General features: G+C 71.9%; 49 protein-coding genes, 1 pseudogene and 1 riboswitch (1 of these 51 running past the window's edge). Of the genes and pseudogenes, 32 read left to right on the forward strand and 18 right to left on the reverse strand.

What is annotated here, in order from left to right:
• The 3 genes in view from ACZ6TU_RS15505 to ACZ6TU_RS15515 are tightly spaced (at most 44 nt apart) and all read right to left on the reverse strand, a layout consistent with a single transcriptional unit that may run on beyond the window.
• Nucleotides 1–249, reverse strand: the beginning of a protein-coding gene (locus ACZ6TU_RS15505) for a hypothetical protein (RefSeq protein ID WP_469548738.1). It extends 543 nt beyond the left edge of the window; only the first 249 of its 792 coding nucleotides appear in the window; it begins with the start codon at nucleotides 247–249; its stop codon lies off the left edge, out of view.
• Nucleotides 249–1,523: a VWA domain-containing protein gene (locus ACZ6TU_RS15510; protein ID WP_469548741.1), complete on the reverse strand. Its 1,275-nt coding sequence runs from the start codon at nucleotides 1,521–1,523 to the stop codon at nucleotides 249–251. The genes ACZ6TU_RS15505 and ACZ6TU_RS15510 overlap by 1 nt, the downstream gene beginning before the upstream one ends.
• A 44-nt stretch (nucleotides 1,524–1,567) precedes the next feature.
• The gene (locus ACZ6TU_RS15515; RefSeq protein ID WP_469548744.1) at nucleotides 1,568–3,064 is read right to left on the reverse strand and encodes an IucA/IucC family protein; all 1,497 of its coding nucleotides are present in this window, start codon (nucleotides 3,062–3,064) and stop codon (nucleotides 1,568–1,570) included.
• Between the two features lie 109 nt (nucleotides 3,065–3,173).
• Here ACZ6TU_RS15515 and ACZ6TU_RS15520 point away from each other — a divergent pair, with 109 nt between their 5' ends.
• Together ACZ6TU_RS15520 and ACZ6TU_RS15525 are read left to right on the forward strand one after the other, a co-directional pair.
• Entirely contained in the window at nucleotides 3,174–4,742 is a 1,569-nt protein-coding gene (locus tag ACZ6TU_RS15520; RefSeq protein WP_469548746.1) for an IucA/IucC family protein, read from the forward strand.
• 100 nt (nucleotides 4,743–4,842) lie between these two features.
• The gene (locus ACZ6TU_RS15525) at nucleotides 4,843–6,000 is read left to right on the forward strand and encodes a Rieske 2Fe-2S domain-containing protein (RefSeq protein ID WP_467669822.1); all 1,158 of its coding nucleotides are present in this window, start codon (nucleotides 4,843–4,845) and stop codon (nucleotides 5,998–6,000) included.
• Between the two features lie 12 nt (nucleotides 6,001–6,012).
• Here the strand turns inward: ACZ6TU_RS15525 and ACZ6TU_RS15530 are convergent, their stop codons facing one another.
• Complete coding sequence (locus ACZ6TU_RS15530) at nucleotides 6,013–6,759, reverse strand: hypothetical protein (protein WP_469548749.1); 747 nt, start codon at nucleotides 6,757–6,759, stop codon at nucleotides 6,013–6,015.
• Between the two features lie 161 nt (nucleotides 6,760–6,920).
• On the opposite strand from ACZ6TU_RS15530, the gene ACZ6TU_RS15535 reads away from it, so the two are divergent.
• Entirely contained in the window at nucleotides 6,921–7,307 is a 387-nt protein-coding gene (locus tag ACZ6TU_RS15535; protein WP_469548752.1) for a (2Fe-2S) ferredoxin domain-containing protein, read from the forward strand.
• A gap of 96 nt (nucleotides 7,308–7,403) precedes the next feature.
• Here the strand turns inward: ACZ6TU_RS15535 and ACZ6TU_RS15540 are convergent, their stop codons facing one another.
• On the reverse strand, nucleotides 7,404–8,912 hold the full coding sequence (locus tag ACZ6TU_RS15540; RefSeq protein ID WP_467669828.1) for an APC family permease: 1,509 nt from the start codon (nucleotides 8,910–8,912) through the stop codon (nucleotides 7,404–7,406).
• Nucleotides 8,913–9,070: 158 nt separating this feature from the next.
• Between ACZ6TU_RS15540 and cbiE the strand changes: the two genes are divergently transcribed.
• Both cbiE and cobM read left to right on the forward strand, forming a co-directional pair.
• On the forward strand, nucleotides 9,071–10,333 hold the full coding sequence (cbiE, locus tag ACZ6TU_RS15545) for a precorrin-6y C5,15-methyltransferase (decarboxylating) subunit CbiE (protein ID WP_467669830.1): 1,263 nt from the start codon (nucleotides 9,071–9,073) through the stop codon (nucleotides 10,331–10,333).
• Nucleotides 10,330–11,079 (forward strand): precorrin-4 C(11)-methyltransferase, encoded by a 750-nt coding sequence (gene cobM, locus ACZ6TU_RS15550; RefSeq protein ID WP_388053988.1) that lies wholly within the window; start codon nucleotides 10,330–10,332, stop codon nucleotides 11,077–11,079. The genes cbiE and cobM overlap by 4 nt, the downstream gene beginning before the upstream one ends.
• Before the next feature lie 28 nt (nucleotides 11,080–11,107).
• On the opposite strand, the gene ACZ6TU_RS15555 is transcribed toward cobM, so the two are convergent.
• Entirely contained in the window at nucleotides 11,108–12,226 is a 1,119-nt protein-coding gene (locus ACZ6TU_RS15555; RefSeq protein WP_467669832.1) for a cobalt-precorrin-5B (C(1))-methyltransferase, read from the reverse strand.
• 18 nt (nucleotides 12,227–12,244) lie between these two features.
• Here ACZ6TU_RS15555 and ACZ6TU_RS15560 point away from each other — a divergent pair, with 18 nt between their 5' ends.
• Nucleotides 12,245–13,009: a cobalt-precorrin-6A reductase gene (locus tag ACZ6TU_RS15560; RefSeq protein WP_469548757.1), complete on the forward strand. Its 765-nt coding sequence runs from the start codon at nucleotides 12,245–12,247 to the stop codon at nucleotides 13,007–13,009.
• A gap of 121 nt (nucleotides 13,010–13,130) precedes the next feature.
• Here the strand turns inward: ACZ6TU_RS15560 and ACZ6TU_RS15565 are convergent, their stop codons facing one another.
• Genes ACZ6TU_RS15565 through cobG form a run of 3 tightly spaced genes read right to left on the reverse strand, consistent with a single transcriptional unit; the run spans nucleotide 13,131 to nucleotide 16,590 of the window.
• A complete protein-coding gene (locus ACZ6TU_RS15565; protein ID WP_467669836.1) occupies nucleotides 13,131–14,639 on the reverse strand; it encodes a precorrin-2 C(20)-methyltransferase in 1,509 nt (502 codons plus the stop codon).
• Nucleotides 14,636–15,307, reverse strand: a complete 672-nt coding sequence (locus ACZ6TU_RS15570) for a precorrin-8X methylmutase (protein ID WP_467669838.1) — start codon at nucleotides 15,305–15,307, stop codon at nucleotides 14,636–14,638. The genes ACZ6TU_RS15565 and ACZ6TU_RS15570 overlap by 4 nt, the downstream gene beginning before the upstream one ends.
• Nucleotides 15,304–16,590: a precorrin-3B synthase gene (gene cobG, locus ACZ6TU_RS15575; protein WP_469548760.1), complete on the reverse strand. Its 1,287-nt coding sequence runs from the start codon at nucleotides 16,588–16,590 to the stop codon at nucleotides 15,304–15,306. The genes ACZ6TU_RS15570 and cobG overlap by 4 nt, the downstream gene beginning before the upstream one ends.
• Before the next feature lie 101 nt (nucleotides 16,591–16,691).
• Nucleotides 16,692–16,768, forward strand: a riboswitch (cobalamin riboswitch).
• A 56-nt stretch (nucleotides 16,769–16,824) separates the two neighbouring features.
• Between cobG and cobN the strand changes: the two genes are divergently transcribed.
• On the forward strand, nucleotides 16,825–20,451 hold the full coding sequence (cobN, locus tag ACZ6TU_RS15580) for a cobaltochelatase subunit CobN (protein ID WP_469548763.1): 3,627 nt from the start codon (nucleotides 16,825–16,827) through the stop codon (nucleotides 20,449–20,451).
• A 145-nt stretch (nucleotides 20,452–20,596) separates the two neighbouring features.
• A complete protein-coding gene (locus ACZ6TU_RS15585; RefSeq protein ID WP_467669842.1) occupies nucleotides 20,597–21,217 on the forward strand; it encodes a GOLPH3/VPS74 family protein in 621 nt (206 codons plus the stop codon).
• A 58-nt stretch (nucleotides 21,218–21,275) separates the two neighbouring features.
• Here the strand turns inward: ACZ6TU_RS15585 and ACZ6TU_RS15590 are convergent, their stop codons facing one another.
• The 3 genes from ACZ6TU_RS15590 to ACZ6TU_RS15600 all read right to left on the reverse strand — a co-directional run bounded on the left by ACZ6TU_RS15590 (nucleotide 21,276) and on the right by ACZ6TU_RS15600 (nucleotide 25,990).
• Nucleotides 21,276–22,418: an acetamidase/formamidase family protein gene (locus tag ACZ6TU_RS15590; RefSeq protein WP_467669844.1), complete on the reverse strand. Its 1,143-nt coding sequence runs from the start codon at nucleotides 22,416–22,418 to the stop codon at nucleotides 21,276–21,278.
• 137 nt (nucleotides 22,419–22,555) lie between these two features.
• Nucleotides 22,556–24,766: a cytochrome P450/oxidoreductase gene (locus tag ACZ6TU_RS15595; RefSeq protein ID WP_467669846.1), complete on the reverse strand. Its 2,211-nt coding sequence runs from the start codon at nucleotides 24,764–24,766 to the stop codon at nucleotides 22,556–22,558.
• Between the two features lie 141 nt (nucleotides 24,767–24,907).
• The gene (locus ACZ6TU_RS15600; protein ID WP_469548768.1) at nucleotides 24,908–25,990 is read right to left on the reverse strand and encodes an NAD(P)-dependent alcohol dehydrogenase; all 1,083 of its coding nucleotides are present in this window, start codon (nucleotides 25,988–25,990) and stop codon (nucleotides 24,908–24,910) included.
• A gap of 73 nt (nucleotides 25,991–26,063) precedes the next feature.
• Here ACZ6TU_RS15600 and ACZ6TU_RS15605 point away from each other — a divergent pair, with 73 nt between their 5' ends.
• The 15 genes from ACZ6TU_RS15605 (at nucleotide 26,064) to ACZ6TU_RS15675 (ending at nucleotide 40,699) form a co-directional block, all read left to right on the forward strand.
• The gene (locus tag ACZ6TU_RS15605) at nucleotides 26,064–27,512 is read left to right on the forward strand and encodes an aldehyde dehydrogenase family protein (protein ID WP_469548771.1); all 1,449 of its coding nucleotides are present in this window, start codon (nucleotides 26,064–26,066) and stop codon (nucleotides 27,510–27,512) included.
• Nucleotides 27,513–27,523: 11 nt separating this feature from the next.
• Nucleotides 27,524–28,723: a PucR family transcriptional regulator gene (locus ACZ6TU_RS15610; protein ID WP_467669852.1), complete on the forward strand. Its 1,200-nt coding sequence runs from the start codon at nucleotides 27,524–27,526 to the stop codon at nucleotides 28,721–28,723.
• Between the two features lie 238 nt (nucleotides 28,724–28,961).
• The gene (locus ACZ6TU_RS15615) at nucleotides 28,962–29,984 is read left to right on the forward strand and encodes an alcohol dehydrogenase catalytic domain-containing protein (protein WP_467669854.1); all 1,023 of its coding nucleotides are present in this window, start codon (nucleotides 28,962–28,964) and stop codon (nucleotides 29,982–29,984) included.
• The gene (locus tag ACZ6TU_RS15620; protein WP_469548776.1) at nucleotides 29,981–31,360 is read left to right on the forward strand and encodes an amidohydrolase family protein; all 1,380 of its coding nucleotides are present in this window, start codon (nucleotides 29,981–29,983) and stop codon (nucleotides 31,358–31,360) included. Before ACZ6TU_RS15615 ends, ACZ6TU_RS15620 begins: the two co-directional genes overlap by 4 nt.
• Before the next feature lie 12 nt (nucleotides 31,361–31,372).
• Entirely contained in the window at nucleotides 31,373–31,555 is a 183-nt protein-coding gene (locus tag ACZ6TU_RS15625; protein WP_467669858.1) for a hypothetical protein, read from the forward strand.
• A 66-nt stretch (nucleotides 31,556–31,621) separates the two neighbouring features.
• Nucleotides 31,622–32,710: a BMP family ABC transporter substrate-binding protein gene (locus ACZ6TU_RS15630; protein WP_469548779.1), complete on the forward strand. Its 1,089-nt coding sequence runs from the start codon at nucleotides 31,622–31,624 to the stop codon at nucleotides 32,708–32,710.
• A 29-nt stretch (nucleotides 32,711–32,739) separates the two neighbouring features.
• Complete coding sequence (locus ACZ6TU_RS15635) at nucleotides 32,740–34,296, forward strand: ABC transporter ATP-binding protein (RefSeq protein WP_467669862.1); 1,557 nt, start codon at nucleotides 32,740–32,742, stop codon at nucleotides 34,294–34,296.
• Nucleotides 34,293–35,474, forward strand: coding sequence for an ABC transporter permease (locus tag ACZ6TU_RS15640; RefSeq protein WP_469548783.1), 1,182 nt, complete (start codon nucleotides 34,293–34,295; stop codon nucleotides 35,472–35,474). Before ACZ6TU_RS15635 ends, ACZ6TU_RS15640 begins: the two co-directional genes overlap by 4 nt.
• The gene (locus tag ACZ6TU_RS15645; RefSeq protein ID WP_467669866.1) at nucleotides 35,471–36,385 is read left to right on the forward strand and encodes an ABC transporter permease; all 915 of its coding nucleotides are present in this window, start codon (nucleotides 35,471–35,473) and stop codon (nucleotides 36,383–36,385) included. The genes ACZ6TU_RS15640 and ACZ6TU_RS15645 overlap by 4 nt, the downstream gene beginning before the upstream one ends.
• 97 nt (nucleotides 36,386–36,482) lie before the next feature.
• Nucleotides 36,483–36,935, forward strand: a complete 453-nt coding sequence (locus tag ACZ6TU_RS15650; protein ID WP_059422031.1) for a VOC family protein — start codon at nucleotides 36,483–36,485, stop codon at nucleotides 36,933–36,935.
• Nucleotides 36,920–37,315, forward strand: a complete 396-nt coding sequence (locus ACZ6TU_RS15655; RefSeq protein WP_467669868.1) for a nuclear transport factor 2 family protein — start codon at nucleotides 36,920–36,922, stop codon at nucleotides 37,313–37,315. Before ACZ6TU_RS15650 ends, ACZ6TU_RS15655 begins: the two co-directional genes overlap by 16 nt.
• Nucleotides 37,316–37,473: 158 nt before the next feature.
• A complete protein-coding gene (locus ACZ6TU_RS15660; RefSeq protein ID WP_469548787.1) occupies nucleotides 37,474–38,292 on the forward strand; it encodes a fumarylacetoacetate hydrolase family protein in 819 nt (272 codons plus the stop codon).
• 72 nt (nucleotides 38,293–38,364) lie between these two features.
• A complete protein-coding gene (locus ACZ6TU_RS15665; protein ID WP_467669872.1) occupies nucleotides 38,365–39,528 on the forward strand; it encodes an amidohydrolase family protein in 1,164 nt (387 codons plus the stop codon).
• Nucleotides 39,529–39,560: 32 nt separating this feature from the next.
• A complete protein-coding gene (locus tag ACZ6TU_RS15670; protein WP_467669874.1) occupies nucleotides 39,561–40,346 on the forward strand; it encodes an HpcH/HpaI aldolase family protein in 786 nt (261 codons plus the stop codon).
• Nucleotides 40,343–40,699 carry a cupin domain-containing protein gene (locus ACZ6TU_RS15675; RefSeq protein WP_467669876.1) on the forward strand — a complete coding sequence of 119 codons (357 nt, stop codon included), beginning with the start codon at nucleotides 40,343–40,345 and terminating at the stop codon, nucleotides 40,697–40,699. Before ACZ6TU_RS15670 ends, ACZ6TU_RS15675 begins: the two co-directional genes overlap by 4 nt.
• Nucleotides 40,700–40,783: 84 nt before the next feature.
• Here ACZ6TU_RS15675 and ACZ6TU_RS15680 read toward each other — a convergent pair whose 3' ends face one another.
• From ACZ6TU_RS15680 to fdxA, 3 genes are all read right to left on the reverse strand, one after another.
• Entirely contained in the window at nucleotides 40,784–41,581 is a 798-nt protein-coding gene (locus ACZ6TU_RS15680) for an IclR family transcriptional regulator (protein ID WP_467669878.1), read from the reverse strand.
• 132 nt (nucleotides 41,582–41,713) lie between these two features.
• Entirely contained in the window at nucleotides 41,714–42,712 is a 999-nt protein-coding gene (locus tag ACZ6TU_RS15685) for an NAD(P)/FAD-dependent oxidoreductase (protein WP_469548793.1), read from the reverse strand.
• Complete coding sequence (gene fdxA, locus ACZ6TU_RS15690; RefSeq protein WP_467669881.1) at nucleotides 42,709–43,056, reverse strand: ferredoxin; 348 nt, start codon at nucleotides 43,054–43,056, stop codon at nucleotides 42,709–42,711. Before fdxA ends, ACZ6TU_RS15685 begins: the two co-directional genes overlap by 4 nt.
• A 172-nt stretch (nucleotides 43,057–43,228) precedes the next feature.
• Between fdxA and ACZ6TU_RS15695 the strand changes: the two genes are divergently transcribed.
• Genes ACZ6TU_RS15695 through ACZ6TU_RS15710 form a run of 4 tightly spaced genes read left to right on the forward strand, consistent with a single transcriptional unit; the run spans nucleotide 43,229 to nucleotide 47,497 of the window.
• Nucleotides 43,229–44,581, forward strand: a complete 1,353-nt coding sequence (locus ACZ6TU_RS15695; protein ID WP_469548794.1) for an aromatic ring-hydroxylating oxygenase subunit alpha — start codon at nucleotides 43,229–43,231, stop codon at nucleotides 44,579–44,581.
• On the forward strand, nucleotides 44,578–45,105 hold the full coding sequence (locus tag ACZ6TU_RS15700) for an aromatic-ring-hydroxylating dioxygenase subunit beta (RefSeq protein ID WP_467669885.1): 528 nt from the start codon (nucleotides 44,578–44,580) through the stop codon (nucleotides 45,103–45,105). The genes ACZ6TU_RS15695 and ACZ6TU_RS15700 overlap by 4 nt, the downstream gene beginning before the upstream one ends.
• Before the next feature lie 20 nt (nucleotides 45,106–45,125).
• Complete coding sequence (locus ACZ6TU_RS15705; protein WP_469548798.1) at nucleotides 45,126–46,337, forward strand: Dabb family protein; 1,212 nt, start codon at nucleotides 45,126–45,128, stop codon at nucleotides 46,335–46,337.
• Nucleotides 46,334–47,497, forward strand: coding sequence for a M20/M25/M40 family metallo-hydrolase (locus ACZ6TU_RS15710; protein ID WP_469548800.1), 1,164 nt, complete (start codon nucleotides 46,334–46,336; stop codon nucleotides 47,495–47,497). The genes ACZ6TU_RS15705 and ACZ6TU_RS15710 overlap by 4 nt, the downstream gene beginning before the upstream one ends.
• Before the next feature lie 588 nt (nucleotides 47,498–48,085).
• Here the strand turns inward: ACZ6TU_RS15710 and ACZ6TU_RS15715 are convergent.
• The 3 genes and pseudogenes from ACZ6TU_RS15715 to ACZ6TU_RS15725 form a co-directional block, all read right to left on the reverse strand.
• Entirely contained in the window at nucleotides 48,086–49,159 is a 1,074-nt protein-coding gene (locus ACZ6TU_RS15715) for a TauD/TfdA family dioxygenase (RefSeq protein ID WP_467669891.1), read from the reverse strand.
• A gap of 115 nt (nucleotides 49,160–49,274) precedes the next feature.
• The gene (locus ACZ6TU_RS15720; protein WP_392037521.1) at nucleotides 49,275–49,415 is read right to left on the reverse strand and encodes a hypothetical protein; all 141 of its coding nucleotides are present in this window, start codon (nucleotides 49,413–49,415) and stop codon (nucleotides 49,275–49,277) included.
• Between the two features lie 78 nt (nucleotides 49,416–49,493).
• Nucleotides 49,494–50,652 (reverse strand): annotated as a pseudogene (locus ACZ6TU_RS15725) (nuclear transport factor 2 family protein).
• A 95-nt stretch (nucleotides 50,653–50,747) separates the two neighbouring features.
• Between ACZ6TU_RS15725 and ACZ6TU_RS15730 the strand changes: the two are divergent.
• From ACZ6TU_RS15730 to ACZ6TU_RS15750, 5 genes are all read left to right on the forward strand, one after another.
• Entirely contained in the window at nucleotides 50,748–51,641 is an 894-nt protein-coding gene (locus ACZ6TU_RS15730; RefSeq protein ID WP_467669895.1) for a LysR family transcriptional regulator, read from the forward strand.
• A gap of 610 nt (nucleotides 51,642–52,251) precedes the next feature.
• On the forward strand, nucleotides 52,252–52,425 hold the full coding sequence (locus ACZ6TU_RS15735) for a hypothetical protein (RefSeq protein WP_469549221.1): 174 nt from the start codon (nucleotides 52,252–52,254) through the stop codon (nucleotides 52,423–52,425).
• A 201-nt stretch (nucleotides 52,426–52,626) separates the two neighbouring features.
• Entirely contained in the window at nucleotides 52,627–53,187 is a 561-nt protein-coding gene (locus ACZ6TU_RS15740; RefSeq protein ID WP_467669897.1) for an NADPH-dependent FMN reductase, read from the forward strand.
• Between the two features lie 515 nt (nucleotides 53,188–53,702).
• The gene (locus ACZ6TU_RS15745) at nucleotides 53,703–54,518 is read left to right on the forward strand and encodes a response regulator transcription factor (RefSeq protein WP_467669899.1); all 816 of its coding nucleotides are present in this window, start codon (nucleotides 53,703–53,705) and stop codon (nucleotides 54,516–54,518) included.
• Nucleotides 54,519–54,989: 471 nt separating this feature from the next.
• A complete protein-coding gene (locus ACZ6TU_RS15750; protein ID WP_467669901.1) occupies nucleotides 54,990–56,474 on the forward strand; it encodes an FAD-dependent monooxygenase in 1,485 nt (494 codons plus the stop codon).
• Nucleotides 56,475–56,517: the final 43 nt, after the last annotated feature.

Genomic DNA, 56,517 nt, shown 5'->3' on the forward strand with positions numbered 1-56,517 from the left:
CTTCGCTCTGACCGTGGGGCGCTGTCCGGTGTCGGCGGGGAACGACCAGTACAGGTAGTCGCCCGTGGAGCCGCTCGCCGTGGCCTGCTCCCCCTGCTCGATCTCCGTGGCCGTACGGAAGGAGGTGCCCGCCCGGGTGGGGGCCGCCGACGAGTCCTGCGACGGACTCGGCGAGGAGTCGGCGGCCGCCGGGGCGGCCGCCAGCCCGAGGGTCAGCAGCGCGGCGCTCAACACACGTACCGTTCGCATCAGTTGGTCCTCCAGACCGCGACCCGCCAGCGCGACAGCCAGCCCCAGACGAGACCGGCGAGGAAGCCGGTGAGAATCAGCGCGCCGAGCAGCCACCAGCCGCGGCCGAGGCCGAAGGAGGCCACGTCGCCCGCCCGGCTCGGGCCGTCCACGAGGTCGACCGTCAGCTCCAGCGGCAGACCGGGCGTGGTCTTCACCCCGGAGGCCGCCGAGAAGGAGTGGGTGACCGCCAGGCACAAGGTCTCCGCGGCCGGCTTGTCGCTGTCGGTGTCGTCACGCTCGGGCTCGGGGTACCTGAGCCCCGTCGAGATCACATCCGTACGGCCGTTGCCCGCCGCCTCGCCGCGCACGATCTCCCGGCCGTGCACCGTGACCGCCCGCAGCAGCACCCCGTAGCCGGGGTTCACGGCCCGGTCGGCCGCCACGCTCACCGAGGCCCGCAGCTCCTGGCCCGGCAGCACGTCCACCCGGTACCAGCGCTGCTGCCCGAACTCCTCCCGGTCCGTGTACAGCCCGGACTTCAGCGCCGGTGCCCTGGTGCACTCGGCGGCGCCCTCCACCGCCACCGGCGTCACCACCGGATCAGCCGCCCGGTCCACCAACTGGTTGACGCGGTCGGTGAGTTCGTCCTGGTGCTCCACCGAGGTGTACGTGCCGCCGGTGGCCTCGGCGATGCAGCTCAGCTGCCTGCTCAGCTCGGCCGTCGGCACCAGGCCCAGCGTGTCGATGGTGAGGCCGATGCCCTTGGCGGCGATCTCGCGGGCCACCTCGCACGGGTCGAGCGGGGCGCACGTGTCCTCGCCGTCGCTGATCAGCACGATGCGCTTGGAGCCGTCGCCGCCGTCGAGGTCGTCGGCCGCCTTCAGCAGGGCCGGGCCGATCGGCGTCCAGCCGGTCGGGGTGAGCGTGGCGACGGCCGTCTTGGCCTCGGTGCGGTCCAGCGGGCCGACCGGGTAGAGCTGCGCGGTGTCCTTGCAGCCCGTCTTGCGGTCGTCCCCGGGGTACTCGGCGCCCAGGGTGCGGATGCCGAGTTCGACCTCCTCGGGCGTCGCGTCGAGCACCTCGTTGAACGCCTGCTTCGCGGCGGCCATCCGCGACTGTCCGTCGATGTCCCGAGCCCGCATCGAACCGCTCACATCGAGGACGAGGTCGACCTTGGGGGCGTCCTGGCCCGTGGGTTCGCCGGCGGCCGCTCCGGCCGGGAAGGCGAGCCCGGCCGTCAACGCGGCGAGCAGGGCACAGACCGCTGCCACCGGCCGTTTTCTTGTGATCATCGGCGGATCTTATTGATCGCTGGTGCCGTGCTCCAAAACGGGGATCAGGCAAAAGGGTTGGGCAGTTCCGCCCACTGGTCCCCGGCCGTCTGCGGCGAGAACCGCATCAGAGTCAGCGCCTTGGTGGGCAGCGGGTCCGCGCGCAGCGCCGCGAGGTCCGGGGTGCGGGGCAGATCCTGTACGGCCGTCTCCAGCGCCTCCGTGAGCGCCGCCCCCGACCCCGCCGTGCCGGCCAGCGCTCCCGCCACCAGCGAGCCGAACAGCTTGCGCCGGAGCGTGCGTTCGTCGTCCGTGACCATGCGGGCGGGCAGATCGGGCACCGTGATGCCGTGCCGGGCGAGGCGGGCGGGGCTGACGCGGATGTCGGCCAGGTCGCGGTAGACCAGCCGCAGCGGATCGCCCGCCGGCGACAGGATCACCAGGAGGTTCTGGCCGTGCGCCTCCAGGGCCACGCCCAGCTCCAGCAGCCGCAGGCCCACGGTGAGGGTGAGACGCGCGAAGCGGGCCAGCCAGGCGGGGGAGCGGGGGAGGTCGGTGGTGGCGAGCGCCGCCACCGGCAGGACCCGTTCGCCGTCCCCCGCGTACATCTCCGGGGGCTCCCGCAGGACGGCCGCGAAGTCGGGGGAGCCGGCCGCCGCCGCGCCCAGGGTGCGGGTCATGTGCAGCAGGCCGTCGGTGTGCGCAGCCGGAGTCCCGGCGAACTCCGAGAGCACCGCGGACGCGGCGACCGAGGGCAGCGAGATGTCCCGCACCGACGATGTCAGCCGGGCACTGAGCGAGGTCTTGACGTGCGGCCCGCCGGGCAGCGCGAGCGTCCGCAGCGCCATCAGGGGATGCCCGGCGCGCCGCTCCTCGCACACCCGCTTCAGCACGTGCGCCGCCTGCCACGGATGCACCGGCAGCACCACCCGCTCCCCGTCCCGCAGATCCCGCGGCCACGCCCCCGTCACCAGGCACTCCTCCGCCCGCACCGGCACCAGCCCCAGATCCACCACCGGCCGGTGCTCGGGCCCGTAGGCGAGCTGTTCGGCCACCGAGAAACCGGGCCGGGAGCGGCAGGTGGGATGGAACGGATGCCCGTCGACGATCCGCTGCTCCCACTCCCAGTCGCGCTCCGGCCACCCGTCCGTGGCGCGTCCCTCCTGCCCCGCTCTCGACAGCGCCAACGAGGCGACGCTGTGACCGAGTTCGGCGGCGAAGGGCGCGGAGTGCGGTACGGCGAGGTCCGTCACCAGCCGGGCCGGATCGTCGTACTCCGCCTCGTCGAGCCGTACGACGGTGACGTACGCGCCGGTCGCGTACGGATCCGGCCGCGGGCCGTGCAGCCGGCGGCCGTCGGACAGGTACAGGGTCAGCCCGTCCCGGCCCTGCTCGCCGCGGGTGACCCAGGGCAGCGGATCGTGGGCGAGACCGCGCCACAGACGCGACAGCACGGCCGACCGGGCGCCGGGCAACTCGGCCTCGTACCGCGGCAGGAGACAGGGGCGCACGACGGCCAGTTCGTCGGCGACCTCGGCCTCGGCGGTGGGGGAACGGTGCACGGGCGGGCTCCTCGGGTACGAATAGGGCGTCACGGCGGGATGACGACGACACGCATACTGATCATCTCCGCCCGGAAGTCCGGAAATCCGGAAGGACCGCAGGGAACGAGTGGAACGCGTGGACCTCATGCCCCCGCCCGACGGCGACGACTCCGCCCACGGCGCATCCGCCCCGGGCGACTCCGCCCAGGACGACCCGGTCACCGGCGGCCTCGCCGAACGGGCCGACGCGTACGCCGCCGTGCCGCTGCTGAACTGCCTGCTGCGGGAGGTGGCGCGGCCGGTGAGCGAGTCGGGCGAGCACCGGGTCCACCACCTGCCCGGCGGGGACCGCCTGCTGCGCGTGCGCGGCACGCGGCGGCCCGCCGAGCCCGAGATCCGTGTGGACGGCCGCTGGCACCGTGTCGGCCACACCGAGCTGGTCAAACTCGTCGCCGAGGAACTGCGCCGGCACACCGGGCTGTCCAACCACGAACTGCCCGCCGAGATGATCGACAGCCGGGACGCCGTGGCCGCGCTGCTGGCCGCCCGCGCCCGGGAGACCCCGCCCGACGACCCCTATCTGCGCTCCGAGCAGTGCCTCCTCACCGGCCACACCCACCACCCGGCCCCCAAGGCGCGTGGTGGTGGCCCCGCCGCCGGCTGGCTGCCGTACGCGCCCGAAGCGTACGCCCGCTTCCCGCTGACCCTGCTCGGGCTGCGCGAGGACACCGTCGTCGAGGAGGGCGACACCTCGGCCCTCGACGCCCTCGGCACGGCCCCGCCCGGCTACCGGCTGCTGCCCGCCCACCCCTGGCAGCTCGACCTGGCCGGCCCGGAGCTCGCCGGCGCCTTCGCGGACGGCAGACTCCTCCGGCTCGGCACGACCGCCTTCGACACCTGGCCGACGGCCGCGATCCGCACGCTCTACGCACCCGGGCACGACCTCTTCCTGAAGTTCAGCCTGGACGTGCGCATCACCAACGACATCCGCCGGCTGTGGCGTCACGACCTGCTCGCCCTGCGCCGGACCGACACGGCCGTGTGCGCCGCCTTCGACACGTTCGAAGGCCCCCCGGCCTGGCTCGGCGACCGCGGGTACCGCACCGCCGACTTCGCCTTCGAGGCCCTGGCCGTCCTCGTCCGGGACGGCTTCGGCGGCCGTCTCCTGCCCGGCGCGACCCCGCTGCTCGCCGCGGGCCTCGTCGAGGGCTTCGACGGCAGCCCGCTCGACCGGGCCGGCGACCCCGAGGCCTGGTGGGCCGCGTACCTGGCGCAGGTCGTGCCCCCGGCCCTCACGGCCTTCGCCCGGCACGGTGTCGTCATCGAGGCGCACCTCCAGAACACCCTGGTCGCCGTGGACGCCGCCGGCACGCCCGTGCAGGCGCTGTACCGGGACGCCGAGGGCGTGAAACTGCTGCCGGACGTGGAGCGGGAAGCGGGCTGGGAGCGGCTCGTGTACTGCCTGGTCGTCAACCACCTCGGCGAGATCGCCGGCGCCCTCGTGGAACGCCACCCCGGCTTCGACCCCTGGCCCGCCGCCCGCCGCGAACTCGCCTGCCACGACGTCCCCGAGATCCCCGCCCTGCTCGCCTCACCCACCCTCCCCGGCAAGACGAACCTGCTGCTCCGCTGGACGGGCGCGGACGGCGCGGACGCGCGCTACCTGCCGTTGCCCAACCCGCTGCGCGGCGCCTGAGAGCCGTTCACCCGTCCGGACCCTCCGGCAGGGCACCGGCGGAGACTCGCGGTCAGGGTGAGGGTGGCTGTCCGTGCCGTGTCCCCCCGCGAGGAGAGGTATGACCGAGACCGACAGGGCCACCGCCCTCGCCGCCGAGGCCGGATGCGGTCAGCTTTCGGGGCACGGCGACCAGGATCCCGCCGAGACCGATCTTCGGCGCGTGGGCGCGAACCCGGACCACTGGTATCCGGTCGCCCTGTCCCGGCGGGTGCGCGGCGAGCGGGTGCTGGCGACCGCGTTCGCCGGTGAGCGCATCGCCCTGTTCCGGGGACGAAGCGGTGAGGTGCACGCGCTGGAGGACCGGTGCGCCCACCGGCAGGTGCCGCTGAGCATGGGAGTCGTGGAGGGCGAGACGCTCCGCTGCCGCTATCACGCCTGGGCCTATCGCGGTGACGGCCGCATCTCGCAGATCCCGTACCTGGCCAAGGGCGACCGCCGGCCGCCCCGCGGCGTGCGCGGCTACCCCGTCCGCGAGGCGTACGGCCTGGTCTTCGTCTTCCCGGGCGACCCGCAGCGAGCGGCGGCCACACCACTGCCCGACCTGCCCGCCTTCGGCTCACCGCGGTACCGGACCATGACGTACTCCCGGAGCGTGCGCTGCCACTACTCGTTCATGCACGAGAACCTCCTGGACATGAACCACCAGTTCCTCCACCGGGGCGTCGTCGGCAGGCTCCACCCCGAACTGCTGGGATACGCGGCCGACGAGCGGTCCGTGGAGGCCAGGTACCTGTTCACCCACACCGGGGGAAAGCGGAACCGCAGCGCCGGCCTGCTGGCCGCCGAGGGCATCGGGGGCGGCACCGCCGACGTCATGACCATCCGCACCGACTACCCGTACCAGACGCTCGATCTCGTCCCGGAGAACGCCGAACGCCCGGCCTTCCGCCTCTGGGCCGCCTATGTGCCGGAGGACGCCGAGCAGCGCACGTGTCACGCCTTCGGCCTGCTCATGATCGAGAAGCCCTGGATGCCCGGCCTGCTCCAGGTGGCCTGGCCGTTCATCAGGCGTTTCACCGAGCGGGTGTTCGCCGAGGACCGCATGGCCGTGGAAGCCGAGCAGCGGGCCTGGGACGAGCAGGGCGAGGACCGCAACCACGAGGTCTTCCCGCTGATCCTCGACGTCCGCGAGGTGCTGCGCGCGAACGGCGTCCCCCTCCGGGCCCGGGCCGCCGCCTGCGGCAGCGCCGCACCGTGCGACGGTGCGGTTCCCTGACGGCGTCCGGGGTCAGGAGTGACCTGACGCCGTAGCCGTCGGGTCCAGGTCCGGCTCAGGGACGGGCGGGGCCTCGTCGTCCATGTCGCCGCGCAGGGCGGCGATGACGAAGGCCGTCATGGAGGCCAGGCCGAGCAGCGCGAGCGGCCCCCAGATCGCCGGGACCGCCCAGAACGGCCAGGCGTTGGCCGCCTGCGCCCACAGGGTGAAGAGGGCCGCGACGGCCATGCAGACGCCGTGCCACCGCACCACGACCGCCGCCTTCGCGTGCCGCCGGTCGCCTCGCGCGAACAGGGCCCACGCCCCGCCGACGAAGGCGGGCAGACCGAACGAGAAACAGGCGAGCGCGCCGCCGAGGCGGTCCTCGGACCGGCCCACGGGCCCCTGGGACGTCTGCTGCCGCCGCCCGTCGGCGTCCCGTACCTCGACGACCTGCCCGTGCCAGATCAGGCCGACGACCTTCTCGCCCGGCGCCAGCTCCGACACGACCGGATCAGTCTGCCGGAACGTGACCTCCCAGGGCTTGCCGGAGGGCAGCAGCAGCTCCGCCACGGGCGAGGCGTTGCGCTTGCCACGGTTCGTGTCAGCCTTGCGGACCGTGAACTCCTGCTCCCACCGGCACCCCGACGCCCGCACCGGGACGGAGGCGCAGGCCGGCGCGGCACGGAACTCCCGCTCCCGGTCCAGAGCCCCGCGGACTTCCAGTGCCATGGCCACTCCGACGACGAGCGTCACGACACCCATCAACAGCCATGCCACGTTCCCCGGCCCCTGCCGTCTCCCCGACCCCATCGCGCCCCCCCCATCGCTCGCCGGATTCCGCCCGAACCGTATCCGAACCACACGCCCACGATCCGGGCTGACGGCCTCATGGAATGATGATCAGCGGCAAGGCGAGGGCAGACGACGAGGAAGCCGGTGTGACCGACGATCCCCTGAACGGAACGGCGACCGGTCCGGCACCCTGCCGCATCGTGGTGTGCCGGGACTGCTGCTGTGGCAGTGGCAAGGTGACCGGTGTCGATCACGCGGACCAGACCGAGCGGCTGCGCGCCGCGGGGCCGGTGCGGATCTCCGCGTGCCTCGACGTCTGCGACCAGGCCAACGTCATCGTCGTCCAGCCGTCCGCCGAAGGCCGGGCCGCCGGCGCCCGGCCGGTGTGGCTCGGGCTGGTCAACGACCCGGCCGCGACCGAGGACGTCGTCTCCTGGGTGCGGGAGGGCGGCCCGGGCGTCGCCCCTCGGCCCGAGATCCTCGACCTGTACGTGTTCAGCCCCCTCGCGCGACGACGCCCGGACCCCTCGTGACCCGGGAGCCGGCACGCGGAGGGCGGGACGGTCGAGAGGTGCGGCAGCTTTGTGGGGGTCGAGGCCGGCAGCGCCCCGCGCGGACCACCGACATCTTCAGGACTCCCCGCCAGGCTCGCCGGGGACGAGGTCGGGGTCGACCGTGCTGGGGCGTTCCGACCAGAACGCGGGGGCCGTCAGCCGCCACACGACCATGAGGACCACGCCCGTGAGGGCGATGCCGATGCCGATGACGAGCGGCGGACCGAGCCCGAACCACGAGACGCCGCTGTAGGAGTCGGCCGGGTCGGACATGTCCGCCACGGATTCCACCAGCAGCCACGCCAGCAGCCCGGCGCCGACCAGGGGTCCGAGGCCGATCAGGAAGAAGTCGCGGACGCTCCGGGTCAGTCGGTGCCGGTAGTAGACCGCGCACGCGACACCCGTGAGCGCGTAGTAGAACGCGATCAGCAGGGACAACGCGGTCAGGGAGTCGAAGAGGGCGTTCTCACTGACGTGGTGGAGGACGAGGTACCAGACGATGGCGATGCCGGCGACCCACCAGGTGCTCACGTCGGGTGTGCGGAACCGCGGGTGGATACGGCCGAAGCGCGCGGGCAGCGCGTGCCGGCGGGCCATGGACAGGCCCGTGCGCGACGCCGGGATGATCGTCGTCTGCGTGGAGGCGAGCGCGGACGTCGAGACCGCAAGCAGCACGACCCGGTCCCAGCCGCCCATCGCCTCCTCGGCGAGCAGCGCGAAGATGAACTCCTCCTCCGCCGCGTTCTCGGAGAGGTAGGCCGTTCCGGCGTAGGCCACGACCGCGAAACCGACCGCCACGTAGGTCACCAGCAGCACGACCGTCGACCAGACGGCCGCCCTGCCGGGGGCGGTCGCGGAGTTCTCGACCTCCTCGGTGAGGTTGACCGCCGACTCCCACCCCCAGTAGATGAACACGCCCAGCAGCAGGGCGGCGGTCAGTGACGCCCCGCCGGCTCCGAAGGGGTCGAGCCAGCCGAACGACGGCTCGACGGAGTCGAGGGTGCCGGTGTCGGCGTAGACGCGGTACAGCGCCACCACGGCGAAGGCGAGCAGGCAGACGACCTGCGCGAGGATGAGGACGTTCTGCACCCTGGCCGACACCTCGGTGCCGATCACGCAGACGGCCGTCATCATCAGGATGAGCAGCACCGTGAGCACCTGGCGCACGACGTCGTTCTCGGCCCAGTCGTCGAGGCCGAAGGCGAGCAGGGCGAAGGTCACGGCGACGTCCGCCAGCGACCCGACCACCAGGACACCCGTCATCGCGATGGCCCAGCCACCGAGCCAGCCCGCCCACGGCCCCATGGCCCGGGTGACCCACGAGAAGGTCGTGCCGCAGTCCTGGTCGGCCTTGTTGAGGTAGTAGAACGCCGACGCGATGAGCAACATGGGCACGAACGACGCGAGCATCACCCCGGGCGCGTGGATGCCGACGAGCGCCACGACCGGGCCGATGACCGCCGCCACCGAGTACGCGGGGGAGGTCGCGTTGAGCCCGATGACCAGCGCGTCGAGGAACCCGACCGCATCGGGCTTCAGGCCGGCGGACGGCGGCGGCCCCGCCTCCGTGACGTCCCTGGCCATGCTCCCGTTCTACGCCGCCTTCCGACTCCGTACCAGCAGACGCAGGAACGGGGCCGGGCAGCCAGGGACGGGGCGGGATGGCGTACCCGAGCACAGGCGCGCTGGTCAGCGCCCAGTAGAGTGCGCCTCTGTTGCCCCCGAACCCGAGGTACCGCGCAGTGACCCCCGCACCCCCCGCACCGACCGCCGCCGTGACCGTCGTCGGGCTCGGGGCCGACGGCTGGACGGGACTGCCCGGCGCATCCCGTACCGCACTGAGCGAGGCCGAGGTCCTGATCGGCGGACCCCGCCAGCTGGATCTGCTGCCGCCGGAGTGCACCGGGCAGCGCGTCGCCTGGCCCTCGCCGCTGCGCCCCGCCGTGCCCGGCCTGCTCGCCGCGCACGCCGGGCGCCGGATCGCCGTACTGGCCAGCGGGGATCCCATGTTCTACGGCATCGGCCGCGCCCTCGCCGAGGAGACCGTCGCCCTGCGCGTCCTGCCGCACCCCTCCTCCGTCTCCTACGCCGCCGCCCGGCTCGGCTGGCCGCTGGAGGACGTGGAGGTCGTCACGCTCGTCGGCCGGCCCGCCGCCCGCCTGGCCGCCGCCCTGCACCACGGTCGGCGGCTCCTCGTCCTCAGCGCGGACGCCACCACCCCCGGCGAGGTCGCCGCCCTGCTGCGCGACCGGGGCTTCGGGCCCAGCCGGATGCGCGTCCTCGAACAGCTCGGCGGTGACAAGGAACGCACGACCGACGAGGCCACCGCCGACGACTGGCCTGCGGAGCGGCCGCCCGGCGATCCGCTCAACATCGTCGCCGTGGAGTGCCGCCGCGCCCCGGACGCCCTGCGGCTGGGCGCCGTGCCCGGGCTCCCCGACGAGGCGTACGAGCACGACGGGCAGCTCACCAAGCGGCACATCCGCGCCGCCACCCTCGGCGTGCTCGCCCCCGCACCCGGCGAACTGCTGTGGGACATCGGGGGCGGCTCCGGCTCGATCGCCGTCGAGTGGATGCGTACCCACCCCTCGTGCCGGGCGGTCACCGTGGAGCGGGACCCGGCGCGCGCCGAACGCATCGCCCGCAACGCGGACCGGCTCGGCGTGCCCGCGCTGCGGGTCGTCACCGGCGCCGCGCCCGCCGTCCTCGCCGAACTCCCGCCGCCCGACGCCGTGTTCGTCGGCGGCGGTCTCACCGCGCCCGGCCTCCTGGACGCGTGCTGGGAGGCACTGCCCGGCGGCGGGCGGCTGGTCGCCAACACCGTGACGCTGGAGTCCGAGGCGCTGCTCGCCGACGCACATCGGCGGCACGGCGGCGAACTGGTGCGGCTCGCCGTGGCGCACGCCGTGCCGGTGGGAGGCTTCACCGGGTGGCGGCAGGCGATGCCGGTGACCCAGTGGGCCGTCCGGAAAACGCTCGACACCTCTTCGGGAGCAGACAGATGACCGTGTACTTCATCGGTGCCGGGCCCGGTGCCGCCGACCTGATCACCGTGCGCGGCGCCCGCACGCTCGCCGCCTGCCGGGTCTGTCTGTACGCGGGCAGCCTGGTCCCGCGCGAACTGCTCGCCGAATGCCCGCCGGACGCCCGGCTGGTGGACACCGCGCAGCTCGATCTGGACCAGATCACCGCCGAGTTGCTGCGCGCCCACGAGGAGGGGCACGACGTGGCCCGGCTGCACTCCGGGGACCCCGCCGTGTTCAGCGCGGTCGCCGAGCAGATGCGGCGGCTGGACGCGGCCGGGGTGCCCTACGAGGTCGTCCCGGGCGTCCCCGCCTTCGCCGCCGCGGCCGCGTCCCTGAAGCGGGAGCTGACCGTACCGACCGTCGGCCAGACCGTGATCCTCACCCGCGTCGCCAACCGGGCCACCGCCATGCCCGAGGGAGAGGACCTGGCCACCCTCGGCCGCAGCGGCGCGCTGATCGTGCTGCACCTGGCCGCCAAGTACGTGGACCGCGTGGTCGGCGAACTCCTCCCGCACTACGGCGCCGACTGCCCCGCCGCGGTCGTCGCCTACGCCTCCCGCCCGGACGAGCTGATCATCCGCGGCACGCTCGACGAGATCGCGGGGAAGACGAAGGAGGCCGGTGTGCTGCGCACGGCCGTGATCATGGTGGGGCGGACGCTCGGGGCGGAACAGTTCCGGGACAGTCACCTGTACTCGCCGGAGCGGGAACGCCACGTGTGCTGAGTGCGGTGAACGTGTACGGCCCCCGCCGTCAGGCCGGCGCGCTGCGCCCGACCACCGTCCCCGCCCGGTCGATGCAGATCACGTCGACCACGACCGGCGCCCCGCGCAGCACGGCCAGGGCCTCGTCGCGGGCGGTCGTGGCGACCAGGTCGCCGAGCGGCACCCCGGCGGCCAGACACGACTGGAGCGCGGCGAGCCCGGTGTTGGCGTCCGCCACCTCCGCGGCCAGCGTCTCGTCGGCGCCGCCGCGCCGGGCCAGCTCGGCGAGGAAGCCCTTGTCGACCTGGGAACGGGCCGAGTGCAGGTCGAGGTGCCCGGCGGCGAGCTTGGAGAGCTTGGCGAAGCCGCCGCAGATCGTCAGGCGGTCGACGGGGTGGCGGCGGATGTACTTCAGCACGGCGCCCGCGAAGTCGCCCATGTCGAGCAGGGCGTCCTCGGGCAGCCCGTACTCGGCCACGACCGTCTTCTCCGACGTCGACCCGGTGCATCCGGCGACATGCGTACGCCCCGCCGCCCGCGCGACGTCCACGCCCCGCCGGATGGAGTCGATCCAGGCCGAGCAGGAGTACGGGACGACGATGCCGGTCGTGCCCAGGACGGACAGGCCGCCCAGGATGCCGAGCCGGGGATTCCAGGTGGAGCGGGCGATCTCCTCGCCGTGGTCGACGGAGACGGTGATCTCGACGTCGCCCGAACCGCCGTGCCGGGCGGCGACCTCGGCGACGTGGTCGCGCATCATCTGCCGGGGGACCGGGTTGACGGCCGGTTCGCCGACGGGCAGGGGCAGGCCGGGGCGGGTGATGGTGCCGACCCCCGGGCCCGCCTTGAACACGACCCCGGACCCGGCGGGCAGCCGCCGTACCGTGACCCGGACCAGCGCGCCGTGCGTGACGTCCGGGTCGTCTCCGGCGTCCTTCACGACCCCCGCCATCGCGTGCCCGTCGCCCAGCTCCTCGACGGCCAGCGCGAACGACGGCGTCTGCCCCTTCGGCAGGGTGATCGTCACGGGGTCGGGAAACTCACCGGTCAGCAGGGCGGTGTACGCCGCCGTCGTGGCCGCCGTCGCACAGGCGCCGGTGGTCCAGCCGGGCCGCAGGCCGGTGCGCTCCAGCTGGGCCCTGCGGCCGCCCTTCACTTCGCTGCTCATGAACGGACCTGGACTTCCATGCGCGTACTGATTCTCGGCGGCACCACGGAAGCCCGCCGTCTTGCCGAACTGCTCCACGACACGCCCGGCCTGACCCTGACCAGTTCCCTCGCCGGGCGGGTGGCCAGCCCCCGCCTGCCTCCTGGCGAGGTCCGGATCGGCGGCTTCGGCGGGGTGGAGGGACTGACCACGTGGCTGCGCGAGCACCGGGTGGACGTGCTCATCGACGCCACCCACCCTTTCGCCGGGACGATCAGTTTCCACGCGGCGCGGGCCGCCGCCACCGCCCATGTTCCCCTGCTCGCCCTGCGGCGCCCCGGCTGGGTCCCCGTCGCGGGCGACGACTGGCACGACGCCCGCTCCCTGGAGGAGGCCGCGAGGCTGCTGCCCGAGCTCGGCCGGCGCGTGTTCCTCACGACCGGGCGCATGGGCCTGGCCGCGTTCGCCGCGCTGGACGACCTGTGGTTCCTCGTACGGTCCGTGGACGCGCCCGAGGCCCCGCACCCGGCCCGCATGGAGGTGCTGCTCGACCGGGGCCCGTTCACGCTCGACGGCGAACGCGAGCTGCTGCGCCGGCACCGTATCGAGGTCGTGGTGACCAAGGACAGCGGGGGAGCGGCCACCGCCCCGAAGCTGACGGCCGCCCGTGAGGCCGGACTGCCGGTCCTCGTGGTCCGCCGCCCCCCGGTCCCCGAGGGCGTCCCGCTCGTGGCCGGGCCGGAGGAGGCGGCCCGGTGGGTCGGGGAGAGGTTCCCCGGGCGCGGGTTCCCGGCGACCGGCTGAGAACCGGCCCGGCCCGGAGACGGGCCGGGCCGGCCGTTGGCCGGTGCGCGGCCCCGCCTCACATCGTGTCCGTACCCGGGCCTGGTCTCCGAGCAGGCGGCGAGCCGGCCGCCGTGACCTCTCACGCCTCCGGGTAGCGGCGCGGGGTCCACACGATCTCCTCGCCGTCACCGCGCCGTACGGCCCGGGTCTGGGAGGAGCCGACCAGCAGGATCGTGCGCATGTCGACCTCGGCAGGATCCAGATCGGACAGTCGTACGATCCGGACGCGCTCCCCGGCGCCGCCCACGTCCCGCGCCACCACGACCGGGGTGTCCGGCGCCCGGTGCTCCAGGAGCAGCTCGCGTGCCTTGCCCACCTGCCAGGTGCGGCTGCGCGAGCCGGGGTTGTACAGGGCCAGCACCAGGTCCGCCGAGGCCGCCGCGTGCAGCCGCCCGGCGATGACCTCCCACGGCTTGAGCCGGTCGGAGAGGGAAATGGCGGCGTAGTCGTGGCCGAGCGGGGCGCCCGCACGGGCCGCTGCCGCGTTGGCGGCGGTCACCCCCGGCAGCACCCGCACCGGGACCTCCGCGTACTCCTCCTGGGACGCGGCCTCCAGGACGGCCGTCGCCATGGCGAAGACGCCCGGGTCGCCGCCGGAGACGACCGCGACCCGCCGCCCGCGCCGGGCCAGATCGAGGGCGAACTCGGCGCGCTCCGACTCCACCCGGTTGTCCGAGCCGTGCCGGACCTGCCCGGGGCGCCGCGGCACCCGGTCGAGGTAGGTCGTGTAGCCGACCAGGTCGTCGGCGGCGGCCAGCGCACCCCGGGTCTCGGGCGTCAGCCACAGGGGACCGGCCGGCCCGGTCCCGACCACGACGACCTCGCCCCGCTCCCGGGCCTCCGGCCGCTCGGTGTCAACTTGGCTCGGCAGCACGGCTACCGAGAAGTACGGCACCGACTCCGCGTCCACGTCCGCCAGTTCGGCGAGCCGCTCCCCGTCCATGGTGGCCCGCTCGACATACCGGGCGTCGCCCAGCCGCCCCGAACCCTCCAGCGCGCTGCGCACCTTGGTGAAGGTCCGCCCCAGCTTCATCACCACGGCCGCGTCGGTCGAGGCGAGCCGTGCGGTCAGCTCCTCCTCGGGCAGGGTGCCCGGCAGAATGGTCAGGACCTCCTCGCCCTCGGCGAGCGGGGTGCCCAGCCGCGCGGCGGCGGCGGACACGGACGTCACACCGGGGATCACCTCGGTGTCGTAGCGGTCGGCGAGCCGCTTGTGCATGTGCATGTAGGAGCCGTAGAAGAGCGGATCGCCCTCGGCGAGGACCGCGACCGTCCGCCCCGCGTCCAGGTGCGCGGCGAGCCGGGCCGACGCCTCGGCGTAGAACTCCTCGATCGCGCCCTGGTAACCGCCGGGATGGTCGGTGGTCTCGGTCGTGACCGGGTAGACCAGCCGCTCCTCGACGTGGTCGGCGCGGATGTGCTTCGCCGCGATCGAGCGGGCGATGGAACGGCCGTGCCGGGCACTGTGGTACGCGATCACGTCCGCCTCGGCGATGACCTCCACGGCCCGTACGGTCATCAGGGACGGGTCACCGGGGCCGAGCCCGACCCCGTACAGCCGCCCCGCTGTGGACTGCTTGCCGCTCACTCTTCCTCACTCGCGATCGCGTTGAGCGCGGCGGCGGCGATGGCGCTGCCCCCGCGACGGCCGCGCACGACCAGGTGCTCAAGACCGGACGGATGTGCGGCCAGGGCGTCCTTGGACTCGGCGGCCCCGACGAAGCCGACCGGCACGCCGATCACGGCGGCGGGCCGGGGCGCCCCCTCCTCGATCATCTCCAGCAGCCGGAACAGCGCGGTGGGCGCGTTGCCGACGGCGACCACCGAGCCCTCCAGCCGGTCCCGCCACAGCTCCATCGCGGCGGCGCTGCGCGTGGTGCCCAGCTTCGACGCCAGCTCCGGCACGGACGGGTCGGACAGCGTGCAGAGCACGTCGTTGCCGGCGGGCAGTCGCTTGCGCGTCACCCCGCTGGCCACCATCTGCACGTCCGTGAAGATGGGCGCGCCCGCGCGCAGGGCCGCACGGGCGCGGGACACCACGGCCGGCGTGTAGGCCAGGTCCCGTACGAGGTCGACCATCCCGCAGGCGTGGATCATCCGGACCGCGACCTGGCTGACGTCGGCGGGCAGGGCCGCGAGGTCCGCCTCCGCGCGGATGGTGGCGAAGGACTGGCGGTAGATGGCCGCGCCGTCCTTCTCGTAGTCGTACGTGGTCACGGTGGTGTTCTCGCTGCTCTCGGTCGTCGTACGGGTCATGAGCTGATCGCCGCCAGGGCGGCGGCGAGTCGGGCGGGGTCGTTCATCGAGGTGGTCCGGGGTTCCTCGCCGTGTACGGCGGTGGCGAGCCGGTAGCCGCCGCCCGGAGCGGCGACCACGTCGACGCGGTCGCCCCGGGGGTGCCCGCAGCGGCGTTCGCACCCGGACCAGTACAGGGGCAGGCCGTGCGGGTCGACGGCGCCGAGGGTCGCGGCCGCGTCGGTCCGTACGTCCGCCTGCGACTTGGCGCATCCGGGCCTGCCGACGCAGGCGCCGACGCGCAGCCAGGGGGAGCGGGGTTCGGTGACGAGGCCGGTGGCGGCGAGGCGGGCGAGGGACTCGTCGGCGCGGGTCCCCGGTGTGGGAAGAACCACACCGCGCCATGGGGTCAGACGCAGCTCACCGGCGGCGACGTGCGTCAGTTCCCGCCACTGGCGCGCCGAGAGCCGGCCCAGCGGTACGTGCACGGAGAGGCTGTCACCGACGACTCCCGGGGGCGGTCCGTCCGTGCGGCCGGTCTCCCGGCCCCGCCGCTCGTGGCGGATGCCCTCGGCGGTCAGACGCCGGCCGACCGTATCGAGCAACTCGCCCTCGGGAAGGGCGAGTTCCTCCACACGCCAGACCTGCGCCCCGCTCGCCCGGGCCGCCTCCAGGAAGGTCTCCGCGGCCAGCAGCGCGGCCCGCGCCGCCTCCTCGGCGGTGACGCGCAGCGCATCGCCGGCCGCTCCGAGGCCGAGTCGCGCACCGTCGTCCGCCGTCGCCCGTACCGTCACATCGGCACCGAGACCGGCCACGTCACCGCGTCCGTCGTCGAGCGCGAACAGGAAACGCCCCGACAGGGCCTGGGCCGCCTCGCTCGCGCACAGGGCCGCGTCGAGGGCCGTCAGCCAGGGCCCTACGTCCAGCGCGCCCCGCCCGTCGAGACCGGACAACGGCGAGGCCACGATGTTGCGCACCCGCTCGTGCCCGCGCGAGGGCAGCAGCCCGGCGGCGTCCAGCAGCCCGGCCAACTCCCCGCCGCAGCCGCCGTCCAGACCCCGAAGCTGCACGTTGCCGCGCGAGGTCAGATGCAGATCCCCGTCGCCCAGCCGCTCCGCCGCGTCGGCGAGCGCCTGCGCCTGCCGCACGGTCAGGACCCCGCCGGGGACCCGGACTCGGGCCAGCGCGCCGTCGTCCGCCGCGTGCAGCCGCAGCGTCCCCGGGCAGGCGTCACCGCGGTCCCGTGAGACGGCTGTGGCCTGGGGCGATGAACGGAGGGCAGGCGTGGACATGGCGGCGAGCATACCTACCATCACACCCGGTGTATGCCCCGCCCTTTTCCCCCGCCCCTTACTATGCTCCTCGGTGGATCATCCGGTCCGCCGACGCCACGACGGCGACAGGGGAGGAAGTCCGGTGCGAGTCCGGCGCGGTCCCGCCACTGTGAGCCCGGCCCACACGGGCCGGGCGAGCCAGGAACTCCCGCCGTCCCACCACCCGCCCGGGGCGCGGACACCCCGAGGAAGGCCAGCCGCCGCATGCTGCACTCATCCGGGGAACGACTCCCGAACCCCCGCATCCTGCTCCTGTCGACCTCAGACACCGACCTGCTCAGCGCCCGCGCGGCCGGCGGCCCGGTCCCGTACCGCTTCGCCAACCCCTCCCGCCTCGCCCTCGACGACCTCCCCGCCCTCCTCGACGGCGTCGGCCTGGTCGTCGTACGCCTCCTCGGCGGCATCCGGGCCTGGCAGGAGGGACTCGACCTGCTCCTCGCCGACGGCCGCCCGGTCGTCGTCCTCACCGGCGAACAGGCCCCCGACGCCCAGCTGATGGCGTCCTCCACCGTCCCCATCGGCATCGCCGCCGAGGCCCACGCCTACCTCGCCCACGGCGGCCCGGCCAACCTGGAGCAGCTCGCCCGCTTCCTCTCCGACACGGTCCTGCTCACCGGCCACGGCTTCGAGGCACCGGCGGCCGCCCCCACCTGGGGCCCGCTGCCCCGGGAGGGCCGGGACACCGACGGCCCGACCGTCGCCGTGCTCTACTACCGGGCCCACCACATGAGCGGCAACACCGCCTTCGTCGGCGCCCTGTGCGACGCGATCGAGGACGCGGGCGGCCGGCCCCTGCCCCTGTTCGTCGCCTCCCTGCGCGCCCCCGAGCCGGAGCTGATCGAGGAACTGCGCGCCGCCGACGCCATCGTCACCACCGTCCTCGCCGCCGGCGGCACCAGGCCCGCCGAGGCATCGGCAGGCGGCGACGACGAGTCCTGGGACGCGGGCGCGCTCACCGCCCTCGACGTACCGATCCTCCAGGCCCTGTGCCTCACCGGCTCACGGACCGCCTGGGAGGAGAACGACGAGGGCGTCTCCCCGCTCGACGCGGCCAGCCAGATCGCCGTCCCCGAGTTCGACGGCCGCCTCATCACCGTCCCGTTCTCCTTCAAGGAGATCGACGCCGACGGCCTCCCGGCCTACGTCGCCGACCCCGAGCGCGCGGCCCGCGTCGCCGGAATCGCCGTACGCCACGCCCGGCTCCGCCACATCCGGCCCGCCGACAAGCGCCTCGCGCTGGTCCTCTCCGCCTACCCGACCAAGCACTCCCGCATCGGCAACGCGGTCGGCCTGGACACCCCCGCCAGCGCCGTCGCCCTGCTGCGCCGGCTCCGCGACGAGGGCTACGACTTCGGAACGGACGCCGAGGTGCCGGGCCTGGCCTCCGGTGACGGGGACGAGCTGATCCGCGCGCTGATCGAGGCGGGTGGCCACGACCAGGACTGGCTCACCGAGGAGCAGCTGGCCCGCAACCCGGTGCGGATCCCGGCGGCCGACTACCGCCGCTGGTTCGCCACGCTCCCCGGGGAACTGCGCACGGCGGTGGAGGAGCACTGGGGCCCGGCCCCCGGCGAGATGTTCGTCGACCGCAGCCGTAACCCGGAGGGCGACATCGTCCTCGCGGCCCTGCGCTTCGGCAACCTGCTGATCCTCATCCAGCCCCCGCGCGGCTTCGGCGAGAACCCGATCGCGATCTACCACGACCCGGACCTGCCGCCCTCCCACCACTACCTGGCCGCCTACCGCTGGATCGCCGCCCGGGCCGAGGACGGCGGCTTCGGCGCCGACGCGATGATCCACCTCGGCAAGCACGGCAACCTGGAGTGGCTGCCCGGCAAGAACGCCGGCCTGTCCGCCGCCTGCGGCCCCGACGCCGCCCTCGGCGACCTCCCCCTGATCTACCCGTTCCTGGTCAACGACCCCGGCGAGGGCACCCAGGCCAAGCGCCGCGTCCACGCCACCCTCGTCGACCACCTAGTCCCGCCCATGGCCCGCGCCGACTCCTACGGCGACATCGCGCGCCTGGAGCAACTCCTCGACGAGTACGCCCAGATCTCCTCCATGGACCCCGCCAAGCTCCCGGCGATCCGCGCCCAGATCTGGACCCTCATCCAGGCCGCCCGGCTCGACCACGACCTCGGCCTGGAGGACCGCCCGGACGACGACGGCTTCGACGACTTCCTCCTGCACGTCGACGGCTGGCTCTGCGAGGTCAAGGACGCCCAGATCCGCGACGGTCTGCACGTCCTCGGCAACCCGCCGCAGGGCGCCGACCGCGTCAACCTCGTCCTCGCCATCCTGCGGGCCCGCCAGATCTGGGGCGGCGCCACGGCCCTGCCCGGCCTGCGCGAGGCCCTCGGCCTGGACGAGTCCGCCGCGACCCGCACGACCGCCGACGCGGCCGAGGAGCAGGCCCGCGCCCTGGTCCAGACGATGGACGACGCGGACTGGGACCCGGCCGCGGTCCCCACCGAACACGGTGAACAGGTCGCCGCCATCCTGGAGTTCGCGGCCCGCGAGGTCGTGCCGCGCCTCGCCGCGACCACCGCCGAGGTCGACCACACCGTCCACGCGCTGGCGGGCGGCTTCGTCCCGGCGGGCCCCTCGGGATCACCCCTGCGGGGCCTGGTCAACGTCCTCCCGACGGGCCGCAACTTCTACTCGGTCGACCCCAAGGCCGTCCCCTCCCGCCTCGCCTGGGAGACCGGCCAGGCCCTCGCCGACTCCCTCCTGGAGCGTTACCGCACCGACAACGGAGACTGGCCCACCTCCGTCGGCCTGTCCCTGTGGGGGACGAGCGCGATGCGCACGGCGGGCGACGACGTGGCCGAGGCCCTCGCCCTGCTCGGCATCCGCCCCGTCTGGGACGACGCATCCCGCCGGGTGACGGGCCTGGAGCCCGTCCCGTACGAGGAGCTGGGCCGCCCCCGTATCGACGTCACCCTCCGCATCTCGGGCTTCTTCCGGGACGCCTTCCCGCACACCATCGGCCTGCTGGACGACGCCGTACGCCTGGCCGCCTCGCTGGACGAGCCGGCCGAGGTCAACCACGTACGGGCCCACGTCCAGGCGGACGTGGCGTCCCACGGCGACGAACGCCGCGCCACCACCCGCATCTTCGGCTCGCGCCCCGGCACGTACGGCGCCGGTCTGCTCCAGCTCATCGACTCCCGCGACTGGCGCACCGACGCCGACCTCGCCGAGGTCTACACGGTCTGGGGCGGCTACGCCTACGGCCGCGAACTCGACGGCCGCCCGGCCCGCGAGGAGATGGAGACCGCCTACAAGCGCATCGAGGTCGCCGCGAAGAACACGGACACGCGCGAGCACGACATCGCCGACTCCGACGACTACTTCCAGTACCACGGCGGCATGGTGGCGACGGTACGGGCGCTGCGCGGCACGGCTCCCGAGGCGTACATCGGCGACTCCACCCGCCCCGAGACGGTCCGCACCCGCACCCTCGTCGAGGAGACCTCCCGGGTCTTCCGGGCCCGCGTGGTCAACCCCAAGTGGATCGAGGCGATGCGCCGCCACGGCTACAAGGGCGCCTTCGAACTCGCCGCCACCGTGGACTACCTCTTCGGCTACGACGCCACCACCGGCGTGGTCGCCGACTGGATGTACGACAAGCTCACCGAGACCTACGTCCTGGACCCGGCCAACCGAGAGTTCCTCCAGCAGGCCAACCCCTGGGCGCTGCACGGCATCGCCGAACGCCTGCTGGAGGCGGAGTCCCGCGGGATGTGGGAAAAGCCCGACCCGGCCGTGCTGGAGGGGCTGCGGCAGGTGTACCTGGAGACGGAGGGGGACCTCGAGGGCGACGGGTGATCGTGCCCTCCCTGGGGCGACGAAGGCAGTGTTCCGCATATCGGGACGGCGTCTTGCATGGCATTGACGTCGGCGCTCCCGGCCCTCCATAGTGCTGCGAACACTCTTCGGGGTTCTGGCCGTAGTGCCTATCAGGGAGAACGGCATGAAGACGGATCACACCGCTAGCCTTTCCGAAGACTTCATGCTGGCCGTGTACCTGGACGGACAAGGCCGTGTTCCCGGCTCTCGGACCGGCCTCGAATTCGGTCTGAGCGCGGCGATGCTGCTGGAACTCGCTCTGGACGGCTTCATCCACACCGTCGACGGATACCTTGTCGCCGTCCGGCACGCGGAGCCGCGCGACCGCGTACTCGGAGAGGTTCTCGTGCGGATCCGCTCCTCGCGCAAACCGCGCACGGCACCGGAGTGGGTCAGGGCGCTGAGCGTCGGCGCGCACAAGCGTCTGTCGGCCGGCCTGATCGCTGACGGTGTCCTTGTTCCCGCGCCGAGGCGGTTGCCGTTGCCCGCTGCGGCCGCTCGCCGCTACGACGTCCTGCGCGGGGAGCGGCGGGAGGCCGCGGTCCGGTCTCTGGGCGGCGCGGTCCATCCCTCCGATCGCTCCGTCGCGCTGGCCGCACTGGCGAGTGCCTGCGGGGCCACGTCAGGCGGTGGGCAGGGGAGCGAGTCCGAGGCGGCGCTGCGATCCCTGAACCCGGCCTGCGCCCGGATACTGGCCGCGGCCGCCGACTGCGTGCGACTCGCGGCGCTCTCCCCCTGGACCTGAAGGCGCAGCCCGCCGTTCCCTGCCGCACCTGCCGTGGAGGGATCGGCGGAGCCGCCGGTCAACGCGGTGGGCCGACCTCGCGGAAGTCGGACTTGCGGATCCTTCCGTGGACGCCCTTCACACCGTCGACGACCTGGGAGACCGCGAAGTCACCGGCCGCGCTGAGGTACGCCATCGCCAGATGGCGGTCGATGCCGTAGTCCGTCACGAGGAGGTCCAGCGCGCAGCGCACGCAGTCGCGCATCGCCTCGTCCAGATCCTCGTCCAGCCCGATCGGCACGAGGTGGTCGTCCGTCTCGGCGAACGGCGCGACGCGGCCGTGGCCGGGCCGCAGAGCCGCACCGCCGGGCACCACCTCGAGCTTCACGGTGGCACGCAACGACGCCTCGAACGCGGTGAGGGCGACCTCGCCGTCGCCCTGCGCGAAGTGGGGGTCCCCGAAGTAGACCAGCGCGTCGTCGACCTGGACGGGAAGGAACAGCGTGGCGCCCTCGCCGAGCAGGGAGACGTCGATGTTGCCGCCGTGACGCCCGGGCGGCACCGAGTGAGGCCGCTCGCTCCCGGGTACCGCCACGCCCATCACGCCGAGGAACGGCCGCAGCGGGAAACGCAGTGAGCCGCGGGAGGGGTCGGTCCGGTCCACATCCATCCGGCCCCACGCCCCGTGGCGATCCGCGTGCGCGGTCGCGAAGGTCAGCACGGGACCGGGCAGTGACGGCATCTCGCCGGGGAGCGCGCCGAAGCCGTGCCGTGCGGAGACCAGGCCGTACGGAACCCGCGGGGTGAGGCCGAGGACGCTCACGGCGAGCAGATCGCCGGGCCGGGCGCCGGCCACCGCGATCGGACCGGTGACCAGGTGCGGCCCGTCGTCATCGAAGTCGTGCGGCATGCCGGAGTCCGCGACCTGCTGGGCGTCGTCGAGCACATCCGCGCCGCCGACGCCGTAACGGGCGAAGAACTCACGCGGGTTGCGCCCCTGATCCTCGAGGACTCCCTCGTGGCTGATCGTGTCGACCGTGACGACGGAGCCCGGCTGCACGACCGCGCACGGTGAGTCCGCCTCGCAGGGGAGGCGACCCCACAGGGTGTTCCCGGGTGTGGCCGGGACGTAGGTCGTCGACGGGATCGATCCGTGGCCGGGCTGGAGGATCGGGAAGCCGGTCGAGGCGACATCGAGGAGGGGCGAGTCGATCGCTGGCATGGCCAACCTTTCGTGGAAGGGATGGCCCGACGCTAGGAACGTCTCGTTGCCGTGGCGTTTCGCGAGGAGGTCCGCGCCGTAAAGCTGTCTCGTATGTCAACACGGCATCTCGCAATCTGCGTCGACTCGACCGGGGCTCAGAGGTCGAGGACCAGTCGGTCGCCCTGGCAGCGGCCGACGCAGATCATCATCGAGCGCCCCGCGAGGCGTTCCTCTTCGCTGAGCACGGAATCCCGGTGTTCCGGCGCACCGGCGAGCACACGGGTCTCGCAGGCGCCGCAGTACCCCTTCTCGCAGTCGTAGGACAAGCCGCTCACGGCATCGCGCAGGACCTCGATCAGGCGGCGGTCGGCCGGCACGGTGAGCGTGACGCCCGTGCGCGCGAGCCGCACCTCGAAGGACCGGTTCTCCGCGGCGTCGAACGCCGTCTCGAGGTCGTCGCCGGCGAAGCGCTCCAGGTGCAGCCGCTCGGTGAGATCCAGACGGGCGCACTCGCGCTCGACGGCCGCCAGCATCGGCGCCGGCCCGCACGCGTAGACCGCGGTGTCCGCGTCCAGCCCGCCCAGCAGCCGCGGGAGGTCCGGCAGTCCGGCCTCGTCCTGGGGGAGCAGGGTGAGCGCGTCGCCGGCGACGGCGGCGAGCTCGTCGGCGAACGCCATCGTCGAGCGGGTGCGTCCGCCGTACACGACGGTGAAGGGCGTGCCGCGTCCGGCCGCCTCGCGGACCATGGCGAGGATCGGTGTGACCCCGATGCCGCCGGCGAGGAACAGGTAGGACGGCGCCGGCGTGAGCGGGAAGTGGTTGCGCGGCCCGCGTATCGCGAACGTGGCTCCCGTGCGGGCCAGTTCGTGGAGTTCCACCGACCCGCCCCGGCCCTGGGCCTCGCGCAGGACGCCGATGCGCCACGTCGTGGCGTCGGCGGGGTCACCGCACAGCGAGTACTGACGCAGCCTGCCCGAGGGCAGACGCAGCTCGACGTGCGCGCCGGGCCGCCACGCGGGGAGTTCGCCGCCGTCCGGCAGGCCGAGGTCGACGGCGACGACGCCCTCGGCCGCGGCGTGCACCCCGGTCACCCGCAGCGGGGTGGGTGTGCTCAGTGCGCGGACCGTTCCCGCCGCCGCGGTCGCCCGGGGACCGGGTGTGAAGACCGCCGGGACCGCGTCCCAACCGGACTGGTTGCCGCGCGTCGGATAGGGAACGAGCCCTTCCTCGATCACTCGGTAGTCGGGCAGCCGGGTCAGGACCTGCGTCATCATCGCGCGGAACATGGCGCGGGCGAGGTGCGCGCCGGCACACCGGTGCGAGCCGATCCCGAAGCTGAGGTGCCGACTGGCGTCGCGGTCCAGCCGTACCCGCTCGGGGTCGGGGAACACGGCGGGATCGTGGTTCGCGGCGACCCACGGGATCAGCACCCGGTCGCCCGTGTGCATCGGGCAGCCACCGACCTCGACGTCCTCGGTGACCGTGCGGGCCATCGACTGCGACGGGGCGAAGGCGCGGAGGAACTCCTCGGTCGCGGTGTCCAGCAGATCCAGGGAGTCGATCAGCCTCTGCCGCTGCTCGGGGTGGCGGGCGAGGTGGACGAGCGTGGATCCGGTCAGGGAGGTGGTGGTGTCGACGCCGCCGGCGATGAGCAGGCCGATGACCGACACCAGCTCGTCCTCGCCGAACTCACTGCCGTCGCCTCGCCGGCCGGCCACCAGCGTGCTGACCGCGTCGGCCCGTGGTGCCGAGCGGCGCTCGGTGATCAGCTCGCGGATACGCCGGTCCATGTAGGCCAGTCCGGCGGCCCCCCGCACGGCGCGCTCGCTGCCGGCCGGCGCGGCGAAGATGTCGTGGATGGGCCCGGCCAGCTTCGCCCAGTCCTCCTCGGGGAAACCGAGCCAGTCCAGGGTGACCGCGGCCGGCAACGGGTTGGTGAGGTCACGGACGAAGTCGCAGGAGCCGAGCTCGATGAAGTCGTCCACGACGCGGGCGGCGTGGCCCTCGATCATGGGTACCAGCCGCTCGACCGCCTCCGGGGTCAGCAGCGGGTTGATCAGTTGCCGGTACTCGGTCGAACGCGGCGGGTCGAGCTCGATCGGATACTGCTCCAGCCCCGGTCCTTTGGGGATGACGATGCCGACCCCCGGCCCGCCGTGGTCGCTGCGGGCCGAGGAGAACGTCGTGTCGTCGCGGGCGATACGGGCCACGTCGGCGTACCGCGTCGTGTAGTGGAAGCCGCCATGGGCGGCGGAGCGGCCTACCGGGCAGGTCTCGCGGAAGCGCGCGTAGTAGGCGACCGGATCTGCGTTGGCCTCGTCGGAATGGTGGTCGAAGTCGCTGTCGAACTCGATGTCGGCGGACATGGTGGGCACGCTCCACGTGCTCGGACCTGTGCGCGGTGTTGTCCGGCCGCGCCACCGGATGTCTGCTGCCTCATCGGCGTCGGTCACCCTAAGGTGCCGCCGCCGCGGGTGACAACGTCTCGTGGACGGAGCTGCCGGTGCTCAGAAGGTCAGCACGGCTTTGCCGACCGAGCCGGACCGGACGGCCGCGACGGCCTCGTTGATCTGCTCGAACGGGAAGTAGGTGATCATCTTCTCGACCGGGAACCGGCCCTTGGCGTTGAGTTCGAGCAGCCGCGGCAGGAACAGCTGCGGCAGGCTGGACCCGGCGATGATGCCGGTGACGGTGCGCCCGTTGAGGATGCTGCGCCACTCGAAGCTCATCGACTCGCTGGGGCCGATGCCGATGACACCGGCGCGGCCGAGCGGCCCGAGGGCCTCCACGGCGGTGCGCAGGACGTCCTCGCGCCCGGTCGTGTCGATCGCGAAGTCGAGGCCCCCGGGGGCGAGGGCCGCCAGCTGCTCGGCGACCGCCCCGACAGAGGAGTCGACGGTGTGCGTGGCTCCGAAGCCGCGGGCCGCCTCCAGCTTGGCCGGGTTCACGTCGACGGCGGCGACGACCTCGCAGCCGCTCAGCGAGGCGGCGATGACCGCGGCCACGCCGACGGCCCCCGCCCCGAAGACCGCGATCGACGAGCCGGGGCGCGGCTGGAGCACGTTGAGCACGCCGCCGGCCCCGGTCTGGAAGCCGCAGCCGAAGGGCCCGGCCCGCAGCAGGTCCAGTGACGGGTCGATCCTCACCACCGCCCGCTCCGGCGCGACGACGTGACTGGCGAACGACGACTGCCCGAGGAAGTGGGCGTTGACCTCCCGCCCCTCGTGGGTCACCGCGGTGGAGCCGTCGGGCCGGCGCCCGGAGAAGTTCACCGCGCCGAAGTCGCGGCAGTAGGCGGGCGAGCCGGTGCGGCACAGCGCGCACGCGCCGCACGACGTGAAGGACATGGCGACGTGGTCGCCCGCGCGTACGGAGGTGACGTGGGCGCCGACCCTCTCGACGACGCCCGACCCTTCGTGCCCGAGCAGCGCGGGCGTGGGGAAGAAGCCGGCGAACTCGAGGTCGGTACCGCAGATGCCGACGCCCGCGACGCGGACGAGCACCTCGTCGGGGCGGGGTTCGGCCAGGTCCACCTCCGTCAGGACGAATGGCTGTCCGGGGTGCTCCAGGAGAGCGGCGGTGGCGCGCACAGGGCCTCCTCGTTGCCTCACATTGCGAGACTGCATATTGACATGCGCGACAAGGTCGGTCAAGGTTCGCCCTATGGCGGCTGTTGACTTTCCTTCCTCCCAGCACTTCATCGACGGCGAGTGGGTCGCGGCCCGCGACGGCGGCACACTGGACGTCCTCGATCCGGCCACCCGGCAGGTGATCACCCAGGTGGCCCGGGCGGGCGGCGCCGACGTCGAGAACGCGGTCGCCGCGGCGCGCCGCGCGTTCCCCGGCTGGGCGGCGACCAACCCCAGCGAACGCGGGGCGCTGATCCGGCGCTGGGCCGACCTGATCGTCACCGAGGTCGAGGCGCTCGCGGCCGTCGAAGCCCAGGACGTGGGCAAGCCGCTGTCCGGCGGCCGGACGAACATCTACATCGCGCACGGCATCATCGACTACTTCGCCGGTGCGGCCGACAAGCTCACCGGAGTCACGCTGCCCACCCGCAGCCCCGACTACCTGGGCTACACGGTTCCCGAGCCGTACGGCGTGTGCGCCGTCGTCATCCCGTGGAACGTTCCTGCCGTGCTCACCGCCGCGAACGTCGCGCCGGCGCTCGCCGCGGGCAACACGGTCGTCCTGAAGCCGTCCGAGATCGCGCCGCTGGCGCCGTTCGCGCTCGCCGAACTCGCCCGCCGCGCCGGTTTCCCGCCGGGGGTGGTCAACGTCGTCGCGGGCCTCGGCCCGGAGGCGGGGGTCGCGCTCACCTCGCACCCGGACGTCGACCACATCAGCTTCGTCGGCTCCACCACCACCGGGCGGGCGATCATGGGGGCCGCCGCACAGAACCTCGTCCCGGTGAAGCTGGAACTCGGCGGCAAGTCGCCGAACGTGGTCTTCGCCGACGCCGATCTCGACACGGCGATCCCGGCGATCGTCGCCTCGATCACCGAGAACGCGGGGCAGAACTGCTACGCCGGTTCCCGGCTGCTCGTCCAGGCCTCCGTGCACGACGAGGTCGTGGAGCGGGTCGCCGCCGCCATGGCCGCGGTCAAGACCGGGCCCTGGGAAGCCGACCTGGACATGGGCCCGCTGGTCAGTGCCGCGCAGTTCGCCCGTGTCAGCGGCTTCCTCAAGGAGGCACGTCGCGAGGGCGCGCGGCTGGTCACCGGTGGAGCACCGCTCGGCGACGGGTGGTTCGTCCGGCCGACCGTGTACGACCGGGTGGACGCGGGCATGCGCGTCGCCCGCGAGGAGATCTTCGGCCCGGTCCTCGCCGTCCAGTCCTTCGGCGACACCGCCGAGGCGGCCGAGCAGATGAACGCCACCGACTTCGGCCTGCTGGCCTGCATCTGGACCAACGACGTCTCCCGGGCCCTGCGGCTGGCGAAGGACGTCCGCTCCGGGCAGGTGGCGGTCAACCAGTTCCACGACGCGGGAGTGATCGGCTTCCCGTTCAACATGCAGAAGGACAGCGGCTTCAGCCGGGGCGGCGGGTACACGGCGCTGCGCGAATACACCCAGGAGAAGGGCGTGGCCATCCGGCTGCTGGCCCGCTGAGACAGGACACCATGGGTACCACCGCCGGAGCGTGGCCGGGGCCGGCCCGGGAAGGCCCCGGGCCGGCCGCCGAGCCTGCCGCGCTGGAGCGGGAACTGACCGAGGCCGTGCTCGCCGGCGCCGAGTGCTCGGACGTGCTCCGCGCGCTCCTGCGGGCGACCGGCCGGCATGTGCGGCTGCTGTCGGCCGAAGGCGTGCCGCTGGCCGCCACGGACGGCGGCGCGGGAGTGCCGGCCGCGGTGGCGGGCGGCGTGCTCGCGGACATGGCCGGACCGGTGGTCGACACGCTCGACGGGCTGCGTGCCACGGCGCTGCCCGTGCGTGCGGGGGCGACGGTGGCCGGTGTGCTGCTGACCGTCGGCCCCGACGATCCGCGCGTGCGGGCGCTGGCCCGTGCCGCCGTCACCGCGCTGCTCATCGACACCGTGCGCGCAGTGGATGGCTCCGGCGAGGTCCCGCAGCAGCACACAGCGGCCGACGTCGTCGCCGCGATGCGGTCAGGGAGGGTGAGCCCCTCGGTGTGCGCGGCGGCCGCGGGCCTGGGGATCGATCCGCAGCGAAGGCCGGCCGGTGCCGCACTGCACTACAACGGCTCCCGTCTGCGCGCCTGGTCCACGGCCCTCGCCTGGCTGGAGCACCCGGTGCAGCAGGAGGGGCGCACGGCGTGGACGGTGGTGCCGGACGAGGCCGTGCTCGCCCGCTTGCAAAGCCGCCTGCGCCTCATGACCGGCGACGAGTCCGCCGACCACGTCGTCGCGGCGAGCGGCTCCCACCCCGACTCGCTCAGAGGCCTGGCCCGGTCCTTCGCGGAGGCCGAAAGGCTGCTCGGCCTGGCCCGGGCCCGGCACGTCCCGCTGCTCACCTTCGAGAGCTGCGGGGTCGTCCAGGTACTGTTGCCCCTCCCGCGCGCGCGGCTCGAGGCGTACGCCGAGACACACCTCGGGCCGATCCGGCAGCGTCCGGAGCTGATGGCGACGCTGCGTGCCTGGCTGGCCGAGAGGGGCAGCCGGCAGAGCGTCTCCGAACTACTCCATCTGCACCGCAACTCGGTGGGCTACCGGGTGGGTCAGATCAAGAACCTCCTCGGCACGGACCCCCTGCTTCCCGCCGCCTCGGCGGAACTGCATCTGGCGCTCACGGCCCTGGACCTGCTCGCCGCCGACGACCGGCAGGTGCGCGGCGACGACGAGCCGGTGCAGGCCGGACGCTGATCCGGCATTTCGCCCTTCGCCGCGCCGCCGACCTGTGCCGCGGCGCCTTCCCCTGTACGCGCTCGCACCTGCCGCGGCCTGGGCTGTCAGCCCTACGGACAGGCGACATGGCCGCGAAACGAAGATGTAGCACAGGGGCGTTGACAGCACCGGTCGGCGGGGGCAGAGTACCTCGCAATACGTTCCACCGCCTCGCAATGCGAGACGGAGAGGATGAGGAGGCCGCCCGGTGCGAGCCATGGTGCAGACCGATTTCGGCGGTCCCGAGGCCGTGTTCCTGCAAGACGTCCCGGAGCCGGTGTGCGGACCGCGCGACGTCGTCGTCGAGGTCGCGTACTGCGGGCTGAACCGCCTGGACCTGATGCAGCTCAGAGGGCCGGGGCTGATCCCCGGCTTCCGCCTTCCCCACGTGCCGGGCATGGACTTCGCCGGAACGGTGGTGGCGACCGGATCCGCGGTCGGCTCGGTCGTCGCCGGTGACCGGGTCATCGCCGATCCCACCCAAGGGTGCGGCAGCTGCCCGCGCTGCGCGGTGGGCGACCGTGCGTACTGCGTCAGACCGCGCATCCTCGGCGGCAACGCCCCGGGCGCGCTGGCCGCATACGTCCTGGCGTCCGCGGAATCGGTCGTCCAGGTCCCCGAGTCCCTGCCGCTCGCCGCGGCCGTCACCCTGCCCACCGCCTTCGCGACGGCATGGCACGCGGTCCACACCGTCGGGTCGGTCGCCGCCGGTGAGACCCTCGTCGTGCACGCGGGCGCCAGCGCCGTCAGCCTGGCGGCCATCGCGCTGGCCAAGCGGGCCGGTGCCTCGGTCGTCGCCCTGGCCGGCAGCGACGCGAAGCGGGCCGCGGCCCGCGCGGCAGGCGCGGACCTGGTGCTGCCCAACCAGGACCCGGACTCGGTGAAGACGGTGTCGGTCTTCACCGACGGCGCGGGGGCGGACCTCGTCCTGGACCACGTGGGCACCGACACCTGGCGTACCTCACTGGACTGCCTCGGCATCCGGGGGCGTCTGCTGCTGATGGGCAACACCAGCGGCGACCAGGTGTCGTTCTCGCTCCAGGAGGTCTTCCACCGTGGCCTGAAACTGCTGGGCACCGGCGGCTACAGCTCGGCCGACTTCGTCGCCGCCACGTCGGCCTGCTTCGCCGACGGCCTGCACCTGCCCACCGCGGCCCGGTTCCCGCTCGAGAATCTGGCCGACGCCTGGGACGTGCTCGCCGCCCGCGACACCATCGGCAAGGTCGTGATCGAACCATGACCGACCTTCTGATCATCGGTGGCGACGTCGTCACGATGGACCCCGCCCGGCGGGTCCTCACCCGGACGACGATCGCCGTGTCCGGGGACAGCATCGCCGCGCTCGGCACGGCCGAGGACCTGCGCGCCCGATTCCGGGGTGCGCGGGAGATCGACGCGTCGGGATGTGTCGTGATCCCCGGCCTGGTCGACGCCCACCAGCACACGACCGTCGACCCCCTCGTGCGCAGCATGATCCCGGACCACATCGGCTCACAGGAGTCGATATTCGACTGGATCGTCCCGCTGCACGCCCACGCCGACGGTGACGACGACGAACTGGCCGCGACCATCACCGCCGTGGAGTGCCTGTCCCGGGGCATCACCACGGTGCTGGAGCCGGGCACGGTGGCCTACCCGGAACGAGTGGCGGCGGGACTGGGCGCCGCGGGTGTCCGCGCCCGGGTCGGCGGCTGGGGCTGGGACGCCAAGGACGTGCCGTTCGGCGCGCCCGCCGGCGAGGTGCTCGCCCGGCAGGAGGACATCGTCCGGTCCCTGCCGGCCACCGGGCCCGTCACCGGGTGGGTGACGCTCGTGGGCCACGACCTCGCGAGCGACGAGCTCTTCACCGGAGCGGTGAGTCTGGCCGAACGGCTCGATGTCGGACTGACCTGGCACGTCTCGCCGGGGCCCGCCGACATCGAGGCGTACGCGCTGCGCTGCGCGCGCCGGCCGGTAATCCACTTCCGCGAGCTGGGAGTACTCGGCCCGCGCCTGCTGCTGGGGCACGCCGTGTGGCTCGACGACGCCGAGGTCGACGCGATCCTGGATACGGGCACCGCGGTCGCCGCCTGCCCCGGGGCCTATCTGCGTCTCGCCCAGGGGTACACACGCGCCTCCCGCCACGCCGAACTGGTGCGGCGGGGTGGCAGAGTCGCCCTGGGTTGCGACGCGCACAACGCCGGCGACGCCCCGGACGTCCTCCTGGCGGCCTATCTGTTCGCAGGCCTGGAAAGGGACCGCGACCTGCCCGACCCGGTCCGCGCCGAACAGGCGTTCGCCCTCGCGACGATCGACGGCGCCCGGGCGATCGGCCTCGGCGAACGGATCGGCTCCCTCGAAGTGGGCAAGGCGGCCGACATCGTCGTGCTCGACACCCGCGACCCCGCCTGGATGCCCCGCGGCGACCTCGCCCGCCAGCTCGTGTGGGGCCATGTGTCGCGCACCGTCCGAGACGTGCTGGTCGACGGCCGCGTGGTCGTCCGTGACCGGCACCCGACCGGCGTCGATCTCGCTGCCGTCGCCGCGGCCGCCGCCGAGCGATCCGCCGCCCTGCTGCGGCGCTCCGGCATCACGCCCCGCTCCACCTGGCCGGCGGAGTCGGCGGCCCGCCCGTAAGGAGACCCGCCGTTGAACGTCTTCGACACATCCGAGTCGCCGCCGGCGAAGAAGCGGCGTCTGCTGCCGCACCCGGCGGTACCGCGGCCGATCGCGATGCTCACCACGCTCGTCCCGGGCGGTCACGGCCGCCGGATGGGTTTCCCGTGTGCCTCCCGCACCGGACACGACCGGGCCGTCCGCCCCGCCGACTGATCGCCACCCCACGTCACTCCCACCGCCCCGCCGGGGCGGTGCCACCCAGCGAACGGAACCACGCACATGACTGCAAAAAGCACGTTCTGGCGTCCTCGGGCCGCGGCCGGCCTCGCCCTCGCAGGAGTCCTCGCGCTCTCCGGCTGCGCCGGCAACGCGGCGACGGCCCCCAAGACGACCGGCTCGGCGAGCGCCGGCAGCGACTCCCGCCTCAAGGAGCCGGACGTCAACGGCGACGGCAAGGTCGTCATAGGTGTCCTCAGCCCCGGCGACATCAACGACCACGGCTACTACCAGAGCTTCGTCGACTCGGCGGACGCCTTCGCCAAGGAGAAGGGCTGGACGATCGTCAAGCGCGGCAGCGTGCCTCCGAGCGACGCACTCACCGCGGCACGGGCGCTGTGCCAGCAGCACGTCGACATGGTCGCGCTCGCCGCGAGTGAGCTCAAGACCGCCGTCCCCGCCGCCGAGGACCCGGTCTGCGGCAAGACCGCCTGGTACATGCCGGGGCAGGCGGGTTCCGCCCCGATCCCGCGGGTTCTGCTGTCCACCGACGACCCCAACCAAAGTATGTTCGCCGCCGGCTACGCCGCGGGCCTGAAGATGAAGGCAGCCGGCTACACCAAGGCCGGGTTCATCACCGGCACCAAGGCCGACTTCAGTGTCGCCGCCGCCAAGGCCTTCCTGGCCGGGATCCGTGAGGTCGTCCCGAAGGCCACCCTGACGAGCACCTACACCGGCGACTTCAACGACTCGGCGAAGGCCAAGGAAGCCACCCAGGCACAGATCAGCCAGGGCGCCAAGGTCATCTACCCCTACCTCGGCGGCGCGACCGACGCCGCAGCGCAGTTGGCGAACGCGGGCGGCGCGCTGACCCTCACCCCGGGCACCGACCGGTGCGACTCTGCCGGCCCGAAGTTCGACATCTCCGTGATCTTCGACCCGGGTGACTACTTCCGCGCCGCGCTGGAGGAGTTCGCCAAGGACAACCTGAAGATGGGCGCCGTGCGCGAGTGGCAGCTGGGCGCCGATCCCTACCCGACCGTCAAGATCTGCAAGGGCCAGGGCGACGAGAACCAGAAGCTCGCGCAGTTCATGAAGAAGATCGGCGACAAGGAGATCGACGCGGCGGCCGAGGTCAAGCGCCTCGGCTGACGTGCCGACACCGACGAGGAAGATCAGAGATGACATCGACGACCTCAGCGGTTCCGATCCTTGAACTGCGCGGCATCACGAAGTCCTACGGATCAGTCACGGCCTGCGACGGCGTGGACCTCAGGGTCGACGCCGGCGAGATCCACGGACTCCTGGGGGAGAACGGGGCGGGTAAGTCCAGCCTCATGAAGGTCCTGCTGGGGCTGGTCCGGCGGGATGCCGGCACCGTCCTGGTGCGCGGTGAGGAGGTCGCGCTGGACAGCCCGCAGGAAGCGGCCGAGCTGGGCATCGGCATGGTGCACCAGCATTTCAGCCTCATCAACGGGCTGACCGTATGGGAGAACGTGGCGCTCGGCGACACCGGCAAGGTGAACAAGCAGGCCATCTGTGCCGACATCGTCGAGGTCTGCGCACGATACGGGCTGCCGATCGACCCCGAGGCGCGCGTCGACGCACTCTCGGCGGGTGAGCGGCAGCGCGTCGAGTTGGTCAAGTGCCTGCGGCGCAACCCTCAGATCCTGGTCCTGGACGAGCCCACCTCGGTGCTGACCCAGGCCGAGTCGGAGGAGTTGTTCGCCGTGCTCGGCCGGGTGGTGCAGGAGGAGGGACGCGCTGTCATCCTCATCAGCCACAAGCTCGCCGAGATCGCCCGGGCCACGGACCGGGTGACGGTCCTGCGCAAAGGCGGTGTCGCCTTCCGGGTGGTCACGGCCGAGACCACGCCGCAGGTACTCGCTCAGCAGATGGTGGGCCGTGAGGTGTCGCTGGGCGAGGAGGCCGCCGCCCTCGGCCTGCTGCCGGTGCAGAAGGCACGCGCCGGCGGGGACGGGGCCCACGACCAGCGGCAGCCCGTCCTGCGCCTCGCCGGACTCACCGTCGAGCAAGGCGGCGTCAGGATCCTCGAAGACGTCGATCTCACCGTGGGCGCGGGCGAGATCGTCGCCCTCTACGGCGTCGAGGGCAGCGGCCAGGCGATGCTCGGAAACGTCCTCGCCGGACTGATCCCGCCGACCGCCGGCACCATCGAGGTCGCCGGGAGCAGCGTCGACGTGACCCGCCCCGGCGCGCTCGGGAAGGCCGGTCTCGGCATCGTGCCGGAGGACCGGCACCAAAGCGGCGTCGTCCTCGACATGAGCGTCGCCGAGAACCTGACGATGAAGTCGCTCGACAAGGTCGGCGGCCGGTTCCTGCTGCGGCGGCGGGCGATGCTCGCCGAGGCCCGCCGCCTCGCGGACGAGTTCAGCATCGTCACACCGTCGCTGGACGCGCCCGTGCGCAGCCTGTCCGGCGGCAACCAGCAGCGGGTCGTACTCGCCCGGGAACTGTCCGGTGACACGCGCGTCCTGGTGGCCGCGCAGCCCACCCACGGGCTTGACGTCGGTGCCATCGAGGACATGTATGCCCGACTGCGCAAGGCGGCCGCCGAAGGCGTCGGAGTGCTGCTCATCTCCACCGAACTCGAGGAAGTCATGGCCCTTGCAACCTGGATCGCGGTGATCTCTTCCGGGCGGATCACCGGATCACTCCCTGTCTCGGAGGCGACCTCTGAGCGGCTCGGCATGTTGGTCGGCGGTGAGGCCGCATGAGTGCCGCCCCCCTGACGGATCCGGACGACCTCGGCCGGCGTTTCCTCGCCCGGCTCCGACCGGGGCGCCGCGGCTGGCTGACAGCGGGCCTCACACTCCTGCTCGTCGCTGTCGCCGGGGCCGCGTCCGCGCTGCTGCTCATGGCGACCGGTGCCTCGCCGAGCGCTTCGCTGGACGCGATATGGACCGGGTCCCTGGCCAACACCACGGGATGGACGACGACGCTGCTCAACGTGGCGCCGCTGCTGCTGGTCGCGCTCGGTGCGTGCATCTGCGCGTCAGCCGGCACGTTCAACATCGGCCAGGAGGGGCAGGTGCTCATAGGCGGCCTGGCCGGAGCCTGGGTCGGGCTGCGGCTGGCCATGCCGGGCTCGATGCTGGTCGTCGTGGTGCTGATCGCCGCCGCGGTCGGCGGTGGCGCCTGGGCCGCGCTCAGCGCTCTGATGCTTCGCTTCCGCGGCGTCAACGTCCCGGTGAGCACCCTGCTGATGACGTTCCTCGCCATCCAGCTCGTCACGTTCGCGGTCAGCACGCCGTGGGGCCTGCAGGAGAGCGTGCAGAACTCCTCGGGAATCGCCGACGCCCAGTCCAACCCCTTGCCGGCGAACGCCCAGCTCGCGAGCTTCGGGCAGTACCCGTCGCTCCAGCTGAACACCGGCCTGTTCATCGCGCTCGTCGCCGCGGCCGGCGTCGCCCTCGTCCTGAGTCGCAGCCGGTGGGGCTTTCGGGTGCGCATGGTCGGACTGAATCCGCTGACGGCCAGGCACACCGGTATCCGCGTGGCCGCCCTCGGCGGCTTCACCCTGGCGCTGTCAGGCGCTTTCGCGGGGCTGGCGGGAGGGCTGCTGCTGGCGAGCCCGATCGGCACCAACCGGCTGCAGGCCGGGCTCTCGGACAACGTCGGATGGGACGGCCTGCTCGTCGCGCTCGTCGCGCGGAACCGGCCCCTGATCGCGATCCCGGTGTCGTTCGTGTTCGCCGTGCTGCGAGCGGGCGGAGACTTCCTCGCGGCCACCGGCGTGCCGTACTACCTCGTCGACATCGTCAAGGCGTTGCTGGTCCTCGCGTTCGTCGCGCCGCCCTTCCTCGTCGATCTCTTCCGCAGGCGCCGCGGTGCGAAGCCACCGACGGCGCCCGCCGTGTCCGTCGTCCCGACCAAGGTGAGGGCAGCCGCGTGAGCGTTCTGGACAGCACCACGACCATCCTCGCGAGCGGTGTCCGGCTGACCGTGCCGCTGGCGTTCGTCGCCTGCGGTGAGTACCTGGCCGAGCGGGCCGGCACGATGAACATCTCCGTCGAGGCGATGATGCTCGGCGCCGCGTTCACCTCCGTCGCCACCGCCAGCGCGACCGGCAGCGCCACCACCGGCCTCGCGGTCGGCGTCGTGACCGGACTCGTCATCGGCTTCGTGCACGGCAACCTCTCCCACCGCGCCCAGATCAACACCTTCGTCATCGGCCTGGTGCTGAACGCGCTCGTGCTCGGGTTGACGAGCTACCTGATCACGACGGAGCAGTTCGCCTCGCACCAGGTCGGGATGCTGTCGATCCCGCTGTTGCAGGACATCCCGCTCATCGGCAAGCCGCTGTTCTCCGAACGCTGGCCCGCCTTCCTTCTGATCCTGCTGGTGCCGCTCACCTGGTGGGTGGTGGAGCGCAGCCGCTGGGGCCTGGAACTGCGGGCGGTGGGGGAGAACCCGCAGGCCGCGGACGTCACGGGCATCAAGGTGAACCTGCGGCGCCGGCAGGCCCTGCTGTGGTGCGGCGCACTGGCCGGTCTCGGCGGCGCCTACCTCGCGGTCGGCGAGGTCGGATCGTTCAACCAGAACATGACCGCCGGGCGCGGATACATCGTCATCGCCGCGGTGATCTTCGGGGCGTGGCGGCTCGGCCGGACCATGCTCGGCTGCCTGGTGTTCGGCCTCTCCGACGCGATGCGCCTGGCGCTCCCGGCGCTCGGCGTCACCCTCAACGCCCAACTGCTCGTCGCGGCCCCGTACCTGCTCGCACTGCTCGCCATGCTGCTGTTCACCACCCAGCACCGGGAACCCGCCGCGCTCGGCCGGCCCTTCGTACGCGGGTCGACCTGACGTCTCCGCGCGCACGCGTTGTGTCCGCAGCACATCGACCCGCGGGCGCGCCCAGACCTACGCTCGAGGAAATCACACCACTCACGATGGAGGTACCGTGGCCACCGGTCTTACCACGGCCCGCTGGACTCACGTCGCGCTGCCCACCGGCGATCTCGACAAGTCGATCGCGTTCTACACCTCGCTGACTCCTCTGGTCGTGGTCGAGCGGTTCAAGGACGCCGACGGCGAGAGCGTCTGGCTCTCCAACGACAAGCAGGTCGAGACGCCGTTCGTGCTCGTCCTGGTGTCGTTCAACAAGGACAAGGGCAACCAGCAGGGTCTGCTGCACCCGTTCGCGCACCTCGGCATCGAGGTGCCGGCGCGCGAGGACGTCGACGCGCTCGCGGACAGGGCCCGCGAGCTCGGCTGCCTGCACTGGGAGCCCCGGCAGATGCCCGATCCCATCGGCTACATCTGCGCTCTGAAGGATCCCGACGGCAACGTCGTCGAGATCTCCCACGACCAGCGGGTCTTCGACACCGTCCGCGAGAAGTGGGGGTCGCACTGAAAGACACCCGCGCCGCGGTCGAGGCGTACCTCGCGGCGCTGAACGCGCACGACGCCGACGCCGTGGCCGCCTGCGTGGCCGAGGACTTCGTCAACGAACACACGTCGTCGACGGGAATCAGCCGCAGGGGCCGCGCCGAGTACCGCGCGGCGCTGACCGGGTTCCTGGAGGACTTCGGGGACCTGCACTACGCAGCCGAGCGCTTCCTCGTCGACGGCGAGGCGGCCGCGGTGCCGTACGTCATGACGTTCCGGATGCGTTCGGCGGGTGGCCGTCCCGTGCGCGTCCGCGGGGTCTTCCTGTTCACCGTCACCGACGGTCTCATCACGCGCCGCACGGACTACTGGGACAGCGGCGAGGTGCAGCGGCAGCTCGCCTGACGCCCCCCGGCCGACTGCCCGCAACCAGCCCTGAACACCCCGTCCGCCTCTCGTGCGGACGGGGTTTCGGCGTATCGGCTTCGGGCCGGCGTTTCGCTCTGCATGATGCTGTCTCGTATTACTTGACACGACTCCGTCTCGCATTGAAAGATGCCGTCATGCAAGTGGTGACGACACAGGCCGGCCTGGGCCGGATCGAGGACGGGGCTGTCGCCCTGCTGGACACGCCTTTTCCGCACGTAGGCGCGGTCCTCGAGCAGGAGGGCTCACTGCTGAGCCTGGCGTCCTGCGCGGTGCGCGGGCGGGTCCCGCTCGACGAGGTCACGCTCATGGCGCCCCTGGGCCGTCCCCGCGCGGTGTGGGGCATCGGGCTCAACTACGAGTCGAAGGCGGCCCGGACCGGCCGGGGACTGCCCGAACAGCCGATCCTGTACCTGGCCGCGTCGTCCGCCGTGCCGGTGCCCGGCGCGCACGTGGTGATCCCGCAGACCGTGACCGAACCCGACTACGAGGGGGAGATCGCGATCGTCGTCGCGCGCCGGCTCCACCAGGCGTCCGAGTCGGAGGTCTGGCCGGCGATCGCCGGCATCACCGCGGCCAACGACATGACGGCGCGTGATGTCATGCGCGCCACGGGCACGCCCGCCCTCGCCAAGAGCTACCCGGGTTTCACGCCGCTGGGCCCGTCGCTCCGCACTCCCGACGACCTCGGCGACCGCGACGCCATCCGCCTACGGACCCGGGTCAACGGCGAACTCCTGCAGAACGACACGAGCGCCGGGATGATCTTCCCGGTCCCCGATCTGCTCAGCAGGCTGTCGTGGTTCACCGCACTCGAACCCGGCGACGTCGTCCTCACCGGAACCCCGGCCGGCACCGGCCAGGACCGTGCGTGCTTCCTCGCCGACGGCGACGAGATACGCGTCGAGGTGGACGGCGTGCTGCCCCTCGTCACCCGCGTGGTGCGTCCCGCGTGACGCCTCACCGCGCGACCACCCCGTAGACCCAGCCGGTCAGCCGACCGCCCCTCACCCCTGGAGCCCACAGCGATGTCCAACTCGTCCGAGTCGTCCTACGACCTCGTCCTGGCCGGCGGTACCGTCATCGACCCGGCGTCGGGCACCAACGCCCGTCTCGACGTGGCGGTCACCGGTGACCGCATCGCCGCGATAGGGGAGGGGCTGGCGGCGAACGCGGCCCGCACGATCGACGTCACCGGCTCCACCGTGCTGCCGGGCCTCGTCGAGGGCCACACCCACATCTTCCAGTACGTCTCCGCCGTCGGCGCCCCGGCCGAGGAGGCCCATCTGCGCCGCGGCGTCGTCGCGGCGGCCGACGCCGGCACGGCCGGCGCCTCCACCTTCGCGGCCTTCCGCAAGCTGGTGGTCGAGGCGAACCCGCTGCGCATCGTCAACTTCCTCAACGTCTCGGTGCTCGGCCTGATCGACTTCCGGTTCGGCGAGCTGCTGAACCCCGACACCCTGGTCCCCGAGGACGCGCTCGCGACCGCCGAGGCCCACCCCGACATCGTGCGCGGCTTCAAGATCCGCCTGTCCGAGGACGTCGTCGGAGAGAACTGGGAGCCGTTGCTGAAGAAGTCCGTGGCGCTGGCCGAACAGGCCGGTCTCCCGCTGATGCTGCACATCGGCGAGACCGCGGAGCCGCTGCCCGTCGTCCTCGACTACCTGCGCCCCGGCGACATCGTGGCGCACTGCTACACCGGCAAGCCGCACGGGATTCTCGACGGCGACCGCGTGCAGCCCGCCGTCACCGCGGCCCGGGAGCGCGGCGTGCTGTTCGACTCCGCCCACGGCAAGAGCAACCTCAGCTTCGAGGTGGCGCGCCGCGCCATCGCCGACGGATTCCTCCCCGATGTCCTCAGCTCCGACACCAGCGCGCGCAACTGGCGCGGCCCGGTGTTCGACCTGCTCACCAGCATCTCCAAGCTGGTCGCGCTCGGCGCGCCGCTCGAGGAGTGCATCAGACGGGCCACCGTCGCGCCGGCCCGGCTGCTCGGGCTCGACACCGAGGGCTACGGGCGCCTGGAGGCCGGCGGGCGGGCCGACGTCACGGTCGTCAACTGGACCGAGGAGGTCACCCTGCCCGATGCCGCGGGCAACACGATCGTCGCGCCGCGCCTGGAACCGACCGTGGTGCTGCACGGCGGCACCGAGGTCGACATCGTGCCGTGGCGGGGCCTGCGGTCGGCCTGACACACCCACACATCCCGCCCGGGGAGGATCCGATGACCGCTGGTGACGTCCATCTGCTGCGGCGCCGGCTGCGCGCGGCCCTGCATCCTCATCGCACGGCCGGGGGGCCCGCCGTCGGTACGTTCGTCAAGCTGGCGTCGCCCGACGTGGTGGAACTGGCCGAGGCGGCCGGGTTCGCGTTCGTGGTCGTGGACCTCGAACACTCCACGCTCTCCGAGCGGGACGCCGTCGACCTGGTGCGCCACGCGGACGTGTGCGGCCTGCCGGCCCTGGTCCGCGTGCCCGAGGTGGACGCCGCCGCCGTCAACCGGCTGCTGGAGGCCGGTGCGGCGGGAATCCAGCTGTCCATGCTCACCCGGGTCGACCAGGCCGAGGCACTGGTGGCGGCCACCCGGTTCGCGCCGGCCGGCCGCCGGTCGGTGAGCCTGGCCAACCGGGCCGCCCGGTTCGGTGCGGTCCCCCCGGCCGGGTTCCTGCGAGCCGAGCGGGACGACCCGCCGGTGCTCGTCGGCCAGATCGAGACGGCGCGGACGGATCCGTTGCCGGATCTCCTCGCCGCTCTCGACGTGTGCTTCGTCGGCAGCACCGACCTCGCAGTCGACCTGGGCCTGCCCGCGGACCCGGCGGTGCTGCGCGCCGCCGTGGACCGGGTGAGGGACGCTGCCGGCTCGGCGGCGGTGGCGTTCGGCGGCTGGGCGCCGGCCCGGGGCGCCGCGGCCGACCTGGGTCTCGGCGACGCCGGCTACCTGGTCGTCGGCTCGGACCTGCAGATGTTGGCGGCCGGACTGAGAGCGGCCGTCGGAGAGGAAAACCAGTGAGCACACGCAACGCAGCCCTGTTCAGCACCGTCGTCAACTGGGACGAGCTGCCGGTGACCCAGGTGAGGCCGGGGGTCCGCCGTCGCGTCTACGCGACGGACGAGGTGATGATCTGCCACCACGAGCTCGAGACCGGCATGACGCTCAACCCGCACCGGCACGAGGACTTCGACCAGTTGGTCCATATCGCCGAGGGGCGTGCGAACTACTACGTGGACGGTGTCGCGCACGACATGCGCGCCGGCTCGTTCCTGCTCGTTCCCCGCGGCAGCGAGCACTACGTGGAGCCGACGGAAACCCCCTGCGTGAACATCGACTTCTTCGTCCCGCCGCGGGCCGACCTGCTGCCCTGACCGGCGTACGGGCTTGCCGCGTAAGCGTCCGGCCCCCACGGGGATCCCGTGGGGGCCGGACGAACGTGCGGGCACCGCGGCCGGTCAGCCGCCGTTGGGTCCGTCCTCGGAGGTGCCCAGCCGCTGCGACAACGCGCGGGCGGTCTCCAGCAGTGCCTGGGCCATCGGCGACTTGACGTCGTCGGAAACGGTCGCCGTCGTGCCGACGATCGCCAGCGTTCCGCTGATCGTGTCGCCCTCGAAGATCGGTGCCGCGACCGTGCGGACCCCGTTGACGGTGGGGGAGTTGACCGACAGGCCGTGCTGCCGGATGGCTTCGAGCTCCTCGGTGAGCTCGGTCGACTTGCGGACCGCGCGCGGCAGCGTCGGTACCTGCTCAGGGGGCAGGAACGCGAGGAAGACGCGTCCCTGTGCCGAGGACGTGAGGTTCAGGCGCGAGCCGACCCGGACGCTGATGCGCACCATGTGGTCGGTGTTGTCCACCGAGCGCACCACGGTCGCCGACTCGCCGTCCCAGACCGACAGCACGATCGTCTCGTCGATGCGCCTGACCAGTTCCTCCATGTACGGCTCGGCGGCGGCGACGATCGGCAGGCCGGCCCGCGCGGCCGTGGCGAGCGTGAGCACCTGGGGGCCGAGGGAGTACAGCGACGTACGCTCGTCGTACCGCAGCAGGTTCGCCGCCCGCAGTGCCTTCGTGTAGCGGTGCGCGGTCGCCTTGCTCGCCCCGAGACGCGCGGTGATCTCGTTGAGGCTCATGTGCGGCTTGCCAACCGTGAACGAGCCGAGGATCAGCGCCGCACGCTGCACCGTCTGGATGGTCGGCGCTGTCCTGTCCGGGCCGTCCTGCTCGCCGGTGCCGCGCTGCGCCTTCGTGGGCATGGATTCCTCGCTCCTGTCCGTGGTCGGTCATAAGACACTAAACGAAACGCCATATCGAATAAAGTAATGGTAAGGCGGAGGGCAACCGGGAGTGAAGGGTTTCGGGGTTCTCATCCACGGCGAGCCGGAGGTCTACGCATCGGAGGAGTGCCCCGGCGTGATCGAGCGCGCCGGGTCGAGCAGGGCGGCGATGTGGTTGACGGCCAGGGCCGCTTCGCCGAAGCCGATCGAGATGAGGCTGACCTTGCCGTCGTAGTCGGCGATGTCGCCGGCCGAGAAGACACGCTCCCGGCTGGTGCGCATCGTGGGGTCGACGAGGATGCGCCGACGGCGCAGCTCCAGCCCCCACTGCTCGATCGGGCCGAGATCGGCGATGAAGCCGAGCGCGGCCACGACGGACTGGGCGGGCAGGGTGATCCGGTCGCCGTCGGAGCTCGCGACCACGACCTCCGACACCGGCCCGTCACCGGAGATCTTCTCGACCTCGTACGGAGTCAGGACCCGCACGGAGGACGCGTGCACCTGCTCGACGGTGCGTTCGTGGGCGCGGAACCGCGTACGCCGGTGCACCAGGGTCACCGACGAGGCGATCGGCTCCAGTGACAGCGCCCAGTCGAGCGCGGAGTCCCCGCCGCCGACCACGACGACGTCCTGTCCGGCGAGCTCGTTCAACCGCGGTACGAAGTACCGCAGCCCCCGGCCCAGGTACTCGGAGCCCACGGGGAGCTCGCGGGGGATGAAGTTGCCGATGCCCCCGCAGACGAGCACCGCGGCCGCGGTGATCCGCGCGCCGGCGTCGGTCGTGGCGACGATGCCCTCGCCCGTGTCGTCCAGCCGGGTCACCCCGTGCCCGAGCAGGTAGGCGGGGTTCCACCGCCCGGCCTGCTCGGCCAGCCGGTCCACCAGGTCCTGGCCGCGGACGGCGGGGAAGCCGGCCACGTCGTAGATGAGCTTCTCGGGGTACAGCGCGGCGATCTGGCCGCCCACTTCGGGCAGCGCGTCGGCGACCGCGACGCTCAGGCCGCGGAAGCCGGCGTAGTACGCGCCGTACAGCCCTGTCGGGCCGGCGCCGATGACGAGCAGGTCGACGGAGACCTCGGGGCCGGTGGCCGCGGCCGGGAGGCCGGTCACGCGCCCACCTCCGGGTGGTCGTGGCCGGCCTTGCCGACCTTGCGTGCCCCGCCGGGCGAGCCGAGCGGTTCGGTTCCGAGAGTGAAGAACTCGGCGTTGATGCGCTCGAACTGCTTGCTCTCCTCCGGCAGGTCCTCGTGGTGGAAGATCGAGATCTGCGGGCAGACGGGTTCGCAGCGCCCGCACTCGACACATTCGTCGGGCTGGATGTAGAGCATCCGGTCGCCCTCGTAGATGCAGTCGGCCGGGCACTCCTCCATGCACGACTTGTCCATGACGTCGATGCAGGCCTGCGTGATGACGTACGGCACGAGCTTGTTGCCCTTCACACGGTCGCACAGCATGCGAGACGGTGTATTTTGATGTGGGACAGGATGATGGCCGTGCCGGGCCGGGGTGTCAACCATGAGACGAATGCTTGACACCTTGAGAATGCTGGGGGAGTCTGATGCGACATACGAGATGGCGTCTCACAGCACGCCACTCGGGTCGGGACTTGTGAGAGGCAAACTCCCCATGGGAAGCAATCCCCGGACCGTCCCAGCGCCGATGATCGTCGAGGACTGGGACCAGCTCACCTTCCGGGTCAACCGCGAGGCCTACCGCAGCGCGGAGATCTTCGCCCGGGAACGCGGCTGGGTGTGGATGCACACCTGGCTCTACCTCGGGCACGAGACCGAGATCCCCAACCCCAACGACTTCAAGGTCCGCACGCTCGGCGGCCGGCCGCTGATCTTCTGCCGGGACAGCGCCGGCGAGGTGCACGCGTTCCTGAACTCCTGTCCGCACCGCGGCACCGTGCTGTGCCGCGAGAACGAGGGCTCGACCAGGCTTTTCCAGTGCTTCTACCACGCCTGGACGTTCCGCAACAACGGCGAGGTCGCCGCGATCCCCGACGCCGGGGCGTACGAGTCGAGCGACGAGTTCCGGGCGTCGATGGGGCTGCGCGGCGTGCCGCGCCTGGAGACCCACGAGGGGTTCGTCTTCGTCTCCTTCGACCCCGATGTTCCGCCACTGCTCGACTACCTCGGCGACGCGGCCGACTACATGACGATGATCGAGCAGCAGCACGCCGGCGGCATGACCACACTGCCCGGCACCCAGCTCTACAGCGTGCGCGGCAACTGGAAACTCGCCGTCGAGAACGCCATGGACGGATACCACTTCGCGCCGACGCACAACACGTTCGTCGGCTACCTGCGCGAGAGCGGCTACGCCGTCACCGACGACAACCAGTACGCGTACAACCTCGGCAACGGTCACGGGCTGCTCGTCCTGACCGGGCACGGCGGACGGATCAGCATGATCTGGGAACCACGCTTCGGCGAGGACGAGCGGGTCCGCACCGAGGCCCACCGGGCCGAGATGACGCGGCGGCTGGGGGAGAAACGGGCGCACTACGTGGCCGACGAGAGCCACATCCTGTTCGTGTTCCCGAACCTGCTGCTGTTCGACATCGAGGGGCTGTCGATCCGGCAACTGGAGCCGGTGGCGCCCGACCAGACCGACGTCCGTGCCTGGCAGCTCGTCCCGCGCGACGAGGACCCGGACACGCGCGCCCTGCGCATGAAGACCGTCGTCAGCTTCGTCGGCCCGGGCGGGCTCGCGACGCCGGACGACATCGAGGCGTACGAGGCGGTCCAGCGCGGCATCCAGGCCACGGCGGGCACCGCCGCGCCCGAACTGGACTACAGCGACATGTCGCGCGGCATGGCCGACGAGGCCAAGGGCGTGCAGGGCAGGTCCATCGACGAAGGCGCGATGCGGGGATTCTGGCGGCACTGGATCGAAGCCACAGGGATCGACGACGGCATCGAGGTCAACGGCGAGCGACCGACGTCCTTCCTCACGGGGAGGGACGTGCGATGACCGCGATCGTCAACCGCGGCGCCGTGCGGTGCGCCGGACGCACCGTCACCCGGCAGGAGGTGGAGGACTTCCTCTACGCCGAGGCGGACATCCTCGACCACTGGGACTACGACGGCTGGCTGGCCCTCTTCGAACCCGGCGCCCGCTACGAGATCCCGACCACCGACCACCGCCCCGGCTGGTCCCCGCACGAGACCGGATCGTTCGTCGACGACGACTGGGACCTGCTGAACGCACGCGTCAAGCGACTGAAGTCCCGCAAGGCGCACGCCGAGAACCCGCACTCGCGCACACACCGGCTGGTGTCGAACGTGCGGCTGTCCGAGGGAGACACGGAGGATTCCTTCCGGGTGGCGGCGTCGTTCGTGGTGCACCGTGCCCGCGACGGGCACTTCGACGCCTACGTCGGGTGGTACGACCATCTGCTGGTGCCCACCGAGGACGGACTCCGTTTCCGGTTGCGGCGCTCGGTCCTCGGCCACGAGTCGCTGGCGGCAGGCGCCCGGCTCAGCTTCATCCTCTAGCCGGAGCGGAAGGCGACCCGATGATCCGACACACCTTGTCCTTCCGTTTCGCCGACGGAGCCGACCAGGCCACACGGGAGTCCGTACTGGCCGAGCTGCGCACCTTCCCGGACCGGTACCCGGCCATGCGCGGCTTCGTCCTCGGCGAGAACATCAGCACCCGCGACCGGACCTTCACCCACACGATGGCCGTCGACTTCGACAGCCAGGACGATCTGCTCGCCTATCTCGGCAGCGAGTCCCACGAGAGCTTCGTGCGCACGCGCTGGCGCCCGGTGATCGACCGGCAGGCCATCACCTCGTTCGAGTTCGCCGAGCGTCCCTCGCTCGCCCCAGGAAGGACACCGCCGGTGAGCACACGCCCGCACGGCCCGTACGGCATGGAGTACGCCCGGATCGAGGTTCCGGACATGCAGGCCACGATCGACTTCCTCGAGTACCACGTCGGGCTGCAACTGGAGCAGCGTACGGACGAGTACGCCTACCTTCGCGCCGACATCGAGCACCACGCGATCGAGCTGATCCACGCGCCCGAGCGCACCGACGGCTGGACGACCGCGGTCGGCTACAGCGTGGAGAGCGAGGAGGTCCTCGAACAGCTGCGCAAGAGCGTCGCCGACGCCGGCCTCGAGATCCTGGACCTCCAGGAGCGGCAGCGGGAGCTGTGCGACAACGGCTTCGCGGTGCGGGACCCCAACGGCCTCGTCGTCGAGCTGTTCACCGAGTTCCAGGAGTACGCCGAGCCGCCGCACATCGAGATCCGGCCGCTCGACCTGGTGCACCCCTTCATCGCCACCGCGAAGTACGAGGAGACGCTGGACTTCTACCAGAACGTCCTGAGGTTCCTGCCCTCCGACTACGTCGTCGGCTCGACCACGTTCTTCCGCGGCGAGGACCGCTACCACCACAGCCTCGCGATCCAGAACAACAAGGAGCACTTCACCGCGCACCTGTGCTTCGCGATGAAGAGCCTCGACCACGTCATGCGGATGCGCGCCCGGGCGCTGTACAAGGGTGCGCCGATCGCCTCCGACATCGTCAACCACTCGGCCTCGACGTCGATCGCGTTCTACCTGCACGACACGCGCTTCGGCCCGCGGTACGAACTGTGCGACCGGCACCGCGTGTTCACGCCGGAGGAGCACGAGACGCACCGGCCCCGCAGGATGCCGGCCGACCCGCGCAACATCGACGTGTGGCGTCCGGCCGCCGACGACTGGGGACGTTTTTGAGACAGCGGCTTCTCGACGTCCTGCACCTGCTCGACGCGACCCCCGCCCCCCGCGGTCAGGAGCGGACGGCGGCCCACCGGCTGCGCGGCTGGTGCGCGGACCGGTGGCCGCACGTCGAGTGGGAGGTGCTGGAGCACGGCCCCGCGGGCGGCAGCCTTCTCGCCACCCACGGGGCCGGGCCGTTGCTGTATTCCCACCTCGACACGTCGCTGGACGACGGAGACGCGTCGTACCGGTTCGTCACCGGCAACGCCACGCCGGTCGGCCCGCTCACCGTGGACGACGACGCGGTGGCCGGCTTCGGCCTCGGGGTCGCCCGCGGGCCGGCGGCCGCCGCGCTGGTCGCCTTCGCCGAGGCGGGCGCTGGGCGGCTGCTGCTCGCCGGCTCCGGGACGCACCGCCGCACCGGCGGGACCACCGGCCTGGAGGCCTACGCCGACGCGTACCCGCTGCCGCGGTCGGCGATCGTGGCCAAGTGCGGCCCGCCCACGCTGCTGTGGCACGAACCGGGCGCGCTCTACCTGACTGTCCGGGTGACCGGCCGCTCCGGGGCGGCGATGATGGCGGAGTCCGCCACGCCGGCCGGCGGAGTCGTCCTCCAGGCCGGTGTCGTCCTGGACGAGCTGGCCCGCTGGCGCGCGGACTACCTGGCCGCCGACCCGCGGGTGGGGCAGACCGGCCGGGCGTGCGGTATCGGCGCGATCAGCGGGGGGTGGCCGGACAAGCCGGACCTGCTGCCGGCCCAGTTGCGGATCGATCTGTACGTCGTCGCCGGAGACCGGGTCGAGCCGGCCGTGCTGGCGGCCGAGCTGGCCGACCGGCTGCGGGCGCGGTGCGCTGAGTCGGTGCTACGGGACTGCGCGGTCGACGTGGAGGTCGAACCGGTCGCGCCGGCCGCGGCCACGGCCGCCGACGCCCCGGTGGTGACGGCCGCCCGGGCGGCCTGGCGCGACGAGTTCGGCGCGGCGCCGCCGCCGGTCACCGGCTGGACGGGATCCACCGACGGCGTCGTACTGCGTGCCCGCGGCGTGGACACCGTGCGCCTCGGCCCGCAGGCGAAGCCGGCCGTCGAGGATCCGCGTCGCGATGAACTGTCGTTGGCACAGCTGACGGCCTACGCGCGCATCTACCGCCGGTTGCTGACCGAACTGCCGGCGTAGCCAGGGCGGCGAGATCGACCTGGAGCTGATCCCGCGGGGCACCCTCGCCGAGCGGCTGCGCGCCGGGGGTTGGCAGACGCTGCCGGGAGAATGTGCTCGAGGTCGAGTCGGCTCGAGCGTGTGGTGGTCGGCTCGCGAGCTCGCGAACGCGTGGCGCTCTGGGCCGACCGGGTTGACGTGATCGTGCGAGCTGGGACGCCGGGTACGGCGTCAGCGTGCGGGGCCCCGCTCCACCAGAGGATGGTTCGTGGCCTCCCCGTCGCCTCTGGCCGTACCCACCTGGCCAGGTCGCACAGGGAGCTGGCCTCACGGGCTCGGACCACGCACAGGATGCGTGTCGCCGCCCCGGGGTTGAGTACGCGGGGGACCAGTGCGCCCAAGACCGTTCGGGCGTGCGGCTGATCGGGCTCACCCTTGCTCAGCCTTCAGGAACGGTTGCGGCATCGGGGCCTTCTCCAGCCCGGCCGGAGTCGGCACCGATCCGGTCTGCTCGGGGACGTCTTCGCAAAGAGTTCGTCGGCGCCCGGCGGACTGACTCAGCCGCGGACGCCGACGAGCGTGACCGACCGTCACCGAGAGGGTGCGACGTCACACGCCCCAGTCGTCGTTCACCGTGACGGCGTCGGCGATGCGGAAGCGGCCACCGGGCACCGGCGGTGTGGTCGGCTCACCCATTTCGACGACGTGCTTGCCGAACCTGGGGGCCAGCGGGCGCCCGACGTCACGCTTGAGCCACAGACGCAGCAGGTGCCGGCGGCGCTCCGGCTCCGGGTGGTCGGTGTAGCTGGTGCGCGAGTGCAGGGCGGCGTAGTTGAGAAGCCACTGCACATCCCCCGGCTGGAAGTCCATGTCGATCGGCAGACCGGGTTCCTGCGAGATCTCGTCGAAGAGGGCGATCGCCGCCGCCTGGTCGGGCGTCAGTTCGGGAACGCCGGGGTACTCCTGGGCGCTGAAGATCATCGAGCTGCCGGCGTAGGTGCTGAAGACGCCGTCGACGTAGCTGATGATCGGTGAGGTGTACGTCAGCTCAGGGGAGTCGGGGTCCTGGCGCCGCCAGTCCCAGTGGTAGGTGTCGAAGAGCCGCGGAGCGAGATCCGGTCGCAGGCGCAGCATCTCGTTGTAGATCGTGGTGCCGCTGACCAGGCTGGAGGCTCCGCCCTCCTTGGCGCCGCGCAGGCACATGAGGGCGACGACGTCGGAGCTGTCCGAGTGGAACGGCAGCCGGTCCCGCACGCGGGAGGGCAGCGCGCCCTCGTCGGCCATCGTCTTGTTCGACGTGGCGATCACGTGGTCGAGCAGATCGCCCCTCTGGTTCTGCCCGATCGGCTGGCCGAGGTGCAGGCCCATGATGAAGAAGACGGCGGCGGCCATGGCGTCGCCGTACTCCTCGGTGCGCAGGCCGCGCACCAGGACGAAGCCCCGGCCGGCGTCCATCTGGCCGGCGCACTCGTCGTTGAGGGCACGACAGGCGTCGAACGGGTAGTCGGCGGTGGTGACGGTGCGCAGGTCGGGGTCGTCGGCGACGAAGCGCCGGCCCAGGTCTTCCAGCTCGGCACGCTCGGCGTCGCTGAGGACGTAGATCCACTCGGTGGATTTCGACAGCTCGTCGCCGCGCCAGGCGGACGGTCCGGAGATCGGCTCGCGGCCGACAGTGGTGGTCACGGTGATGCACTCCTCGAAGAGGTGATGGAAGTTCCGTCGGCGAAGACACGACGGACGACGAAGGTTGTGGTGCGACAGGGGCTCGTCGCGCGGCGACGAACGGCACTCGGAACCCTCAGAAGGGGGTCTGAGGCTCGCCGGCGGCCGTACCTGGGCGCAGTCCCTCCCGGGGCGGGAAGTAACTGAGCGGTTCGTCGTAGGTCCGGCGGCCAGCGCACGACACGAGCAGGACGCCGATCAGGGCGACTGTCCTCATGCTGGTCCCGTCCTTTCGAGAAGTGCCCCCACGATAGGCGAGGACTGAGCCTTGAGCAATATGCGAGACGCCATCTCGTCAAGCAGTATGTCGATGGTAGGCCTTGTTGGCGATGCTCCAGCTGTCGTCGACGTGGACCAGCAGGAAGACGTCGGTGAAGGTGTCTGTGCCGTGCCGGAGCGTCATGGTCGCGGTCGCTACGGTGCCGTGGACGTCGATGCTGTCGACGCGGCGCGAGCGGGTCGGTTCGTCCGGCGCCGACCGACCGTGGAAGAGGGCGCAGTACTCGTCCAGGGACCACGAGACGAACGCGCCGTCCCGGATTCCTTCGATGTGGGCAGTGGGCAGGAACGCGTCGCGGAAGTGGACCGGGTCGCCGGTGGCGTGTCCGCGGATGTAGGCGCGGAGCGGTTCGAGCACGGCGTCCGCCACCGCGGGGGCCGTAACGGCGGCCCCGATGTCAGCCCCGGGATCGGCGGGGATGCCGGCCAGCCCGGCCGCGCTGCTCAGCGGGATGTTCGTCGCGCCGGCCAGCAGAGCCATGTCCTTGGCCAGCGCGCCGATCGTGAAGTCGGCCGGGCCGGCGGCCGGCTCGCTGTCGAGGAAGGAGCGCTTGCGGGCCACCAGCCCGCCGAGCTGGCCCATTTCGAGGATGTCCAGGACTTCGGCGCGGGGCAGGCAGAGGGCCTCGGCCTGCCGCAGTGAGTCGCGCAGCGCGAGGACGGCGCCGGCGAGGCTGTTGTTGGCGATCAGCTTGAGCGCGGCGGCGGTGGACGCCTCGTCGACGCGGCGCACGGTGCCGAGTGCCTCCAGAACCGGTCGGACCCGATCGAGCGCCTCCTGACCGGCGGCGAGAATCCGCAGGGCACCGGCCAGGACAGCCGGCACGGAGCCGAGCACGGGAGCGTGGACGTAGGACGGCCCGAGTTGCCGGGCCAGCTCCGACGCCTCGGCGGGGGGCGATGGTGCTGGTGTTCAGCACGATCGTGTCCGCCCGCAGCGAGTCCTGGACAGTGTCCAGGACCTGCCGGCAGGCCGGGCCGTCGGACAGCGCCAGGAGTGCGACGTCGGCCTTCGCCACAGCCTCGTTCGGATCCCTGGTCGTGACGACGGCCCCTGAAGCGCGCCCGGAGCGTGTCCAGCCGACGACGTCCCACCCCTGGGCGATGAGTCGGGTCGCGATGGCTTCGCCCATACGTCCCAGGCCGAGGACTGCGATGGTGTGCGGTGTGGTCATGCCTGCCACCGTGGTGCCCCGCGGTGCCTGCGACAAGCGCAAGTCCCGCAGGGTACCCCTGCGGGAACCGCATATCAGCTGGTCATACTGGTCCCATGGATCTGACGGTGTGGCGGACCTTCGTGACCGTGTGCCGGACGGGTTCGCTGTCGGCGGCGGCCGCCGAGCTCCATCACACGCAGTCGGCCGTCTCCCGGCAGATCGCCGGTCTCGAGCGGCAGCTCGGTGTGCCTTTGATGGAGCGTCATGCGCGCGGTGTACGTCCGACGCCCGCCGGTGAGGTGTTCCGGCGCCATGCCCTGGCCACGCTCAACGAGGCCGACCGTGCCGTTCGCGCCGTACGAGACGTTCATGACGGGGTGGTCCACCGGCCGCTGGCCATCGGTGCGACACCGTCTCTGGCCGCGGGGATCGTCCCCGAGGCCATCCGGAGCCTGCTGGAGCGGACCGGATCCCCCCGGTGGAGCCTGCTGCCCGGCCTGAGCACACCACTGCACCACCGCGTGATCACCGGCGATCTCGACATCGCCGTGGTCACCGATGCGCCACCCGGGCTGCCCCATGACCCGCGGGTCGACCGACGCTTCCTCGGCCTTGACGAGATGGTCGTCGTCCTGCCCGCCGACCATCCGCAGGCCGGGTGCGGCCCGGTGCACATACGAACGCTGGCCGACCAGACCTGGGTCGAGGACAACGACGGCTCCGCGGCGCTCCTGCGCCAGCACGCCGCCCGCGCCGGAGTCAGCGCCCGCATCGACCTCACCGCGGCCGATCTGCTCGGCAAGCTGGCCCTGGTCGCGACCGGCCACGCCATCGCACTGATCCCCGGGGTGCTGACGTGCGCGCTGCGGAGCGACGTCACCGCCGTGGCCCTCGTCGATCCCCCGACCCGCGGCATCTACACCATCACACCGCGCCGCGACCCCCACCCCTCCGCAGCGCCCCTGCGCGACCGGCTCGCCACAGCCTTCGCCTCGCTCCGTCCCTGAGCACCGGGAATGAAGTGCGCACCTCGCCGGTTATCACGCTCGGTTACTATGCTCACTTCATGCCGGAGGCCGGAAAACAAGGGGCGCACCGTCATTGGCAGGCGGCGGGAGACGAAATGCGGCGCAGTCGCAGGCACGCTGAGTGACTGTAGTGAGCACTCAGTCGGCATGCCAGATGGCGATCTCGGCTCCAAGATCCGACCTGTGCGTGCCCGTCCCTTCGCAGGCACTGCGCCAGGCCACTGACAGCGAGACGGCTGCGCGGGCAGTGGCTGCCCGCCCCCGGGCCGTGACGGTCCCACCTGGCACAGGTTGAAAAGACCGTCCAGCCGTGTCCAGGCCAATCCAGGGCAGGCGCGTAGTGCCGGCTCAGGGGCTCACAGTCCGGGGGAGTCGGCAGAGTCGGTGAGAGCTGTGTGAGGGCAGGCTGCCCGCCTGCGCGGGGGTCACGCGTCCTTGACCGTCCGATGCTGATCATCGGCTTCATCGCGGCCCTGATCGCGGCCGGGTGCGTCGGCTCCGGGGCACGGACGCTGCGCAGCCTGTTGGGCGACAAGGCCGCGAAGAAGTGGCGAACCGCGCCTCCCAGCCCGCCTGGCCAGTCACCAGAATGGGAGACCGCATCGCCCGCCGAGGCCGCGGCCTGATCCGCGGAGTCCTGCCCTTCGTGGGGGGAAACGCCTACGAGTCCGAGCCGGGCCACGAAGACTGGTTGGCCCGCGGTACCCCCGACCTGGACCCGGTCGGCGTCCAGACGGGCCTGGCCATGCCGAGCGGCCTCTGAAGAGCCGCCGCCGGAACGGGCGGTGAGCGTGGAGCGGTGAGTGCCGCAGTGCAGCGGTGCTCTCAGAACGGCCGCACTGAGAGACGCACGCGTATGGATGGCGGACTGTGACGCATGGAGCCTCCGAGTCGATCTACGTACGCTGCAGTTCTGTGGCGCCGGGGGCGCCCGTCTCCCATTTAGAGCAGAGAGCGGCTACTCATGATCAAGGTCGGAATTGTCATCGCCAGCACCCGCCCGGGACGCGTCGGGGAGGACGTGGGCCGGTGGGTGCTCGACGTCGCCGAGCGGCACGGCGGCGCCGCCTACGAGTTGGTGGACCTCAGGGACTACGACCTGCCGCACCTCGACGAGCCCGTACCCGCGCTGCTGGGCGGTTACAGCCAGCCCCACACACGCCGCTGGGCCGAGAAGGTCGGCTCCCTCGACGCCTTCGTGTTCGTCACGCCCGAGTACAACCACAGTGCCCCGGGGGTGTTGAAGAACGCTCTCGACTTCCTGTACGCGGAGTGGAACGACAAGTCCGCGGGCTTCGTCGGCTACGGCATGGAGGGCGCCGGCCGCGCGATCGCGCACCTGCGCAACACCATGGCCGCGATCGGCATCGCCGACGTGCGCCATCACGCCGCCCTGCTGATGCACCACGACTTCGTCGACTTCAAGGAGCTCAAGCCGCAGCCTCACCAGGAAGACGCGGTGATCAAGATGCTCGACGACGTCGTCTCCTGGGGCACCGCGCTGCGGACGCTGCGCGACAACTGACCCACGCCCGACCCTTGATGCCCCGGCAGGTACCTGCCGGGGCATCAAGCTGTCGGTGCCCCGGAGCACTTGGTGCTGGAGATTTTCAAACCAAGGCGTCGGTTTAATTTCCGGATCCTTGCCATGAGTGACCGAATCACTCCGCCATGCGACCGACGTAGCATCGCCGTAACTCGAATGTTCGATCGAGTTCATATGACGCGAATGGCTGCCTGTATGTCCTCTTTTGCCCACAAAGTGGGCCGGTTTTTGACTGGCTGACACCCAGGTTGTGAGGGTCGTTGCGGTCTCCTTGGGGAGCGGCTGGTCGAGTGGTCGTGCGTACGCCTCTGGCCTGTTTCCTCAGGTCGGAGCGCACTGAGGTCGAGTGCCGCCCGGCGGATGCGTGCGCTCCCTTTTTGGTGGTGGGCTGATGCATGCGTCGACTGCTTGATCGTTGACAAACAAACTTTGCGGTTTGTAATCTCAACCGCTGATCAGCTCTCAGTAACCGTGTCAAGGTGCAGGAGTAGTAGATGCAGCAGAGATCGGCCCATCGCTACCAACACCGAATACCCCCGCAGCAACCCGTCCGGCGAACAAGCCCCGCCCCGACAGCAGTGCAGGACCGCGACACGGACAGCAGACGCGCGACGCTGCGCGTGCTCGTGGTGGAGAACGAGACACGCGCTGCCGACTGTCTCCTCAACGGACTGCGTCGGCACGGGTACGAAGCCGAGAGCGTGGACACCGGTGCCAAGGCTCTCCAGGCTCACCGGCACGCTGACCTGCTGCTGCTCGACCTGGACCTGCCCGACCTGGACGGGCTCGAGGTGTGCAAGGGAATCAGGGCTTCCTCGGACACCCCCATCATCGCCGTCACCGCCCGCAGCAGCGAACTCGACCGGGTCCTCGGCCTGCGGGCCGGAGCTGACGACTACATGGTCAAGCCCTACGGTTTCCCGGAGTTACTGGCCCGTATCGAGGCCGTCATGCGTCGGGTCCGTCCGCAGTCGCGCACGATGGAAGTCATCACCAGCGGCCCGCTGTACATCGACAGGCGCACCCGGGAGGTCCGCCTGGACGGTCGGCAGGTAGAGGTGACTCGCAAGGAGTTCGACCTCCTCTATCTGCTCGCTTCACAACCCGAGGACGTCATCTCCCGCAAGCAGCTCATGGCCGAGGTCTGGGACGACATCCGGTCGCGGCCCGGCCGCACCATCGACACGCATGTCAGCAGCCTGCGCGGCAAGCTCGGTTCGAGCAGTTGGATCACCACCGTTCGCGGAGTCGGGTTCCGCTTCGGTCGTTCTGTCACGGTCGCGCCGGTCTCCGTCCCGGAAGGCCGCTGACCGTCTCTTTGCTGTCCCATCTCTGTCGGGCCCCACGACCAGACCACGGCCGCGCGTGAACGAAGCGCGCCGTGGCTCGTGGAAGACAAAGCCGGCCGTGCGTCACCGGCCTTCGGTCAACTCTCTCTCCCTGACATCGAGTAATTCCGCTCAATGTCCGGTGTCATCCGTCGCGCTATCGGAGCCTATGATTCCGGATTCGTTGGCGTTGACCTGCCATTTTGCAATTGTCTGACGGTTCGGTGACCTCGACCTGTTCTTTCCCAAGTCTCCTGACATTCCCTGACGGAGACCTGAATAGGAGCCTGTTGACTCGTGGGTATCGCAGGGGGCAAGCTCTTTCGTGGAATTCGATGAACCTTGATGAGTTCCTGCGTGATTGAGCGTCAGACATTGCTGCGGTAGCCGCGGCATTCCCTTTCATGGATTTCGTGGATTTCATGGATTGCTGCCCCCGCTAAGGAGAGGTATATGGACGCTTCGGTGATCATCTCCGGAGCCGGCCCGGCCGGGCTCACGCTCGCCGGTGAACTTCGGCTCGCAGGAGTCGAGGTCATCGTGCTGGAGCGGCTCGCCGCACGGACCGGGGAGTCTCGTGGACTGGGCTTCACCGCGCGCACCATGGAGGTCTTCGACCAGCGGGGTCTGCTGCCCAGGTTCGGCGACATCGAGACCAGCACGCACGGCCACTTCGGCGGTCTGCCGGTGGATTTCGGTGTGCTGGAGGGCGCTTGGCAGGCAGCCAAAAGCGTGCCTCAGTCCGTCACGGAGACCAAACTCGAGGAATGGGCCACCGAGTTGGGCGCGGACATCCGACGGAGCCATGAACTTCTCTCCTTCACCGACCACGGTGACGGCGTCGAGGTCGAGGTCCGTGGCCCCGACGGCGTTCACACGCTGCACACCGGCCACCTGGTGGGATGCGACGGGGGCCGCAGCCGCGTACGGAAGCTGGGCGGCTTCGACTTCCCGGGTTCGCCCGCGACGCTGGAGATGTTCCTCGCCGACGTCAGGGGCCTCGACCTCGAACCACGGATGATCGGCGAAACGCTGCCCGGCGGCATGGTGATGGTCGGCCCACTGCCCGGTGGCATCACCCGCCTCATCGTGTGCGAACGCGGTACACCGCCCCAGCGGCGGGCCGCCCCGCCCACGTACGAAGAGGTCGCAGCAGCCTGGAAGCGCCTCACCGGCACCGACATCTCGCATGGCGAGCCGGAGTGGGTCAGCTCGTTCGGCGACGCCGCCCGCCAGGTGACCGAGTACCGGCGTGGCCGCGTCCTGCTTGCGGGCGACTCCGCACACATCCACCTGCCGGCCGGCGGGCAGGGCATGAACACCAGCATCCAGGACGCGGTGAACCTCGGCTGGAAGCTGGCCGCCGTCGTCAACGGATGGGCGAACCCCGGCCTGTTGGACACGTACCACCACGAGCGGCACCCGGTCGGTGAGCGGCTGCTGATGAACACCCGCGCCCAGGGACTGCTTTTCCTCAGTGGCCCGGAGGTGCAGCCGCTGCGTGATGTCGTCACGGAACTCATCGGGTACAAGGACGTCAGCCGCCACCTCGCCGGCATGGTGAGCGGACTGGAGATCTCCTACGACCTGGGCGCCGGCGGCCACCCGCTGCTGGGCCGGCGCATGCCGCATCTGGAGCTGATCGCGGACACCCGAAAGACCAGCAGCACCGAACTGCTGCATCCCGGCCGGGGCGTACTGCTCGACCTGGAGGACAACACCAGGCTCCGCGACCGGGCCGCCGCCTGGTCGCATCGGGTGGACATCGTCACCGCCATGCCGCACGGGCTCTCGGAGAACAGTCCGCTGCACGGCACGGCGGCCGTCCTGATCCGCCCCGACGGCCATGTCGCCTGGGCCGCACCCGGCACCCATCACGATCTGCCGATGGCCCTGGAGCGCTGGTTCGGCAGCCCCTCGACGGGACGCGCGGTGTAAGTGCGTGCCCCACCACCCCGCTCCCTCGCCCAAGGATGAGAGA

The organism is Streptomyces sp. NPDC052064, assembly GCF_055585925.1.

What these genes read in the sequence shown, in the direction of transcription:
- ACZ6TU_RS15510 (WP_469548741.1), bottom strand. Translation starts at nt 1,523, where the DNA reads ATGATCACAAGAAAACGGCCGGTGGCAGCGGTCTGTGCCCTGCTCGCC.
- ACZ6TU_RS15525 (WP_467669822.1), top strand. Translation starts at nt 4,843, where the DNA reads ATGACCGAGACCGACAGGGCCACCGCCCTCGCCGCCGAGGCCGGATGC.
- ACZ6TU_RS15540 (WP_467669828.1), bottom strand. Translation starts at nt 8,912, where the DNA reads ATGGCCAGGGACGTCACGGAGGCGGGGCCGCCGCCGTCCGCCGGCCTG.
- cobM (WP_388053988.1), top strand. Translation starts at nt 10,330, where the DNA reads ATGACCGTGTACTTCATCGGTGCCGGGCCCGGTGCCGCCGACCTGATC.
- ACZ6TU_RS15555 (WP_467669832.1), bottom strand. Translation starts at nt 12,226, where the DNA reads ATGAGCAGCGAAGTGAAGGGCGGCCGCAGGGCCCAGCTGGAGCGCACC.
- ACZ6TU_RS15560 (WP_469548757.1), top strand. Translation starts at nt 12,245, where the DNA reads ATGCGCGTACTGATTCTCGGCGGCACCACGGAAGCCCGCCGTCTTGCC.
- ACZ6TU_RS15570 (WP_467669838.1), bottom strand. Translation starts at nt 15,307, where the DNA reads ATGACCCGTACGACGACCGAGAGCAGCGAGAACACCACCGTGACCACG.
- cobG (WP_469548760.1), bottom strand. Translation starts at nt 16,590, where the DNA reads ATGCTCGCCGCCATGTCCACGCCTGCCCTCCGTTCATCGCCCCAGGCC.
- cobN (WP_469548763.1), top strand. Translation starts at nt 16,825, where the DNA reads ATGCTGCACTCATCCGGGGAACGACTCCCGAACCCCCGCATCCTGCTC.
- ACZ6TU_RS15585 (WP_467669842.1), top strand. Translation starts at nt 20,597, where the DNA reads ATGAAGACGGATCACACCGCTAGCCTTTCCGAAGACTTCATGCTGGCC.
- ACZ6TU_RS15590 (WP_467669844.1), bottom strand. Translation starts at nt 22,418, where the DNA reads ATGCCAGCGATCGACTCGCCCCTCCTCGATGTCGCCTCGACCGGCTTC.
- ACZ6TU_RS15595 (WP_467669846.1), bottom strand. Translation starts at nt 24,766, where the DNA reads ATGTCCGCCGACATCGAGTTCGACAGCGACTTCGACCACCATTCCGAC.
- ACZ6TU_RS15605 (WP_469548771.1), top strand. Translation starts at nt 26,064, where the DNA reads ATGGCGGCTGTTGACTTTCCTTCCTCCCAGCACTTCATCGACGGCGAG.
- ACZ6TU_RS15610 (WP_467669852.1), top strand. Translation starts at nt 27,524, where the DNA reads ATGGGTACCACCGCCGGAGCGTGGCCGGGGCCGGCCCGGGAAGGCCCC.
- ACZ6TU_RS15615 (WP_467669854.1), top strand. Translation starts at nt 28,962, where the DNA reads ATGGTGCAGACCGATTTCGGCGGTCCCGAGGCCGTGTTCCTGCAAGAC.
- ACZ6TU_RS15620 (WP_469548776.1), top strand. Translation starts at nt 29,981, where the DNA reads ATGACCGACCTTCTGATCATCGGTGGCGACGTCGTCACGATGGACCCC.
- ACZ6TU_RS15630 (WP_469548779.1), top strand. Translation starts at nt 31,622, where the DNA reads ATGACTGCAAAAAGCACGTTCTGGCGTCCTCGGGCCGCGGCCGGCCTC.
- ACZ6TU_RS15635 (WP_467669862.1), top strand. Translation starts at nt 32,740, where the DNA reads ATGACATCGACGACCTCAGCGGTTCCGATCCTTGAACTGCGCGGCATC.
- ACZ6TU_RS15640 (WP_469548783.1), top strand. Translation starts at nt 34,293, where the DNA reads ATGAGTGCCGCCCCCCTGACGGATCCGGACGACCTCGGCCGGCGTTTC.
- ACZ6TU_RS15660 (WP_469548787.1), top strand. Translation starts at nt 37,474, where the DNA reads ATGCAAGTGGTGACGACACAGGCCGGCCTGGGCCGGATCGAGGACGGG.
- ACZ6TU_RS15665 (WP_467669872.1), top strand. Translation starts at nt 38,365, where the DNA reads ATGTCCAACTCGTCCGAGTCGTCCTACGACCTCGTCCTGGCCGGCGGT.
- ACZ6TU_RS15670 (WP_467669874.1), top strand. Translation starts at nt 39,561, where the DNA reads ATGACCGCTGGTGACGTCCATCTGCTGCGGCGCCGGCTGCGCGCGGCC.
- ACZ6TU_RS15680 (WP_467669878.1), bottom strand. Translation starts at nt 41,581, where the DNA reads ATGCCCACGAAGGCGCAGCGCGGCACCGGCGAGCAGGACGGCCCGGAC.
- fdxA (WP_467669881.1), bottom strand. Translation starts at nt 43,056, where the DNA reads ATGCTGTGCGACCGTGTGAAGGGCAACAAGCTCGTGCCGTACGTCATC.
- ACZ6TU_RS15695 (WP_469548794.1), top strand. Translation starts at nt 43,229, where the DNA reads ATGGGAAGCAATCCCCGGACCGTCCCAGCGCCGATGATCGTCGAGGAC.
- ACZ6TU_RS15700 (WP_467669885.1), top strand. Translation starts at nt 44,578, where the DNA reads ATGACCGCGATCGTCAACCGCGGCGCCGTGCGGTGCGCCGGACGCACC.
- ACZ6TU_RS15705 (WP_469548798.1), top strand. Translation starts at nt 45,126, where the DNA reads ATGATCCGACACACCTTGTCCTTCCGTTTCGCCGACGGAGCCGACCAG.
- ACZ6TU_RS15720 (WP_392037521.1), bottom strand. Translation starts at nt 49,415, where the DNA reads ATGAGGACAGTCGCCCTGATCGGCGTCCTGCTCGTGTCGTGCGCTGGC.
- ACZ6TU_RS15730 (WP_467669895.1), top strand. Translation starts at nt 50,748, where the DNA reads ATGGATCTGACGGTGTGGCGGACCTTCGTGACCGTGTGCCGGACGGGT.
- ACZ6TU_RS15735 (WP_469549221.1), top strand. Translation starts at nt 52,252, where the DNA reads ATGGGAGACCGCATCGCCCGCCGAGGCCGCGGCCTGATCCGCGGAGTC.
- ACZ6TU_RS15740 (WP_467669897.1), top strand. Translation starts at nt 52,627, where the DNA reads ATGATCAAGGTCGGAATTGTCATCGCCAGCACCCGCCCGGGACGCGTC.
- ACZ6TU_RS15745 (WP_467669899.1), top strand. Translation starts at nt 53,703, where the DNA reads ATGCAGCAGAGATCGGCCCATCGCTACCAACACCGAATACCCCCGCAG.
- ACZ6TU_RS15750 (WP_467669901.1), top strand. Translation starts at nt 54,990, where the DNA reads ATGGACGCTTCGGTGATCATCTCCGGAGCCGGCCCGGCCGGGCTCACG.